The organism is Pseudomonas fluorescens (genome assembly GCF_902498065.1).
GTDB lineage: Bacteria > Pseudomonadota > Gammaproteobacteria > Pseudomonadales > Pseudomonadaceae > Aquipseudomonas > Aquipseudomonas fluorescens_BJ.
In genome coordinates this window covers 173015-229917 of the sequence record NZ_CABVIR010000003.1, presented here as the reverse complement: position 1 = coordinate 229917, position 56903 = coordinate 173015, and the positions used below count along the sequence as shown (strand labels likewise).

General features: G+C 60.3%; 53 protein-coding genes and 1 pseudogene (2 of these 54 running past the window's edge). 27 read left to right on the top strand and 27 right to left on the bottom strand.

The window, feature by feature from the left end; translation table 11 throughout:
- Positions 1–7 carry the 5' end (the start) of a LysR substrate-binding domain-containing protein gene (locus tag F8N43_RS13760; protein WP_150631366.1) on the bottom strand. Its footprint begins 914 nt before the window's first position, so only the first 7 of its 921 coding nucleotides appear in the window; it begins with the start codon at positions 5–7; its stop codon lies off the left edge, out of view.
- Between the two features lie 159 nt (positions 8–166).
- Here F8N43_RS13760 and F8N43_RS13755 point away from each other — a divergent pair, with 159 nt between their 5' ends.
- Positions 167–1561 carry a NorM family multidrug efflux MATE transporter gene (locus tag F8N43_RS13755; protein ID WP_150631365.1) on the top strand — a complete coding sequence of 465 codons (1395 nt, stop codon included), beginning with the start codon at positions 167–169 and terminating at the stop codon, positions 1559–1561.
- Positions 1562–1669: 108 nt separating this feature from the next.
- On the opposite strand, the gene F8N43_RS13750 is transcribed toward F8N43_RS13755, so the two are convergent.
- Complete coding sequence (locus F8N43_RS13750; protein WP_150631363.1) at positions 1670–3343, bottom strand: putative bifunctional diguanylate cyclase/phosphodiesterase; 1674 nt, start codon at positions 3341–3343, stop codon at positions 1670–1672.
- A 264-nt stretch (positions 3344–3607) separates the two neighbouring features.
- Here F8N43_RS13750 and rep point away from each other — a divergent pair, with 264 nt between their 5' ends.
- Together rep and F8N43_RS13740 are read left to right on the top strand one after the other, a co-directional pair.
- Positions 3608–5617: a DNA helicase Rep gene (rep, locus tag F8N43_RS13745; RefSeq protein WP_150653921.1), complete on the top strand. Its 2010-nt coding sequence runs from the start codon at positions 3608–3610 to the stop codon at positions 5615–5617.
- 70 nt (positions 5618–5687) lie between these two features.
- A complete protein-coding gene (locus F8N43_RS13740) occupies positions 5688–6260 on the top strand; it encodes a xanthine phosphoribosyltransferase (RefSeq protein WP_150631361.1) in 573 nt (190 codons plus the stop codon).
- A gap of 129 nt (positions 6261–6389) precedes the next feature.
- Here F8N43_RS13740 and F8N43_RS13735 read toward each other — a convergent pair whose 3' ends face one another.
- The 6 genes from F8N43_RS13735 to dadA all read right to left on the bottom strand — a co-directional run bounded on the left by F8N43_RS13735 (position 6390) and on the right by dadA (position 12522).
- Positions 6390–8312, bottom strand: a complete 1923-nt coding sequence (locus F8N43_RS13735; protein WP_150653920.1) for an acetyl-CoA hydrolase/transferase C-terminal domain-containing protein — start codon at positions 8310–8312, stop codon at positions 6390–6392.
- Positions 8313–8451: 139 nt separating this feature from the next.
- Positions 8452–8862, bottom strand: a complete 411-nt coding sequence (locus tag F8N43_RS13730; protein WP_150631432.1) for a c-type cytochrome — start codon at positions 8860–8862, stop codon at positions 8452–8454.
- A gap of 182 nt (positions 8863–9044) precedes the next feature.
- Entirely contained in the window at positions 9045–9593 is a 549-nt protein-coding gene (locus F8N43_RS13725; protein ID WP_150631359.1) for a cupin domain-containing protein, read from the bottom strand.
- Positions 9594–9721: 128 nt separating this feature from the next.
- Positions 9722–10795, bottom strand: a complete 1074-nt coding sequence (alr, locus tag F8N43_RS13720; protein ID WP_150653919.1) for an alanine racemase — start codon at positions 10793–10795, stop codon at positions 9722–9724.
- A gap of 97 nt (positions 10796–10892) precedes the next feature.
- A complete protein-coding gene (locus F8N43_RS13715) occupies positions 10893–11246 on the bottom strand; it encodes a RidA family protein (protein WP_150638138.1) in 354 nt (117 codons plus the stop codon).
- Positions 11218–12522, bottom strand: a complete 1305-nt coding sequence (gene dadA / locus F8N43_RS13710; protein WP_150631356.1) for a D-amino acid dehydrogenase — start codon at positions 12520–12522, stop codon at positions 11218–11220. The genes F8N43_RS13715 and dadA overlap by 29 nt, the downstream gene beginning before the upstream one ends.
- A 156-nt stretch (positions 12523–12678) precedes the next feature.
- Between dadA and F8N43_RS13705 the strand changes: the two genes are divergently transcribed.
- Positions 12679–13167, top strand: coding sequence for an Lrp/AsnC ligand binding domain-containing protein (locus F8N43_RS13705; protein WP_003177284.1), 489 nt, complete (start codon positions 12679–12681; stop codon positions 13165–13167).
- Between the two features lie 138 nt (positions 13168–13305).
- On the opposite strand, the gene F8N43_RS13700 is transcribed toward F8N43_RS13705, so the two are convergent.
- Complete coding sequence (locus F8N43_RS13700; protein ID WP_007947437.1) at positions 13306–13659, bottom strand: YkgJ family cysteine cluster protein; 354 nt, start codon at positions 13657–13659, stop codon at positions 13306–13308.
- 147 nt (positions 13660–13806) lie between these two features.
- Between F8N43_RS13700 and F8N43_RS13695 the strand changes: the two genes are divergently transcribed.
- Positions 13807–15099, top strand: coding sequence for an NAD(P)/FAD-dependent oxidoreductase (locus F8N43_RS13695; protein ID WP_150631355.1), 1293 nt, complete (start codon positions 13807–13809; stop codon positions 15097–15099).
- Positions 15100–15228: 129 nt separating this feature from the next.
- On the opposite strand, the gene F8N43_RS13690 is transcribed toward F8N43_RS13695, so the two are convergent.
- Positions 15229–15474 carry a DUF1127 domain-containing protein gene (locus F8N43_RS13690; protein ID WP_150631354.1) on the bottom strand — a complete coding sequence of 82 codons (246 nt, stop codon included), beginning with the start codon at positions 15472–15474 and terminating at the stop codon, positions 15229–15231.
- 179 nt (positions 15475–15653) lie between these two features.
- On the opposite strand from F8N43_RS13690, the gene F8N43_RS13685 reads away from it, so the two are divergent.
- Both F8N43_RS13685 and F8N43_RS13680 read left to right on the top strand, forming a co-directional pair.
- A complete protein-coding gene (locus F8N43_RS13685) occupies positions 15654–17087 on the top strand; it encodes a PLP-dependent aminotransferase family protein (protein WP_150631353.1) in 1434 nt (477 codons plus the stop codon).
- A gap of 60 nt (positions 17088–17147) precedes the next feature.
- A complete protein-coding gene (locus F8N43_RS13680) occupies positions 17148–18716 on the top strand; it encodes a phospholipase D family protein (RefSeq protein WP_150653918.1) in 1569 nt (522 codons plus the stop codon).
- A gap of 109 nt (positions 18717–18825) precedes the next feature.
- Here the strand turns inward: F8N43_RS13680 and F8N43_RS13670 are convergent, their stop codons facing one another.
- Both F8N43_RS13670 and F8N43_RS13660 read right to left on the bottom strand, forming a co-directional pair.
- Complete coding sequence (locus tag F8N43_RS13670; protein WP_150653917.1) at positions 18826–19971, bottom strand: MFS transporter; 1146 nt, start codon at positions 19969–19971, stop codon at positions 18826–18828.
- Between the two features lie 185 nt (positions 19972–20156).
- Complete coding sequence (locus F8N43_RS13660; RefSeq protein ID WP_150638143.1) at positions 20157–21650, bottom strand: aldehyde dehydrogenase; 1494 nt, start codon at positions 21648–21650, stop codon at positions 20157–20159.
- 237 nt (positions 21651–21887) lie between these two features.
- Here F8N43_RS13660 and F8N43_RS13655 point away from each other — a divergent pair, with 237 nt between their 5' ends.
- Positions 21888–22250, top strand: coding sequence for a cupin domain-containing protein (locus F8N43_RS13655; protein WP_150631348.1), 363 nt, complete (start codon positions 21888–21890; stop codon positions 22248–22250).
- Positions 22251–22425: 175 nt separating this feature from the next.
- Here the strand turns inward: F8N43_RS13655 and rpmG are convergent, their stop codons facing one another.
- On the bottom strand, positions 22426–22581 hold the full coding sequence (gene rpmG / locus F8N43_RS13650; RefSeq protein WP_007894709.1) for a 50S ribosomal protein L33: 156 nt from the start codon (positions 22579–22581) through the stop codon (positions 22426–22428).
- 11 nt (positions 22582–22592) lie between these two features.
- A complete protein-coding gene (gene rpmB / locus F8N43_RS13645; protein WP_007894701.1) occupies positions 22593–22826 on the bottom strand; it encodes a 50S ribosomal protein L28 in 234 nt (77 codons plus the stop codon).
- A gap of 446 nt (positions 22827–23272) precedes the next feature.
- Between rpmB and F8N43_RS13640 the strand changes: the two genes are divergently transcribed.
- Positions 23273–24859 carry an ABC transporter substrate-binding protein gene (locus F8N43_RS13640; protein ID WP_150631347.1) on the top strand — a complete coding sequence of 529 codons (1587 nt, stop codon included), beginning with the start codon at positions 23273–23275 and terminating at the stop codon, positions 24857–24859.
- A gap of 135 nt (positions 24860–24994) precedes the next feature.
- On the opposite strand, the gene radC is transcribed toward F8N43_RS13640, so the two are convergent.
- Positions 24995–25669, bottom strand: coding sequence for a RadC family protein (gene radC, locus F8N43_RS13630; protein WP_150631346.1), 675 nt, complete (start codon positions 25667–25669; stop codon positions 24995–24997).
- Between the two features lie 135 nt (positions 25670–25804).
- Here radC and coaBC point away from each other — a divergent pair, with 135 nt between their 5' ends.
- The 5 genes and pseudogenes from coaBC to F8N43_RS13600 all read left to right on the top strand — a co-directional run bounded on the left by coaBC (position 25805) and on the right by F8N43_RS13600 (position 30569).
- Positions 25805–27013 carry a bifunctional phosphopantothenoylcysteine decarboxylase/phosphopantothenate--cysteine ligase CoaBC gene (gene coaBC, locus F8N43_RS13625; protein WP_150631431.1) on the top strand — a complete coding sequence of 403 codons (1209 nt, stop codon included), beginning with the start codon at positions 25805–25807 and terminating at the stop codon, positions 27011–27013.
- 5 nt (positions 27014–27018) lie between these two features.
- Positions 27019–27474: a dUTP diphosphatase gene (gene dut, locus F8N43_RS13620; protein ID WP_150638145.1), complete on the top strand. Its 456-nt coding sequence runs from the start codon at positions 27019–27021 to the stop codon at positions 27472–27474.
- A 312-nt stretch (positions 27475–27786) separates the two neighbouring features.
- Positions 27787–29190: pseudogene (locus F8N43_RS13610) on the top strand (phosphomannomutase/phosphoglucomutase); the annotation flags it as partial.
- Between the two features lie 25 nt (positions 29191–29215).
- Positions 29216–30121 (top strand): acetylglutamate kinase, encoded by a 906-nt coding sequence (argB, locus tag F8N43_RS13605; RefSeq protein ID WP_008007602.1) that lies wholly within the window; start codon positions 29216–29218, stop codon positions 30119–30121.
- Positions 30122–30311: 190 nt separating this feature from the next.
- Positions 30312–30569, top strand: a complete 258-nt coding sequence (locus F8N43_RS13600) for a hypothetical protein (protein WP_150631344.1) — start codon at positions 30312–30314, stop codon at positions 30567–30569.
- A gap of 89 nt (positions 30570–30658) precedes the next feature.
- On the opposite strand, the gene pyrE is transcribed toward F8N43_RS13600, so the two are convergent.
- The gene (pyrE, locus tag F8N43_RS13595; protein WP_150638147.1) at positions 30659–31303 is read right to left on the bottom strand and encodes an orotate phosphoribosyltransferase; all 645 of its coding nucleotides are present in this window, start codon (positions 31301–31303) and stop codon (positions 30659–30661) included.
- 82 nt (positions 31304–31385) lie between these two features.
- Here pyrE and F8N43_RS13590 point away from each other — a divergent pair, with 82 nt between their 5' ends.
- On the top strand, positions 31386–32165 hold the full coding sequence (locus F8N43_RS13590) for an exodeoxyribonuclease III (RefSeq protein ID WP_008030595.1): 780 nt from the start codon (positions 31386–31388) through the stop codon (positions 32163–32165).
- 80 nt (positions 32166–32245) lie between these two features.
- Here the strand turns inward: F8N43_RS13590 and gltS are convergent, their stop codons facing one another.
- From gltS to rph, 3 genes are all read right to left on the bottom strand, one after another.
- On the bottom strand, positions 32246–33451 hold the full coding sequence (gltS, locus tag F8N43_RS13585) for a sodium/glutamate symporter (protein ID WP_150638148.1): 1206 nt from the start codon (positions 33449–33451) through the stop codon (positions 32246–32248).
- 466 nt (positions 33452–33917) lie between these two features.
- Positions 33918–34286: a DUF4870 domain-containing protein gene (locus F8N43_RS13580; protein ID WP_017341486.1), complete on the bottom strand. Its 369-nt coding sequence runs from the start codon at positions 34284–34286 to the stop codon at positions 33918–33920.
- A 29-nt stretch (positions 34287–34315) separates the two neighbouring features.
- Positions 34316–35038 carry a ribonuclease PH gene (rph, locus tag F8N43_RS13575; RefSeq protein WP_084317764.1) on the bottom strand — a complete coding sequence of 241 codons (723 nt, stop codon included), beginning with the start codon at positions 35036–35038 and terminating at the stop codon, positions 34316–34318.
- 281 nt (positions 35039–35319) lie between these two features.
- Here rph and F8N43_RS13570 point away from each other — a divergent pair, with 281 nt between their 5' ends.
- The 6 genes from F8N43_RS13570 (at position 35320) to F8N43_RS13545 (ending at position 40612) form a co-directional block, all read left to right on the top strand.
- Entirely contained in the window at positions 35320–36183 is an 864-nt protein-coding gene (locus F8N43_RS13570; protein ID WP_150631341.1) for a YicC/YloC family endoribonuclease, read from the top strand.
- 12 nt (positions 36184–36195) lie between these two features.
- Positions 36196–36816 carry a guanylate kinase gene (gene gmk, locus F8N43_RS13565; RefSeq protein ID WP_150631340.1) on the top strand — a complete coding sequence of 207 codons (621 nt, stop codon included), beginning with the start codon at positions 36196–36198 and terminating at the stop codon, positions 36814–36816.
- A 167-nt stretch (positions 36817–36983) separates the two neighbouring features.
- Positions 36984–37247 (top strand): DNA-directed RNA polymerase subunit omega, encoded by a 264-nt coding sequence (gene rpoZ, locus F8N43_RS13560; RefSeq protein ID WP_003177259.1) that lies wholly within the window; start codon positions 36984–36986, stop codon positions 37245–37247.
- Positions 37248–37304: 57 nt separating this feature from the next.
- Positions 37305–39410 carry a bifunctional GTP diphosphokinase/guanosine-3',5'-bis pyrophosphate 3'-pyrophosphohydrolase gene (gene spoT / locus F8N43_RS13555; RefSeq protein WP_150631339.1) on the top strand — a complete coding sequence of 702 codons (2106 nt, stop codon included), beginning with the start codon at positions 37305–37307 and terminating at the stop codon, positions 39408–39410.
- A 25-nt stretch (positions 39411–39435) separates the two neighbouring features.
- Entirely contained in the window at positions 39436–39816 is a 381-nt protein-coding gene (locus F8N43_RS13550) for a RidA family protein (RefSeq protein ID WP_003229509.1), read from the top strand.
- A gap of 55 nt (positions 39817–39871) precedes the next feature.
- Positions 39872–40612 carry a hypothetical protein gene (locus tag F8N43_RS13545; RefSeq protein WP_150638150.1) on the top strand — a complete coding sequence of 247 codons (741 nt, stop codon included), beginning with the start codon at positions 39872–39874 and terminating at the stop codon, positions 40610–40612.
- 138 nt (positions 40613–40750) lie between these two features.
- On the opposite strand, the gene F8N43_RS13540 is transcribed toward F8N43_RS13545, so the two are convergent.
- Complete coding sequence (locus F8N43_RS13540) at positions 40751–41608, bottom strand: SDR family oxidoreductase (protein WP_150638151.1); 858 nt, start codon at positions 41606–41608, stop codon at positions 40751–40753.
- Between the two features lie 188 nt (positions 41609–41796).
- Between F8N43_RS13540 and exbB the strand changes: the two genes are divergently transcribed.
- The 6 genes from exbB (at position 41797) to F8N43_RS13510 (ending at position 48595) form a co-directional block, all read left to right on the top strand.
- Complete coding sequence (gene exbB / locus F8N43_RS13535; protein ID WP_150638152.1) at positions 41797–42765, top strand: tonB-system energizer ExbB; 969 nt, start codon at positions 41797–41799, stop codon at positions 42763–42765.
- A 6-nt stretch (positions 42766–42771) separates the two neighbouring features.
- A complete protein-coding gene (gene exbD, locus F8N43_RS13530) occupies positions 42772–43200 on the top strand; it encodes a TonB system transport protein ExbD (RefSeq protein ID WP_150631335.1) in 429 nt (142 codons plus the stop codon).
- Positions 43197–43943: an energy transducer TonB gene (locus tag F8N43_RS13525; RefSeq protein WP_150631334.1), complete on the top strand. Its 747-nt coding sequence runs from the start codon at positions 43197–43199 to the stop codon at positions 43941–43943. Before exbD ends, F8N43_RS13525 begins: the two co-directional genes overlap by 4 nt.
- 158 nt (positions 43944–44101) lie before the next feature.
- Complete coding sequence (locus F8N43_RS13520) at positions 44102–45031, top strand: hydrogen peroxide-inducible genes activator (RefSeq protein ID WP_017341496.1); 930 nt, start codon at positions 44102–44104, stop codon at positions 45029–45031.
- A 9-nt stretch (positions 45032–45040) separates the two neighbouring features.
- Complete coding sequence (recG, locus tag F8N43_RS13515; RefSeq protein WP_150631333.1) at positions 45041–47116, top strand: ATP-dependent DNA helicase RecG; 2076 nt, start codon at positions 45041–45043, stop codon at positions 47114–47116.
- Positions 47117–47194: 78 nt separating this feature from the next.
- Entirely contained in the window at positions 47195–48595 is a 1401-nt protein-coding gene (locus tag F8N43_RS13510) for an aminoacyl-tRNA deacylase and HDOD domain-containing protein (RefSeq protein WP_150631332.1), read from the top strand.
- Between the two features lie 124 nt (positions 48596–48719).
- Here the strand turns inward: F8N43_RS13510 and F8N43_RS13505 are convergent, their stop codons facing one another.
- From F8N43_RS13505 to tssJ, 7 genes are all read right to left on the bottom strand, one after another.
- A complete protein-coding gene (locus F8N43_RS13505) occupies positions 48720–49109 on the bottom strand; it encodes a helicase (protein WP_150631331.1) in 390 nt (129 codons plus the stop codon).
- A 206-nt stretch (positions 49110–49315) separates the two neighbouring features.
- Complete coding sequence (locus F8N43_RS13500; protein ID WP_191623673.1) at positions 49316–50317, bottom strand: serine/threonine-protein kinase; 1002 nt, start codon at positions 50315–50317, stop codon at positions 49316–49318.
- Complete coding sequence (locus tag F8N43_RS13495) at positions 50314–51042, bottom strand: PP2C family protein-serine/threonine phosphatase (protein ID WP_150653916.1); 729 nt, start codon at positions 51040–51042, stop codon at positions 50314–50316. Before F8N43_RS13495 ends, F8N43_RS13500 begins: the two co-directional genes overlap by 4 nt.
- On the bottom strand, positions 51042–54557 hold the full coding sequence (tssM, locus tag F8N43_RS13490) for a type VI secretion system membrane subunit TssM (protein WP_150653915.1): 3516 nt from the start codon (positions 54555–54557) through the stop codon (positions 51042–51044). The genes F8N43_RS13495 and tssM overlap by 1 nt, the downstream gene beginning before the upstream one ends.
- Positions 54557–55435, bottom strand: a complete 879-nt coding sequence (gene icmH / locus F8N43_RS13485; protein ID WP_150631328.1) for a type IVB secretion system protein IcmH/DotU — start codon at positions 55433–55435, stop codon at positions 54557–54559. Before icmH ends, tssM begins: the two co-directional genes overlap by 1 nt.
- A gap of 5 nt (positions 55436–55440) precedes the next feature.
- Positions 55441–56772, bottom strand: a complete 1332-nt coding sequence (tssK, locus tag F8N43_RS13480) for a type VI secretion system baseplate subunit TssK (RefSeq protein WP_150653914.1) — start codon at positions 56770–56772, stop codon at positions 55441–55443.
- A gap of 2 nt (positions 56773–56774) precedes the next feature.
- Positions 56775–56903, bottom strand: the 3' end of a protein-coding gene (gene tssJ / locus F8N43_RS13475) for a type VI secretion system lipoprotein TssJ (protein WP_150631326.1). Its footprint extends 372 nt past the window's final position; the window shows 129 of its 501 coding nt (coding positions 373–501); the start codon falls outside the window, past its right edge; the stop codon is at positions 56775–56777.

Here is a 56903-nt window from a genome sequence, read left to right as displayed (position 1 = left end):
GGGACATTCGGAAAGCTCCTATGGCGTAATTTCGTCAACTTATCAGAAACTCCCCTGGATGAGTTTTAATCATGCCATCCATCCTTTTTATCCCTTTGTGCAAACCCTGCAGAGCGCCGAGAATCGACGCTTTCCTGTTCTCTTTGACCCCTAGAGCGTGATGACCATGCAGCATCCAGCGCGTATTGAACTCTGGGCCATCCTGCGGCTGGCGGGGCCGTTGATTGCCTCGCAGTTGGCGCACATGCTGATGGTCCTCACCGACACCTTGATGATGGCGCGCCTGAGCCCCGAAGCGCTGGCCGGCGGCGGGCTCGGCGCGGCGACCTATTCGTTTGTGTCGATCTTTTGCATTGGCGTGATTGCGGCGGTCGGCACTCTGGTGGCGATCCGTCAGGGCGCGGGCGATATCGTCGGTGCGGCGCGGCTGACCCAGGCCGGTTTGTGGCTGGCGTGGCTGATGGCGTTGGTCGCCGGTTTGCTGCTGTGGAATCTCAAACCGGTGCTGTTGCTGTTCGGCCAGACTGAAACCAACGTTCAGGCAGCCGGGCAGTTCCTGTTGATCCTGCCGTTCGCCCTGCCCGGCTACCTGAGTTTCATGGCCCTGCGCGGTTTCACCAGCGCGATCGGCCGGGCGACGCCGGTGATGGTCATCAGCCTCGGCGGCACGGTGGCCAACTTCGTGCTCAATTATGCGTTGATCACCGGGATGTTCGGCCTGCCGAAAATGGGCCTGGTGGGCATCGGTCTGGTCACGGCGATTGTCGCCAACCTGATGGCCGTGGCGTTGGCGCTGCACATTCGGCGGCATCCGGCGTACGACGCGTATCCGTTGTGCCAGGGTTTGTCGCGGCCTAACCGGCAGTATCTGAAAGAGTTGTGGCGCCTGGGCCTGCCGATTGGCGGCACCTACGCAGTGGAAGTCGGGCTGTTTGCCTTCGCCGCGTTGTGCATGGGCACCATGGGCAGCACGCAACTGGGCGCGCACCAGATCGCGCTGCAGATCGTCTCGGTGGCGTTCATGATTCCGGCGGGGCTTTCCTATGCGATCACCATGCGCATCGGCCAGCATTACGGCGCCGGGCAGCTGCTGGACGCGCGACTGGCCGGACGGGTCGGGATCGCGTTCGGCGCGGCAGCGATGCTCGGCTTCGCGATGGTCTTCTGGCTGCTCCCCCATCAGTTGATCGGCCTGTTCCTGGACCACAACGACCCGGCCTTCCGCCCGGTCATCGAACTGGCTGTGAGCCTGCTGGCGGTGGCGGCGTGGTTCGAGCTGTTCGACGGTACGCAAACCATCGCCATGGGCTGCATTCGCGGGCTCAAGGATGCCAAGACCACGTTCTTGGTCGGGCTGGGTTGCTATTGGCTGATTGGCGCCCCTGCCGCCTGGTGGATGGCCTTCCATCTGAACTGGGGACCGACGGGCGTCTGGTGGGGGTTGGCGCTGGGGCTGGCGTGCGCAGCGGTGAGCCTGACACTGGCGTTTGAGTGGAAGATGAAGCGGATGATTCGGCGGGAGCCGTCGTCGCAGCGTTTCGAAGTCGCCCAGCCGGACTGAGATCCCGTGTAGGAGCGAGCCTGCTCGTGATGAGGCCATGTCAGTCAACATTAATGTCGACTGATAGTCCGCTATCGCGAGCAGGCTCGCTCCCACATTCGTTCGTCGTCAGCTCCCGACCTCTAAGATCGGCTGCTGACTGCTGCCAAAGCTCAAATACTCAACCAGCTCCGTCAACGGCAACGGCTTGCTGATCAGATAGCCTTGCACCTGATCGCAACCAAATCCGCGCAACAGATCCAGCTGCTCCGGCGTTTCCACGCCCTCGGCGACCACTTCCAGATTGAGGTTGTGCGCCAGGTTGATCATCGCGTGCACCAGTTTGCGATTCTCTTCGCGCCCTTCCATTCCGCCGACGAAACTCTTGTCGACCTTCAGCAAGGCAATCGGCAGGCTGTTGAGGTGCACGAAGGACGAAAACCCGGTGCCGAAGTCGTCGAGAGAGAAGCGCACGCCCAGACGCCCAAGGGCATCCATGGTCTGCTTCACCAGATCACTGCGGCGCATGACCGCCGTTTCGGTCAGTTCGAATTCCAGCCATTGCGCCTCGACGCCACGTTCGGCAATCAGCCGGCTCAGGGTGGAAAGCAACTGGCTGTCCTGAAACTGCCGGAACGACAGGTTGATCGCCATGTGCAACGCCGGCAAACCCAGCTCGCGCAGCGCCTGCATGTCGCGCAGTGCACGGGAAATCACCCAGTAACCGAGCGGCACGATCAAACCGCTTTGCTCGGCCAGTGGCACAAACTCGCTTGGCGGCAGCAAGCCACGTTCTGCGTGGCGCCAGCGCACCAGGGCTTCGAGGCCGACAATCTTGCCGTCTTCCAGGTTCAGGCGTGGCTGGTAATGCAGTTCCAGCTCATCGCGACGCAACGCCCGGCGCAACTCGCTTTCGAGGTCGGCCATGCTGCGGGCATTGCGGTTGATGCGTTCGTTGAAGATGTGAAAGGTGCAGCCTTGGGTGCTCTTGGCCTGCTGCATGGCGATGTGCGCGTGCCACATCAGCGGGTCGGCGCCGGCTTGGGCGCGGGCGTGGGCAATGCCCAGGCTGGAACCGATCAACAGGCTTTCGCCGTCGACCCAATAAGGCTCGGCCAACGCCTCGGTGATGCGTTCGGCCATCCACTCGGCACGTTGCGGCGCGCGGCGGGTGTCGATCAGCAGGGCGAACTCATCGCTGCCCAGCCGCGCCAGTTGATCGCCGGCCTCGAGCTGGCTTTTCAGGCGCGCGACCACTTGCAGGATCAACCGATCGCCGGCCTGATGGCCGAGGGCGTCGTTGGCGTGGCGGAAGTTGTCGAGGTCGAGGTGACCGAGGGCCAGGCCGCGCCCCTCGTTTTCTGCCAAGCGCGCAGCCAGCAAGGTCTGGAAACCCTGGCGGTTGGCGATGCCGGTCAGCGGGTCTTGCTCGGCCAGGCGCTGCAGGGTGTTTTCCAGTACGCCGCGCTCGCGCACATGGCGCAGGCAACGGCGCAACATGCCAGGGTCGAGATGATCGCGCACCAGCCAGTCGCTCACGCCATCGGGCGGCAACAGCGGCTCTTGTTCGAGCAGCAACACCGTTGGCAAATTGCAACGGCCGGGCGCCGGCTGAAGGGCCGGGATCGTCAACAACACCGCGCTGCGGTTGTCATCGAACAGAGTGCTGACCGATTCCCAGCTTGGAGCGCTGATGAGCACGGCCGAGCTCCCCATCGGAGCCAGACACTCGCGCAACAACGCTGCCCACGCTGGCTCTTCAGCCAGTAGCAGCAAACGCAAGGGTTCGACAGGCGTAGACAAGCTAGCTCCCTAGACTCTGCAATGATGTAGGCGGCGGGCATTATGCCGTGCCGATAACCAATGACCAAATGACATCAGTTATCAAACGAGGCTTTTGTATCCGGAATTACGAACATTAGACGCAAACTCATCGCGCATCCTGCGTGAAAGTAACAAAACCGGCAAATATAGATAGCGTATTGCGTCACAAGTCGGAGAGAGCAGCACAATTCGCTGAGCCTGTTAAAATGCCGGCCCATTTCGCAAACGACTCCCTGATTTCGTATGTCCCGACTCAATCCCCGGCAGCAAGAAGCCGTGAGCTACGTCGGCGGCCCTCTTTTGGTGCTCGCCGGTGCAGGCTCCGGCAAGACCAGCGTGATCACGCGCAAGATCGCGCACTTGATCCAGAACTGCGGCATCCGCGCCCAGTACATCGTCGCCATGACCTTTACCAACAAGGCCGCGCGCGAGATGAAGGAACGGGTCGGCACCCTGCTCAAGGGCGGCGAAGGTCGTGGCCTGACGGTGTGCACTTTCCACAATCTGGGTCTGAACATCATCCGCAAGGAACACGCGCGGCTGGGCTACAAACCGGGCTTCTCGATTTTCGACGAGACCGATGTCAAAGCCCTGATGACCGACATCATGCAAAAGGAATACGCCGGCGACGACGGCGTCGACGAGATCAAGAACATGATCGGCTCGTGGAAAAACGACCTGATCCTGCCGGCCGAAGCTCTGGAAAACGCACGCAACCCCAAGGAACAGACCGCCGCCATCGTCTACACCCACTACCAGCGCACGCTCAAGGCGTTCAACGCGGTGGACTTCGACGACCTGATCCTGCTGCCGGTGAAGCTGTTCCAGGAACACGCCGACATCCTCGAAAAGTGGCAGAACAAAGTCCGCTACCTGCTGGTGGACGAATACCAGGACACCAACGCCAGCCAGTATTTGCTGGTGAAGTTGCTGATCGGCATGCGCAACCAGTTCACCGTGGTGGGCGACGACGACCAGTCGATCTACGCCTGGCGCGGCGCCCGCCCGGAAAACCTGATGCTGCTCAAGGACGATTACCCGTCCCTGAAAGTCGTCATGCTGGAGCAGAACTATCGCTCCACCAGCCGCATCCTGCGCTGCGCCAACGTGCTGATCTCGAACAACCCGCATGAGTTCGAAAAACAGCTGTGGAGCGAGATGGGCCACGGCGACGAAATCCGCGTGATTCGCTGCCGCAACGAGGACGCCGAAGCCGAGCGCGTGGCCGTGGAGTTGCTGACCCTGCATTTGCGTACCGACCGGCCCTACAGCGATTTCGCAATTCTGTATCGCGGTAACTACCAGGCCAAGCTGATCGAGCTGAAGCTGCAGCACCACCAGATTCCGTATCGCCTGTCGGGCGGCAACAGCTTTTTCGGACGTCAGGAAGTCAAAGACCTGATGGCCTACTTCCGCCTGATCGTGAACCCGGATGACGACAATGCCTTCCTGCGGGTAATCAACGTCCCACGCCGGGAGATCGGTTCGACCACCCTGGAAAAGCTCGGCAACTACGCCACCGAACGCAAGATCTCGATGTACGCCGCCACCGACGAAATCGGTCTGGGCGAACACCTGGATGCGCGGTTCACCGATCGCCTGTCGCGCTTCAAGCGTTTCATGGACAAGGTTCGCGAACAGTGCGCCGGCGAAGATCCGATCTCGGCGCTGCGCAGCATGGTCATGGACATCGACTACGAGAACTGGCTGCGCACCAACAGCTCCAGCGACAAGGCCGCCGACTACCGCATGGGTAACGTCTGGCTCCTGATCGAGGCGTTGAAAAACACCCTGGAGAAAGACGAAGAAGGCGAGATGACCGTCGAGGACGCCATCGGCAAACTCGTCCTGCGCGACATGCTGGAACGTCAGCAGGAAGAGGAAGATGGCGCCGAAGGCGTGCAGATGATGACCTTGCATGCCTCCAAGGGTCTGGAATTCCCCTACGTGTTCATCATGGGCATGGAAGAGGAAATCCTCCCGCACCGTTCCAGCATCGAAGCCGACACCATCGAAGAAGAACGCCGCCTGGCCTACGTCGGAATTACCCGCGCGCGTCAGACACTGGCCTTCACCTTCGCCGCCAAGCGTAAGCAATACGGCGAGATCATCGACTGCGCACCGAGCCGCTTCCTCGATGAACTGCCGCCGGACGACCTGGCTTGGGAAGGCACCGATGACACGCCGGTTGAAGTCAAAGCCGTTCGCGGCAACACCGCACTGGCGGATATACGGGCGATGCTAAAGCGCTAGAATTGAGCACTTTTCAACCAAACACTTTTTGACAAGCTAGGCGCACACGGCGCCAGTAGAGGATCGCTTCATGGAAGCACTGCACCAGAAAATTCGCGAACAAGGCATCGTGCTTTCCGATCAGGTCCTGAAGGTCGACGCCTTTTTGAACCACCAGATCGACCCGGCGCTGATGAAATTGATCGGCGACGAGTTCGCTGCGCTGTTCAAGGACTCGGGCATCACCAAGATCGTCACCATCGAAGCTTCGGGCATCGCCCCAGCGATCATGACCGGTCTGAACCTCGGCGTGCCGGTGATCTTTGCGCGCAAGCATCAGTCCCTGACCCTGACCGAAAACCTGCTGTCGGCGACCGTTTACTCGTTCACCAAGCAGACCGAGAGCACGGTGGCGATCTCCCCGCGCCACCTGACCAGCAGCGACCGCGTGCTGATCATCGATGACTTTTTGGCCAACGGTAAGGCGTCCCAAGCACTGATCTCGATCATCAAGCAGGCCGGCGCGACCGTGGCCGGTTTGGGGATCGTGATCGAGAAGTCGTTCCAGGGTGGGCGTGCGGAACTGGATGCGCAGGGTTATCGGGTTGAGTCGCTGGCTCGGGTGCAGTCGCTGAAGGATGGCGTTGTAACCTTCATCAAGTAATCCGCAACACCGCATTCCCCCTGTGGGAGCCAGCCTGCTGGCGATGGCGTCGTGTCAGTCAAAATCTTCATGACTGACAGACAGCCATCGCCAGCAGGCTGGCTCCCACAGTTGGTTATGCGTTAGGCGTTATTGCGCGGTGGCTTTCAGGCCGGCGAGCAACAACCGCTGAAATAAATCCTCTTTCAGGCCTTCCGGATTGCTCAGCTGCATCCGCTCCAGATGCTCGGGAAACGCCGAAGCCTCTGGCGCATCCAGCGCAGCCTTGCCCAACTCCAGAATCTCCGTCAGCTTGAACTTGCTCTTCAGCCAGTTCAGCGCCCGCAACAGGTCCCGCTCTTCAGCCGTGAAATCACTCCCCAGCGGATACTCCGGAAACAACTGCGGATGCCCGGCCTGAATCGCCTGCAAGCGTTCCGGGCGGTTGTCGGCAAAGCGCGGATCGAGGCGGAAATTCTTCGGTAGTTTCCCGGCGCTCTGCGCCTGTTCGATCAACCCCGACTGGAAACGCGAATCGCTGATGTTGAGCAACGCCTCGATCACCGCCGCGTCCGTCTTGCCGCGTAAATCAGCGACGCCGTATTCGGTGACGACGATGTCGCGCAGATGCCGCGGGATCGTGCAATGGCCGTACTGCCAGACGATGTTGGAACTGACCTCCCCGCCCGCCTCGCGCCAGCTGCGCAGCAGCAGAATCGAACGCGCGCCCTCCAGCGCATGGCCCTGGGCGACGAAGTTGTACTGCCCGCCGACACCGCTGAGCACCCGCCCGTCTTCGAGCTGATCGGCCACGCCGGCGCCAAGCAACGTCATGGTAAACACGGTGTTGATGAATCGCGCATCCAGGCGTTGCAAGCGTTTGAGTTCTTCCTGGCCGTAGAGCTCGTTGATGTAGCTGATGTGGGTCATGTTGAATTCGAGCCGCTTGCTCTGCGGCAGCTCGCGCAGGCGTTCATAAAAGCTGCGCGGCCCGAGGAAAAATCCGCCGTGCACCGAAATGCCGTCAGTCTGCGCGGCCTCGTCCAGCGTGCCGGCATTCGCCTGCTGCTGAGTGGCCACATCCGGGTAGACCTTGCGCCGCAGGATCCCGGCATCGGCCAGCACCAACAAGCCGTTGACGAACATTTCACTGCAACCGTACAGGCCTTTGGCGAAGGGTTCGATGCCGCCCTCGCGGTCGATCAACTGCGCCCATTGGCTGAGATTGATCTCCGCCAGTAAGGCCTTGTAACCGGCATTGTCGGCCTGCCGCGCCAGCAACGCCGCCGTCAGCGCATCGCCCATGGCACCGATGCCGATCTGCAAGGTGCCGCCATCACGAACCAGGGCGCTGGCGTGTAATCCGATGAAATGGTCCTGGAAACCCACCGGCATGTTCGGCGTCGAGAACAGCGTGGTGTTGTCTTTCTCGTCGACCAGCAGGTCGAAAGTGTCGATGCCGATTTCGGCATCACCGGGCATGTACGGCAAGTCGTTGTGCACCTGGCCCACGAGCAAGACTGTCTGCCCCGCTGCCCTGCGCTTGGCGATCATCGGGAACAGGTCGAGGGTGATGTCCGGGTTGCAGCTCAGGCTCAGGCGATCCGGGTGTTCGGAGTGGCTGGCCACCAGTTGCGCGACCAGGTTCAAACCGGCCGCGTAGATGTCCCGCGCGGCGTGGCTGTAGTTGCTGCTGACGTAATCCTGCTGAGCCGATTCGCTGTGAAGCAGGCTGCCGGGTTGCATGAAAAACTGCTGAACATGGATGTTGGGCGGCAGGTTGTCCTTGTGCAGACCCGCGAGGAAATCCAGCTCCGGGTAGTCGCCGAACACTCGCTCGATGAAGGGCTCAAGGAAGCGCTTCTGCAAACCGTCGCCCAATGCAGGACGGCCCAGACACAGCGCGGTATAGATCGTCAGCTGCCGTTCAGGCAGTTGCGCCACGCGTTGATACAGCGCGTTGACGAAGTGGTTGGGTTTGCCCAGACCGAGGGGCAGGCCCATGTGGATATGCGCCGGCAACCGTGCCAGCACCTCATCGACCGCTTGCTCGATAGAACACAGCTGCACCATCTGATCCTCCCGTACTTTCCGTGAATTGGGGTTGGACCGAGCTTGCCGGGTCTTTGCTGCAATGAACAGTCTCGGACGTTAAATCGCGGGCACAAAAAAGCCGCTCGAAAGCGGCTTTTTCGCGAAAGATGCAGGCGTTTTACAGGCCGGACATCTCTTTGATTGCGCCTTTCAGCTCGTCGTCGGAGCAGTCGGCGCAGGTGCCCTTAGGCGGCATCGAGTTGATACCGGTAATGGCTTTGGCCAGGATGCCGTCGAGGCCGCCCTGGTGATCGGCGCGTTCTTTCCAGGCAGCCTTGTCGCCGATTTTCGGCGCGCCCAGCAGGCCGGTTCCGTGGCACGCATTGCAATGTTTAGCAACAACGTCTTTCGGTGCCTTGGCACCACCGCCGCCAGAAGCGGCAGCCACTTCCATACCCTTGCACTCTTGACCTGTCACACAGACCTGGCCGACTGGCTCAAGGCGTTTGGCAATATCGTCGTTGGTCGCAGCTTGAGCGCTGACAGCCCATAGGGCCAATACGGTTGCTGGTGCAGCCAGCATTTTCATAATTAGGTTCACGCGTTCACCCTCAATGGTGGCTAGTCACGCCTACGGCCACGGTTCGCAGGCGGGCGCAAGTATAGCGGTAAGCCCGCCGCACTGAAACAACCCCAAAGTCGAAGGGGTCTTGTTGCGCCGCGGAAAAAACCTTCGGGTGCCGCTGCCGTGCTGGCAGGACGCCTCTTCTCTTAGAAATTCGCGGGTGTGGCTGCGCTGATTAGTCGCGCCGGCGCATCGAACGGATTACGGAAACGGTGCGGCTTGGTACTTTCAAAGTAGTAGCTATCGCCCGCTTCGAGCACAAATGTTTCAAGCCCGACCACCAGTTCAAGCCGACCCTCCACCAAAATCCCGGTTTCCTCACCTTCGTGGGTGAGCATCTCGTCACCGGTATCGGCGCCAGGCGGATAGATTTCATTGAGGAAAGCGATAGCGCGGCTCGGGTGCGCCCGGCCGACCAGCTTCATGGTCACGGCACCATCGGAAATATCGATCAGCTCGTTGGCCTTGTAGACGATCTGAGTCGGTCTTTCCTCCAGGATTTCTTCGGAAAAAAACTCGACCATGGACATGGGAATCCCGCCCAGAACCTTGCGCAGCGAACTGATCGAGGGACTGACGCTATTCTTCTCGATCATCGAAATGGTGCTGTTGGTGACGCCCGCGCGTTTGGCGAGTTCACGCTGCGAAAGACCTTTGAGCTTACGGATGGATTGCAGTCGTTCACCGACGTCCAATGCTGGAGCCTCCAGGGATTCAGGTTGTAGGAATATTGAGCGTTATCATGGCGACAGCGTTCAGTATTTACAACACTTTGGCCTGAATCCTGTTCGGCGAGGCGACTTCTGGTGCGCAGCGTTTTGGCCTAGGCCCCGGAATAGAGCAGCGGCACCCGGCGCAGGTTGCAGAAGAGCTGGTAAGGAATCGTGTCCGCGGCCGTCGCAACGTCGCTGGCGAGGATGTTTTTACCCCACAATTCCACGGTCGACCCCAGACCTGCTTGCGGCACGTCAGTCAAATCGATGCAAAGCATGTCCATCGACACCCGGCCGATCAACTGGCTGCGCTGACCGGCGACCAACACCGGCGTACCGGTCGGTGCGTGACGCGGATAGCCATCGGCATAACCCATGGCCACCACGCCAACGCGCATCGGCTTCTGGGTGATGAATTTGGCGCCGTAACCGATCGGCTCGCCGGCCGGCAGCTCACGCACGCAAATCACTTTCGATTCCAGGGTCATCACCGGTTGCAAGCGCGACGCCGTGGCATTGGCTTCCTCGAACGGCGTGGCGCCGTAGAGCATGATGCCCGGACGAACCCAGTCGCTCGGAATCTGCGGCCAACCGAGCACTGCCGGCGAGTTGCGCAGACTGACCTCGGCCGCCAAACCCTGACGCGCCGCTTCAAACACCGCCACCTGCTCGGCGCTGGCCTGGCTGTGCAGCTCATCGGCGCGGGCGAAATGGCTCATCAGCACCACTTTCGCCACCTTGCCGCTGGCCAGCAGCCGGTGATAGCCCGCCTGGTAATCCTTTGGATGCAGACCGACCCGGTGCATGCCCGAATCAAGTTTGAGCCAGACCGTGATCGGCTTGCTCAGCACGGCTTTTTCGATGGCTTCGAGTTGCCACAGCGAATGCACCACGCACCAGAAATCGTGCTCGACGATCAGCGCCAGTTCATCGGCTTCGAAAAAGCCTTCCAGCAACAACACCGGCGCCCGAATGCCCGCGGCGCGCAGCTCCAACGCTTCTTCAATGCAGGCCACGGCAAACCCGTCCGCGTCGGCTTCCAGCGCCTGGGCGCAACGTACCGCGCCATGGCCGTAGGCATCGGCCTTGATCACCGCGAGGGCCTTGGCCCCGGTGAGTTCACGGGCGATCTGGAAGTTGTGGCGCAGGGCTTGAAGGTCGATCAGGGCACGGGCTGGACGCATGGCGGCAGGGCTTCTAGGCGGTCATGGGAATAAAAACCGGCGCTGGCTGACGACGTTAACCGCCAACAGCACCGGGAGAGGGATCTTTCTGACGGGCTTACGGCAGAGCGGCTACAACCGAGAGCTCGATCAGGATTTCCGGTTCGCACAACTTCGATTCAACCGTCGCACGGGCCGGGGCGACGCCTTTGGGCAGCCACTTGTCCCACACCGCGTTCATGCCTTCGAAGTGCGCGTCGATGTCCTTCAGGTAAATCGTTACCGACAGCAAATGGTGCTTGTCGGTACCCGCCAGATCGAGCAAACGCTCGATATTGGCGAGGGTTTCGCGAGTCTGCTGTTCAATCCCGGCGTTCATGTCATCGCCGACCTGCCCTGCCAGATACACCGTACCGTTGTGAGCGACGATCTGACTCATACGCTCATTGGTGAGCTGGCGCTGGATTGCCATGTTTTGCGGACTCCTGGATTTTGCTGCCATAACGGGAAATATCGAGGCCTTCGGCGCTGATCTGCGGCGTTTTCTTCGCCATCAGGTCGGCCAGCAAACGGCCGGAACCGCACGCCATGGTCCAGCCGAGCGTACCGTGCCCCGTGTTCAGGAACAGGTTGCTGAACGGCGTTGCGCCAACGATTGGCGTACCGTCCGGGGTGGTCGGACGCAGACCGGTCCAGAAACTCGCCTGGGCCAGATCGCCGCCCTGAGGATAAAGGTCGTTGACGATCATCTCCAGGGTTTCGCGCCGACGCGGGTTCAACGACAAGTCAAAACCGGCTATCTCAGCCATGCCGCCAACGCGGATGCGGTTGTCGAAACGGGTAATCGCGACCTTGTAGGTCTCGTCGAGAATGGTCGACGTCGGGGCCATCGCCGGGTTGGTGATCGGCACGGTCAGGGAGTAGCCCTTGAGCGGATACACCGGAGCCTTGATGCCCAGCGGCTTGAGCAGTTGCGGCGAGTAGCTGCCGAGTGCCAACACGTAGCGGTCCGCGGTTTCCAGCTTGCCGTCGATCCACACACCGTTGATGCGATCACCGGCATAGTCGAGGCGCTGAATGTCCTGGCCAAAGCGGAATTCCACACCCAGCTTCACAGCCATTTCGGCCAGTCGAACGGTGAACATCTGGCAATCGCCGGTCTGGTCGTTCGGCAGGCGCAGGGCACCGGCAAGGATGTCGGTAACGTTGGCTAGCGCCGGTTCAACGCGGGCAATGCCGGCGCGATCGAGCAATTCGAACGGCACACCGGACTCTTTCAGCACGGCGATGTCTTTCGCGGCGCCGTCGAGCTGAGCCTGGGTGCGGAACAGTTGCGTGGTACCAAGGCTGCGACCTTCGTAGGCAATGCCGGTTTCAGCGCGCAATTCGTCGAGGCAGTCGCGGCTGTATTCGGACAGACGGACCATGCGCTCCTTGTTCACCGCGTAACGGCTGGCGGTGCAGTTGCGCAGCATCTGCGCCATCCACAGGTATTGGTCGATGTCGGCGGTGGCCTTGATCGCCAGCGGTGCGTGGCGCTGCAACAGCCACTTGATGGCCTTGAGCGGCACACCCGGTGCGGCCCACGGCGAGGCATAACCCGGCGAGACTTGCCCGGCGTTGGCGAAACTGGTCTCCATGGCCGCAGCCGGCTGACGGTCCACCACCACCACTTCAAACCCGGCACGCGCCAGATAATAAGCACTGGTGGTGCCGATGACGCCGCTACCCAAGACCATAACGCGCATTTTCATATCCCTCATCGCGGCGTGCCGCTGACGTTTGTAGTTCAGACCGTAGATGTGGGCAGTTTAAAAAAGATTAGCCAGTGCATTTCACTATATAAGCACCTATATTTGGCGACAATTCTCGGCAAAAACGCTTTTCACGGAGGCGCATCCCCTATGCGTACCAACACTCAGACCAAACGTGAGCTGGACAAGATCGACCGCAACATCCTGCGGATCCTGCAAGCGGACGGGCGTATCTCATTCACCGAGCTCGGGGAAAAGGTCGGGCTCTCGACCACGCCCTGCACCGAGCGGGTCCGGCGCCTGGAGCGCGAAGGGATCATCATGGGTTACAACGCCCGGCTCAACCCGCAGCACCTCAAGGGTAGTCTGCTGGTGTTCGTCGAGATCAGCCTCGACTACAAATCCGGCGATACTTTCGAAGAGTTCCGACGCGCGGTGCTGAAACTGCCCCATGTGCTGGAATGCCATTTGGTGTCAGGGGATTTCGACTACCTGGTAAAGGCGCGGATTTCCGAGATGGCCTCGTACCGCAAGCTGCTGGGCGACATTCTGCTCAAGCTGCCGCATGTGCGGGAATCCAAGAGCTATATCGTGATGGAAGAGGTGAAGGAGAGTTTGAGTTTGCCGATCCCGGATTGAGATTTGCGGTACCTGTTCGGCCCCATCGCTAGCAGGCTAGCTCCCACAGTTCATCTTCAGCGGACACAAGTTTGGTGTGCGACACGGACCCATTGTGGGAGCTAGCCTGCTAGCGATTACAGGCGACTCGGTCTTCCCTCAGACGAGGACCTGCCGGGTCGACGCCATGTACTCATGAATCTGCTTCTCCACCCGAGGATGAATCAACTCCACCGGCCCCCGCCCATTCGGGCAAGGCAGCGTCTTGGTCGTACCAAACAACCGACAAATCAGCGGCCGCTCGTCATACACCGTGCAGCCGTTTGGCCCAAGGTGCACACAGTTGAGTTCATCCATCGCCGCATCCTGCTCGGCGCGGGTCTTGCGCGGCAGGCGGGACATTTCTTCGGGCGAAGTGGTCACCGGTCCACAGCAGTCATGGCAGCCGGGCACGCACTCGAATGAGGGAATCTGCTGGCGAAGCGTGCGAATTTTCTGACTGTTGCAGCTCATCGAAACGGTGACCCAAAGCGGAATAGAGCGGGATTCTGACGCAAAAGTGTCGATCCAGACAGCTACAACCGACCAGTGTTGCCCGCGCCGGAAGGTCCGGCTTATGCTCCGTCAAATTTTCTAAACACAAAAATCAGGATGACGCGCATGAATGCCCGTGCTCAGCACACTGCCTCGTATTACGCCGCCAGCAGCCTGCCGCAGCCCGATCATCCGGTGTTGCAAGGCGAACTGATGGCCGACGTGTGCGTGGTCGGCGGCGGGTTTTCCGGGCTGAACACCGCCCTTGAGCTGGCAGAACGCGGCCTCAGCGTGGTGCTACTCGAAGCGCACAAGATTGGCTGGGGCGCCAGCGGCCGCAACGGCGGGCAGCTGATTCGTGGCGTCGGCCATGGGCTCGATCAATTCACCCACGTGATCGGCGCGGACGGTGTGCGTCAGATGAAACTCATGGGCCTGGAAGCGGTGGAAATCGTCCGACAGCGGGTCGAGCGTTTTCAGATCCCTTGCGACCTGACGTGGGGGTACTGCGATCTCGCCAACAAACCCCGCGACCTGGAAGGCTTCGCCGAAGACGCCGAAGAACTGCGCAGCCTCGGCTACCGCTACGAAACCCGTTTGCTGCAAGCCCATGAAATGCACTCGGTGGTGGGTTCCGACCGCTACGTTGGCGGCTTGATCGACATGGGCTCAGGGCATCTGCACCCTCTCAACCTGGCCTTGGGCGAAGCGGCTGCCGCGCAGGAATTGGGCGCGCAGTTGTTCGAACAATCGGCGGTAACCCGCATCGATTACGGCCCTGAGGTCAAAGTTCACACAGCCCGCGGGTCGGTGCGCGCGAAGTCGCTCGTGCTGGGATGCAACGCCTACCTCAACCAGCTCAACCCCGAACTCAGCGGCAAGGTGTTGCCCGCCGGCAGCTACATCATCGCCACCGAACCCTTGAGCGAAGAACAGGCGCACAAACTGCTGCCACAGAACATGGCGGTGTGTGATCAGCGGGTGGCGCTGGATTACTACCGGCTCTCGGCGGATCGTCGCTTGCTGTTCGGCGGTGCCTGCCATTATTCAGGTCGCGACCCCAAGGATATCGCCGCGTACATGCGGCCGAAGATGCTGGAGGTTTTCCCGCAACTGGGCGGGGTAAAAATCGATTATCAATGGGGCGGGATGATCGGTATCGGCGCCAACCGCCTGCCGCAGATCGGCCGGCTCAAAGATCAACCGAACGTGTATTACGCCCAGGCTTACTCAGGTCACGGGGTGAATGCCACCCACCTGGCGGGCAAGCTGCTGGCCGAGGCGATCAGTGGCCAGCAGGGTGGCGGGTTCGATCTATTTGCGAAGGTGCAGCACATCACCTTCCCCGGCGGGAAGCATTTGCGCTCGCCGTTGTTGGCGTTGGGGATGTTGTGGCATCGGATGAAGGAATTGATCTAAAGGTTACTCATGTTCTTTCGGCCCTCATCGCGATCAAGCCCGCTCTCACAGCGGTCGCGGGTGCTCACAAAAACTATGCTCACCGCAAACCCTGTGGCAGCGGGCTTGCCCGCAAAGACACCGCAAATCTCAAATCCGCCAGAAAGGCTTCAACCCCTCCTCCCTGGCCTGCTCAAGACTCAACCCGACATCCTTCAACTGCTCAGGCGTCAGCTCCAGCAACGCCTTGCGCGTGTGCAGACGATGCCAGAACAGACCCCAACGACTCAGGCTGGACGGCGCGTTGCGCATGATCACTTCCCGCGCACCGTTGATTTGCCCTGCCGCCAGTTCCTGACTGCGTAACGTCAGCCGCACATCGCTCAAGCCGTTCATTTTGATTGCTCCTGTTTACTTGGGTAGCCAGAGCTTTCATGATGCGTGGACGGCGAAAAGCATTACAGATTCAACTTGGAAGTATTAACTCCATACAGATTTCGCGTTTTAACCTCTGAATCACAATTTTTTGCCTGATCTGTACTGGTTAACCGAATCATCCACATCGAGACTGCGCCATGACCCTTTACGTCAACCTCGCCGAATTGCTGGGCACGCGGATCGAACAGGGCTTCTATCGCCCCGGTGACCGGCTGCCGTCGGTGCGGGCGTTGAGCGTCGAACACGGGGTCAGCCTGAGCACGGTGCAGCAGGCCTATCGGGTGCTGGAAGACAGCGGCCTGGCGATGCCGAAACCCAAGTCCGGCTATTTCGTCCCGGTGAGTCGCGACCTGCCGGAGTTGCCAGCGATTGGCCGGCCGGCCCAACGGCCGGTAGATATCTCGCAGTGGGATCAGGTGCTGGAACTGATACGTGCGGTGCCACGCAAGGATGTGGTGCAACTGGGTCGCGGCATGCCGGACATCACCACGCCGACCATGAAACCGTTGCTGCGCAACCTCGCGCGTATCAGCCGACGGCAGGACATGCCCGGTCTGTATTACGACAACATCCACGGCACCCTCGAACTGCGTGAGCAAATCGCCCGCCTGATGCTCGATTCCGGGTGCCAGTTGACCGCCAACGACCTGGTGATCACCACCGGCTGCCACGAAGCGCTGTCCACCAGCATTCGCTCCATCTGCGAGCCGGGTGACATCGTCGCCGTGGATTCGCCAAGCTTTCACGGCGCCATGCAGACACTCAAGGGTCTGAACATGAAGGCCCTGGAAATCCCCACCGACCCACTGACCGGGATCAGCCTCGATGCGCTGGAACTGGCCTTGGAACAATGGCCGATCAAGGCCATACAGTTGACCCCAAACTGCAACAACCCGCTGGGCTACATCATGCCGGAGTCGCGTAAACGCGCGTTGTTGACGCTCGCCCAGCGTTTCGACGTGGCGATCATCGAAGACGATGTGTATGGCGAACTGGCCTACAACTACCCGCGACCGCGCACGATCAAATCCTTCGACGAAGACGGCCGCGTCCTGCTCTGCAGTTCGTTCTCCAAAACGCTGGCGCCCGGCCTGCGTATCGGTTGGGTTGCACCGGGCCGCTATCTGGAACGGGTGCTGCACATGAAGTACATCAGCACCGGCAGTACCGCGCCGCAACCGCAGATTGCCATCGCCGAATTCCTCAAGGCCGGTCATTTCGAGCCTCATTTGCGGCGGGTGCGCACACAATATCAACGCAATCGCGACATGATGATTGATTGGGTCACCCGCTATTTCCCCGCTGGCACTCGCGCCAGTCGCCCGCAAGGCAGTTTCATGCTCTGGGTCGAACTGCCCGATGGCTTCGACACCCTGAAACTGAACCGTGCCTTGCACGACCAAGGCGTACAGATTGCCGTCGGCAGCATCTTTTCTGCCTCGGGCAAATACCGTAACTGTCTGCGAATGAACTACGCTGCCAAACCAACGGCACAGATCGAAGAGGCGGTGCGCAAGGTCGGCGCCGCGGCAATCAAACTGCTGGCGGAAAATGACACCTTCACTGACTGACTTTTAACGGGATTTCAGCGTCCATATGCCGACACCCGCCGCCAATCGGAACGATCCCACGTGAGAGTCAGACAGCCCCTGCTCGCTCTTCTGCTACTCGCCTCGTTCCTGGGCGGTTGCGCCAGCTTCGACGTTCAACGCGAACCGAGCCAGGCGTTGCCCGCCAGCGACTCGGCATTCGGTCGATCAATCCAGGCCCAGGCCGCGCCCCACGAGGGCAAGTCCGGTTTTCGCCTGCTGTCAAATAGCGGCGAAGCCTTCATGGCCCGTGCCGAGTTGATCCGCAACGCCCAAAGCAGCCTCGACTTGCAGTATTACATCGTCCACGACGGCATCAGCACGCGCATGCTGGTGGAGGAACTGCTCAAGGCCGCCGACCGTGGCGTGCGCGTGAGAATCCTGCTCGACGACACCACCAGCGACGGCCTCGACTGGATCATCGCCACCCTGGCGGCGCACCCGAAAATTCAGATCCGCCTGTTCAACCCGCTGCACCTGGGCCGGGCCACAGGCGTGACTCGCACCATGGGCCGGCTGTTGAACCTGTCGCTGCAACACCGGCGCATGCACAACAAATTGTGGCTGGCGGACAACAGCGCAGCCATTGTCGGCGGCCGTAATCTGGGGGACGAATATTTCGATGCCGAGCCCAACCTGAACTTCACCGACATCGACATGCTGGGCGTCGGCCCGGTCGCCGAGCAGCTTGGCCACAGCTTCGACCAGTACTGGAACAGTGCGCTGAGCAAGCCGATCGATGAATTCCTGTCGAGCAAACCGACGCAAAAGGACCTGCAAAATACCCGCACGCGCCTGGAAGAGTCATTGGAAGAGACGCGCAAGCAGAATCACGCGCTGTATCAGCAGCTGATGACTTACACCACCAACCCGCGCATGGACATCTGGCGCCGGGAGCTGATCTGGGCCTGGAACCAGGCGTTGTGGGACGCACCGAGCAAGGTCTTGTCGGATGGCGAGCCTGACCCGCACTTGCTGCTGACCACGCAGTTGGCGCCTGAGCTGACCGGGGTCAGCAAAGAATTGATCATGATCTCGGCTTACTTTGTACCTGGCCAGCCAGGGCTGGTTTACCTCACTGGCCGCGCCGATGCCGGGGTCTCTGTCAGCCTGCTGACCAACTCGCTGGAAGCCACCGACGTCCCCGCGGTGCACGGCGGTTACGCGCCCTATCGCCGGGCACTGCTGGAACATGGCGTGAAGTTGTACGAATTGCGTCGCCAGCCCGGCGAAGGCGGCGGCAGCGGGCCGCATCTTTTCTACAGCAAGTCGTTCCGGGGCTCCGATTCCAGCCTGCACAGCAAAGCGATGATCTTCGACCAGCAGAAATCCTTCATCGGCTCGTTCAACTTCGACCCGCGCTCAGTGCTGTGGAACACCGAAGTCGGGGTGCTGGTGGACAGCCCCGAACTCGCCGCGCATGTGCGCAAAGCGGCCATGGAGGGTATGGCCCCGCCCGTGAGCTATCAGGTGAAACTGGAAAATGACCGGATCGTCTGGGTGACCGAGGATGACGGCAAACTGCACACGCTGACCAAGGAACCGGGCAGCTGGTGGCGCCAGTTCAATGCATGGATGAGTACTGCTATCGGCCTGGAGCGAATGCTCTGACAGACAACAACCCCCTGTGGGAGCGAGCCTGCTCGCGAAGGCGTCGTGCCAGCCACCACAGATGCTGAATGACACACCGCTATCGCGAGCAGGCTCGCTCCCACAGGTTTTAGGCAGGCTCGGCAACCGTGCCGAACGCACCTTGGCGCATCAACAGAATCACCAAACCAAACGCCCCTGCCGCCATCAGCAACGGCAACGCATGCCCGCTGATCCACTGGCTTCCCGCGCCGGCGGCCAGCGGTCCGACCAGACAACCGATCCCCCACAGTTGCGCAATATGCGCATTGGCCCGCACCAGCGCATCGTCGCGGTAACGTTCGCCGATGAGGATCAGTGACAAGGTGAACAAGCCCCCCGCACTGGCGCCGAACAGCACCCATAACGGCCAGATCAGCAACGTGTCGATCAGCAACGGAATCGCCAGACTCGACAGCATCAGCACCACAGCACAACCGGTAAACAGCGTACGTCGCGACAAACGATCCGCCAGCGCGCCAATCGGCAGTTGCAGCAAGGCATCACCGACTACCACCGTACTGACCATCGCCAACGCGATTTCCGTGGTAAAGCCCTGGCGCAAGCAATAGACCGGCAGCAAGGTCAGGATCATTGCCTCGAACGCCGCGAACAGCGCCACGCCCCAGGCAATCGCCGGCAAACCTCGGCAGAAGCCCCACAAGTCGCTGAAGGTCACGCTGCAGGCTTCACTGGTCGGTGCACCGCTGCGGCCGAGCAACAGGAACGGTGCCGCCGTGAGCAAGCCGACGCCGACCCAGAATCCATAATCGTGATCTGTGCCCAAAACGCCCAGCAGCAAAGGCCCGGCCAACTGACTCAGCGCATAGCTGCTGCCATACAGCGCCACCAGACGTCCGCGCCATTGCTCGACCACCAACTGGTTGATCCAGCTTTCACCGAGGATGAAGACGAGCGTCAGGATGACCCCAATCATCAGCCGCAGCACCAGCCACACCGGATAGCTCGGCAACAGGGCCAGCAAACCGATGGATACCGCACCGGCCCACAGGCACAAACGCATCAGATTGGCCGTGCCGAGTCGCGCCGCCAGATGGCTGGAGATTTTCGCCCCCAGCAGCACGCCAATCGCCGGCATCGCGGCCATTACACCGATGGCAAACGAGCCATAACCCCAGCCTTCCAGGCGAAAAGACACCAGCGGCATACTGACGCCCAAGGCCAGACCGACACTCAAGACAGACGCCAACACGGCGAAATAAGTCGCCCAACGCATGTTCCACGCTCCTGTGGATATCTTTATGTACAACACAAAACACTGTGGGAGCGAGCCTGCTCGCGATGACGAAGCAACATTCAACATTTTCGTCGACTGTTACACCGCTATCGCGAGCAAGCTCGCTCCCACAAGGGATCTGCGTCGTTCGGGAGGCCTGTTACTTATAGGCCTCCCTTAACGGCTTACAACTTGATCCAGGTCGCCTTCAGCTCGGTGTACTTGTCGAACGCGTGCAGCGATTTGTCACGGCCGTTGCCCGACTGCTTGAAGCCGCCGAACGGTGCGGTCATGTCGCCGCCATCGTACTGATTCACCCACACGCTACCGGCACGCAGCGCACGGGCCGTCAGGTGAGCTTTCGAGATGTCCTTGGTCCACACCGCGGCGGCCAAGCCGTAAGGCGTGTCGTTGGCAATCGCGACGGCTTCTTCGGCGGTATCGAAAGCAATGACCGACAGGACCGGGCCAAAGATTTCTTCCTGAGCGATTTTCATCGCGTTGCTGACACCATCGAAAATCGTCGGCTCAACGTAAGTGCCACCGGTTTCCTGCAGCGTGCGCTTGCCGCCAGCGACCAGTTTGGCGCCATCGGCGTGACCGGATTCGATGTAGGACAGCACGGTATTCATCTGCTGGGTGTCCACCAGCGCGCCGACGTTGGTCGCCGGGTCCAGCGGGTTGCCTGGCTTCCAGGTTTTAAGGGCTTCGATCACCAGCGGCAGGAATGTGTCCTTGATCGAACGTTCGACCAGCAGACGCGAACCGGCGGTGCAGACTTCGCCCTGGTTGAAGGCGATAGCGCCGGCTGCTGCTTCAGCGGCAGCTTGCAGGTCTGGCGCGTCGGCGAACACGATGTTCGGGCTCTTGCCGCCGGCTTCGAGCCAGACGCGCTTCATGTTCGATTCGCCGGAGTAGATCAGCAGTTGCTTGGCGATCTTGGTCGAACCGGTGAACACCAGGGTGTCGACATCGTTGTGCAGGGCCAGGGCCTTGCCGACGGTGTGACCGTAGCCCGGCAGCACGTTCAGCACGCCTTTCGGGATGCCGGCTTCAACGGCCAGCGCAGCGATACGGATGGCGGTCAGCGGCGATTTTTCCGACGGCTTGAGGATCACCGAGTTACCGGTGGACAGCGCCGGGCCGAGTTTCCAGCAGGCCATCATCAGCGGGAAGTTCCACGGCACGATCGCGCCGACGACGCCCACCGGCTCGCGGGTCACCAGACCCAGTTGATCGTGCGGGGTCGCGGCGACTTCGTCGTAGATTTTGTCGATGGCTTCGCCGCTCCAGCTCAGGGCTTGCGCCGCGCCAGGAACGTCGATGTACAGGGAATCGCTGATTGGCTTGCCCATGTCGAGGGTTTCAAGCAGGGCCAGCTCTTCGGCGTGCTGTTTCAGCAAACCGGCGAAACGGATCATGGTGGCTTTGCGTTTGGTCGGCGCCAGGCGCGACCAGACGCCGGAATTGAACGTAGCGCGAGCGTTTTCAACAGCGCGCTGGGCGTCGGCGGCGTCACAGCTGGCAATCTTGCCCAGCAGACGGCCATCGACCGGGCTGATGCACTCGAAGGTCTCGCTGGAGACGGTATCGGTGTATTCGCCATTGATGTAGGCACGGCCTTCGATCTTCAGATCGCGAGCCCGTTGTTCCCAATCGGCACGAGTCAGGGTGGTCATTCGAGTGTCCTCCTCTTATTGAATACGAGCGCCCCGCGTTCTTCGCGGACGTTCCCAGGAATTCTGCCCGGCCAGCCTGCATTTCGGCTCAAGGCAACCGCCACCCTAAACCAGTGGCCGGGGTTGTTTCAATATATTTGACATAAGGTCGGTAAACAGCCTTGCGGTGTTCATTTTAATAAACATAGACTTTGGGCTTTCCAGCCACTCGCGCCGCAATCACGGGGGATAACAACAATGAGCATCCAGAACATCGTCGACTTCAGCCAGGCCACCACCGAGCCCGAGCGTTACAGACCAGACCAGGCGAAAATCTTGAAAGGCGACCCCGAGCAGGTGGTTTACAACCACTACAACAGCCCGTGCGGTCAGTTGAATGCGGGCGTATGGGAAGGCGCGGTTGGCCAGTGGCTGGTGAACTTCACCGAACATGAATACTGCGAAATCGTTCAGGGTGTTTCAGTGCTGCGCGACAACGATGGCAACAGCAAGACTGTGCGCGCGGGTGATCGCTTTGTGATCCCGGCGGGGTTCAGAGGCACTTGGGAGGTGCTGGAGACTTGCCGCAAGATCTATGTGGCGTTTGAACAGAAGGCCTGAGGATTTGTGCTGTCGGGGCCGGCCTCATCGCGGGCAAGCCCGCTCCCACAGGGATCTGTGTCGATCACAAAACCTGCTCGCGATGAGGCCCTGACAGGCGCTGCATAACCCAACAGGCAACAAAAAAGGCCCGTATCTCGCGATACGGGCCTTTTTCGTAAGAGGGAAAAATCAATTACTTGATTTTGCCTTCTTTGTAGATCACGTGCTTACGAACAACCGGATCAAATTTCTTGATCTCGATTTTGTCCGGAGTAGTGCGCTTGTTCTTGTCGGTAGTGTAGAAGTGACCAGTACCGGCGCTCGAGATCAAACGAATCAATTCACGCATGATTATCTCCCTTAGATCTTGCCAGCTTTGCGGATTTCGGCCAGCACGACAGTGATGCCACGCTTGTCGATGATACGCATGCCTTTGGCAGATACGCGCAGACGCACGAAACGTTTCTCTTCTTCAACCCAGAAGCGGTGATGCTGCAGGTTCGGCAGGAAACGACGACGGGTTTTGTTGTTTGCGTGGGAAATGTTATTCCCAGTCACCGGACCCTTACCGGTAACTTGACATACTCTCGACATGCCTCAGCCCTCTAAAACCACATGCCCAACCCGGCATGGGTTGGCCGCTTAATCTCTCAGTCATTTGGCGCCAGGCGCCGCGTTTCTTTAGAGGTCTTACCGGCTACACCTACAGTGAAGGAACCGGGCCCCTAGAAAAGAGCGCTGCTTTATACCAGAAAGACTGGGGTGCAACAACATTCCGTGCGCACAGACTTGATAAAAACCCCATTTTTCAGGCTGCGAGCGCCTTGGATAAAGGCTATCGTCGATAAAGACCGCTCGTCGCAGAACATCGGCCAACCGGCCAATCCGGAGGTTTCCTCAAGCAGCACGCTTCGAAAACAATCGCACATACTCCCCTTAAAATGAAAAAGGGGATAGTCATTTGCAAAAGAGCCCACTAGGGTAAGCCTTTTCCAGACTGCACTTGCAGATGGGCCTTCGATCTGTAAAGGAATCCGACCATGCGCCTCGCTGCCCTACCGCTGTTGCTCGCCCCGCTTCTACTGAGCCCGCTGGCCCATGCTGCCGCCCTGAGCGTCTGCACCGAGGCCAGCCCGGAAGGGTTCGACGTGGTGCAATACAACTCGCTGACCACCACCAACGCCTCGGCCGACGTGTTGATGAACCGTCTGGTGGACTTCGACACCGCCAGCGGCAAAGTGGTCGCCGGCCTCGCGGACAGCTGGGAAGTCACGCCTGACGGGCTGACTTACGTGTTCAAGCTGCACCCGCAAGTGAAATTCCACCGCACCGAATATTTCAGCCCGACGCGCGACCTGACCGCCGAAGACGTGAAATTCAGCTTTGACCGCATGCTCGACCCGGCAAATCCTTGGCACAAAGTGGCACAAAGCGGCTTCCCGCACGCGCAATCGATGCAATTGCCGGCATTGATCAAGAAGATCGACGCGCTGGACCCGCTGACCGTGCGTTTCACCCTCGATCATCCGGACTCGACGTTCCTGCCGACCCTGAGCATGGGCTTCGCTTCGATCTACTCCGCCGAATACGCCGACAAACTGCTGAAGGCCGGCACGCCGGAGAAGCTCAACAGCCAGCCAATCGGCAGCGGGCCCTTCGTGTTCACACGTTTCCAGAAAGACGCTTCGATTCGCTACAAGGCCAACCCGGATTACTTCCGTGGCAAGCCTGCAGTGGACCCGCTGATCTTCGCCATCACCCCGGACGCCAACGTGCGGCTGCAGAAACTGCGCCGCAACGAGTGCCAGATTGCCCTGTCGCCGAAGCCGCTGGACGTACAAGCCGCGCTGAAAGAGCCGACGCTGAAGATCGAAAAGACCGACGCGTTCATGACCGCGTTCGTCGCCATCAACAGCCAGCATCCACCGCTGGACAAGCCTGAAGTACGGCAAGCGATCAACCTCGCATTCGACAAGGCCAGCTACGTCAAAGCCGTGTTCGAAGACACCGCCGAGCCTGCCAACGGCCCGTACCCGCCGAACACCTGGAGTTTCGCCAAAGGCTTGCCGGGCTACACGTACGACGTGGAAAAGGCCAAGGCACTGATGGCTAAAGCCGGGCTAAAGGACGGTTTCCAGACCACCATCTGGACCCGTCCGTCCGGCAGCCTGCTCAACCCGAATCCAAGTCTCGGCGCACAGATGCTGCAATCGGATCTCGCAGAGATCGGCATTCAGGCCGAAATTCGCGTGATCGAATGGGGCGAAGTGATCCGTCGCGCCAAGGCCGGTGAACACGATCTGCTGTTCATGGGTTGGGCCGGCGACAACGGTGACCCGGACAACTTCCTCACACCGCAGTTTTCCTGTGCGGCGGTCAAGTCCGGCACCAACTTCGCTCGCTACTGCAATCAGGATCTGGACAAGCTGATCAGTGCCGGCAAGACCACTTCCGAGCAAGGGGTTCGCACCAAGCTTTATGAACAGGCTCAGGCGCAGATCCAGCAGCAGGCGCTGTGGTTGCCGCTGGCGCATCCGACGGCTTTTGCGCTGATGCGCAAGGAAGTCGAGGGTTATTCGGTGAGCCCGTTTGGCCGTCAGGATTACTCCAAGGTCAACCTCAAGTAGTCGCTACAACACTAAACCTGTGGGAGCGGGCTTGCCCGCGATGAGGCAGGCAGATCCAACATAGGTGCCGACTGTGCCGACGCCATCGCGGGCAAGCCCGCTCCCACCGGGTTTTCGGTTAACTGAAAGCCCTTCCTACATCCACCCATATTCAGCCATCGACAGCGGATCTCCGTCGCCGATGATGAAATGGTCAAGCACCCGCACATCGATCAGGTCCAGCGCCTCTTGCAGGCGCTTGGTCAGTTTTCGGTCGGCCTGACTGGGATTTGTGTTGCCCGATGGGTGGTTGTGACACAGGATCAGAGCCGCAGCATTGTGGGCCAATGCACGCTTGACCACTTGTCTCGGATAGACGCTGGTGCTGTCGATGGATCCACGGAAAAGCACTTCGAACGTCAGCACTTGATGCCTGGAGTCCAGAAACAAGCAGCCAAAAACTTCGTGCGGCTCGTGACGCAGCATCGATTTCAGGTAATCACGAACCACCTGCGGGTTTTCCAGCGCCGACTTCTGCCGCACACGTTCGGCCAAGTGCCGTCGGCCCATTTCCTGTGCCGCTTGCAGCTGAGCGAATTTCGCCGGCCCAAGCCCCAATTGCTTGCTGAACGCTATCTGATCGGCTTCAAGCAGCGAGCGCAGACTTCCAAATTGAGTCAACAGATGTCGCGCCAGGTCTACCGCGCTTTTGCCGGCCACGCCGGTCCGTAAAAAAATTGCCAGCAGCTCAGCGTCCGAAAGGCTCGCCGAGCCCAACTCCAGCAACCTCTCCCGCGGCCGCTCCGCCGCCGGCCAATCGCGAATACTCATAGCACCTCCCTGTCTGTGGGCGCCGCTGTTCCATAGCGGTCGCTGTGATATCGTAGCCCATCTTTTTTGCGGGCGATTTCACTCCTGGGGAGGGGGTATCGCCACGCAGTCATCAACGAAATGAAAGGCAGACCTATGCAGCGGCTGTATCGGAAACGCATCGTTCTGGGCGTCGGCGGCGGCATTGCTGCCTACAAGAGCGCCGACCTGGTTCGCCGCCTGATCGACCAAGGCGCCGAAGTGCGCGTGGTCATGACCCGTGGCGGCGCCGAGTTCATTACTCCGCTGACCATGCAGGCCTTGTCCGGCCACCCGGTTCATCTGGACCTGCTGGACCCGGCGGCTGAAGCCGCGATGGGCCATATCGAGCTCGCCAAGTGGGCCGACATGGTGCTGATCGCCCCCGCCACTGCAGACCTGATCGCCCGTCTGGCCCAAGGCATTGCCGACGACCTGCTGACCACGCTGGTGCTGGCCACCGACGCCGTGGTTGCCGTTGCCCCGGCAATGAATCAGGCCATGTGGCGCGATCCGGCGACCCAGGCCAACCTGCAAACCCTCGAAAGCCGCGGCATCAAAGCCTTTGGCCCGGCGTCCGGTAGCCAGGCCTGCGGGGACGTCGGCCTCGGCCGCATGCTCGAAGCCGTCGAATTGGCCCAGTGCGCGGCGGACTGCTTCCAGCGTCAGGCGCTGACCGGCAAACACGTGCTGATCACCGCCGGCCCGACCCAGGAAAATATCGACCCGGTGCGCTACATCACCAACCACAGCTCCGGAAAAATGGGCTTTGCCCTGGCCGAAGCCGCGGTGGAGGCCGGCGCCCGCGTGACCCTGATCACCGGCCCGGTGCACCTGCCAACCCCGGATCGCGTCACGCGCATCGACGTCGTCAGCGCCCGCGATATGCTGGCCGCCTGCGAAGCCGCGATCCCTTGCGACCTGTTTATCGCCTCGGCAGCGGTCGCGGACTACCGCCCCGAGGTCGTCGCCCCACAGAAACTCAAGAAAGACCCTACGAACGGCGACGGCTTGTTGCTACAAATGGTGCGCAATCCAGACATCCTGGCCACCATCGCCACACGCCCCGATCGTCCGTTCAGTGTCGGTTTTGCCGCCGAAACCGAACACCTGCTCGACTACGCTGCGCGCAAGTTGAAAGACAAAAACCTCGATTTGATCGTCGCCAACGACGTCGCCAACCCGAGCATTGGCTTCAACAGCGAAGAAAACGCCTGCAGCGTGATCGACCGCGAGCTACACGCCACACTTTTCGCCCAGACCAGCAAGAGCAAGATTGCTCGCCAGCTGATCACTTTTATCGCCGAACGTCTGAACCAGGTTTAATCTACATGCACGCTTTGCAAGCCAAGATCCTCGACCCTCGCATCGGTACCGAATTCCCGCTGCCGCAGTACGCCACCCCAGGCTCCGCCGGCCTCGACCTGCGCGCCATGCTGGAAAAAGACACCGTGATCAAGCCGGGTGAAACCGTGCTGATTCCGACCGGTCTGTCCGTTTACATTGGCGATCCAGGTCTGGCCGCGCTGATTCTGCCGCGCTCCGGCCTGGGCCATAAGCACGGCATCGTGCTGGGCAACCTGGTTGGTTTGATCGACTCTGATTACCAGGGTCCACTGTTGGTTTCGTGCTGGAACCGTGGCCAGACCGATTTCAACATGGTGGTGGGTGAGCGTTTGGCCCAGCTGGTTCTGGTGCCGGTCGTTCAAGCGCACTTCGAAATGGTTGAAGAATTCGTTGAAACCGAACGCGGCGCCGGTGGTTTTGGCCATTCGGGCAGCCACTGATCGAAAAGCAGGCGACCTGGTGGCGAGGGAGCTTGTTTCCGGTTGAGTGCGCAGCACTCATAATGGAGCCGCTACGCCCGAGCGCGGACCGGCCCCCGGGAGCAAGCTCCCTCGGCACAAATTGCACGAATGTCATCTGCAAGGTTTAACACTGGAAATCAAGGCATTGGCCGCCCAGATGCTCAGTGAAACCGGTGTCATGGCCTTTTCGCACCACGAACTCTCTGCGGAAAACGCCGTCATACCCTTCAGTTTGAGCCGGCCGACGAGTTCTTCGCGGACAGGTCCAGCCACTTTCGAGATGGAGCATTCCCACAGATGAGCACCCCAGCCCAAGTCGCACCCAAGTTCCCCGACAGCATTTTCCGCGCCTACGACATTCGCGGCACCGTCCCGGAATTCCTGAACGCTGAAACCGCTTACTGGCTTGGTCGCGCTATCGGCGCCCAGAGCCTGGCCCAGAGCGAGCCGAACGTTTCCGTTGGCCGTGACGGCCGCCTGTCCGGCCCGGAACTGGTCGAGCAACTGATCAAAGGCCTGGCCGACGCCGGTTGCCATGTCAGTGACGTGGGCCTGGTGCCAACGCCGGCGCTTTACTACGCCGCCAACGTACTGGCCGGCAAATCGGGAGTGATGCTCACCGGTAGCCACAACCCGTCGAACTACAACGGTTTCAAGATCGTCATCGCTGGCGATACCTTGGCCAACGAACAAATCCAGGCCCTGCACGAGCGCCTCAAGACTAACAACCTGAGCAGCGGCAAGGGCAGCATCACCAAAGTCGAAATCCTCGACCGCTACCACACTGAAATCGTCGAGGACATCAAACTGGCTCGCCGCCTCAAAGTCGTGGTCGACTGCGGTAACGGCGCGGCTGGCGTGATCGCCCCACAACTGATCGAAGCACTGAACTGCGAAGTCATCCCGCTGTTCTGCGACGTCGACGGCAACTTTCCGAACCACCACCCGGACCCGGGCAAGCCTGAAAACCTTGTCGACCTGATCGCCAAGGTCAAGGAAACCAACGCCGACATCGGCCTGGCCTTCGACGGCGACGGCGACCGCGTAGGCGTTGTGACCAACACCGGCAGCATCGTTTACCCGGACCGCCTGTTGATGCTGTTCGCCCGTGACGTGGTGGCGCGCAACCCGGACGCGGAAATCATCTTCGACGTCAAATGCACCCGCCGCCTGACGCCGCTGATCAAGGAATACGGTGGTCGTCCGCTAATGTGGAAGACCGGTCACTCGTTGATCAAAAAGAAAATGAAACAAACCGGCGCGCTGTTGGCCGGCGAAATGAGCGGGCATATCTTCTTCAAGGAACGCTGGTTCGGTTTCGACGATGGCATTTACAGCGCCGCACGGCTGCTGGAAATCCTCAGCAAGGAAAAATCCACCGCGGAAGAGCTGTTTGCAACCTTCCCGAACGATATTTCTACGCCGGAAATCAATATCCATGTGACCGAAGAGAGCAAATTCAGCATCATTGATGCATTGCACGACGCGAAGTGGGGCGAAGGCGCCGACCTGACCACCATCGACGGCGTGCGAGTCGACTACGCCAAAGGCTGGGGCCTGGTGCGCGCGTCCAACACCACGCCGGTGCTGGTGCTGCGCTTCGAGGCCGATGACGAGGCTGAATTGCAGCGCATCAAGGACGTTTTCAAAGTCCAGTTGAAGCGTGTTGCACCTGATCTCCAATTACCGTTTTGATCTTCTGATTCACCCGGAGCCCTGAATGACCCTCGAACGCGAAGCCGCCGCCAACACCGCCAAGGTCCTGTCCGAAGCGCTGCCTTACATTCGCCGCTATGTCGGCAAGACGCTGGTGATCAAATACGGCGGCAACGCGATGGAAAGCGAGGAGCTGAAAACCGGCTTCGCCCGCGACATCGTGCTAATGAAAGCCGTCGGTATCAACCCGGTGGTGGTTCACGGCGGCGGCCCGCAAATCGGCGACCTGCTCAAGCGTCTGTCGATCGAGAGTCACTTCATTGATGGCATGCGCGTGACTGACGCGCAAACCATGGACGTGGTGGAAATGGTCCTCGGCGGCCAGGTCAACAAGGACATCGTCAACCTGATCAACCGTCATGGCGGCAGCGCCATCGGCCTGACCGGTAAAGACGCCGAGCTGATTCGTGCGAAGAAACTCACCGTGACCCGCCAGACGCCGGAGATGACCCAACCGGAAATCATCGACATCGGCCAGGTGGGCGAAGTGGTCGGGATCAACACCGATTTGCTGAACCTGCTGGTCAAGGGTGACTTCATTCCGGTGATCGCGCCGATTGGCGTGGGTGCCAACGGCGAGTCGTACAACATCAACGCTGACTTGGTGGCCGGTAAGGTCGCCGAAGCGCTGAAGGCTGAAAAGCTGATGCTGCTGACCAACATTGCTGGCCTGATGGACAAGTCGGGCACGGTCCTGACAGGTCTGACGACTCAGCAAGTGGACGATCTGATCGCCGACGGCACCATCTACGGCGGCATGTTGCCGAAGATCCGTTGTGCACTGGAAGCGGTTCAGGGCGGCGTGGGCAGCTCGTTGATCATCGATGGTCGGGTGCCGAATGCGATTCTGCTGGAGATCTTCACCGATACGGGTGTGGGTACGCTGATCAGCAATCGCAAGCGTCACTGATTTAAAAACGTTAAAAGATCGCAGCTTTTGGCAGCGCCTTCGGATGTAAGAATATTCCGTAGGCTCTGAAGAAATCTGCGATCTTTTTTATGGGCATAGGAAATGCCTGACCTGACTCAGCGAAACGTCTGACATCGCGCAAGAATCAATCTGCATAGGATCTTCCCTGTATCCAGAGGAGGACTCCCTAATGAAAAAAGATTACGTTCCTTACGGCAGCGATGTTTCCGCAGGCACTTACGAGTGTGTCGACTGCGGCCACCAATATTCGAATCAGGCCAAAACGTCGATGCCGCCGTGTCCTCAGTTTCGTAAAACCGTGCATTCGCTCTATGGCTGGAAAATTCTGACCGGCCAAGGCGACGCGGTGAAAGATCCCTACCCGGAGAAATCGGAAAAACCTGGAATCAAAAGCGCCGAGGTCATCAAACCCGCGAGCAAAAAATAACCTCGCGGGCGCCCCGATCCAGAAAAAAACCCCGATCAGCCTGACTGAGCGGGGTTTTTTTTCGCCTGCGATCCCTGAGGGCGCTGCGGTTATACGCCGAATTGGGCGCGGTAGGCTTCTACGGCTGGCAGGTGCTGCTTGAGCTGCGGATCGTCCGCCAGGAATTCGAGCACCTGATTCAGCGAAACAATGCTGATCACTGGAATACCGAAGTCACGCTCCACTTCCTGAATAGCTGACAGCTCGCCGTTGCCACGCTCCTGGCGATTCAGGGCGATCAGCACGCCCGCTGCCTTGGCGCCGTCCTGGGAAGCGATAATCTGCATCACTTCGCGAATCGCGGTGCCAGCGGTGATCACGTCATCGATGATCAGCACGTCGCCGGTCAATGGCGCGCCAACCAGGCTGCCGCCTTCACCGTGCGCCTTGGCCTCTTTTCGGTTGAAGCACCATGGCAAATCACGGTTGTGATGTTCAGCCAGGGCCACCGCAGTGGTCGCCGCCAACGGAATGCCTTTGTACGCCGGGCCAAACAATACATCGAACGAAATACCGCTTTCGACGATGGCTGCCGCGTAGAAACGACCCAGCTGCGCCAGGGCCGAACCGGAGTTGAAAAGCCCCGCATTGAAGAAGTAAGGACTGGTGCGCCCGGACTTCAGGGTGAACTCACCGAAGCGCAAAACGCCGCGATCGATGGCAAAACGAATGAAATCGCGCTGATACGCTTGCATGAAAAAAACCCCAAATACCACGGATTTAGCTAATTAGGTTGACGCCGTGTATCATACACGCACGCGATTTTTGGGGCCATTTATGCGGATCATCAGTGTGAACGTCAATGGTATTCAGGCTGCAGTGGAGCGAGGTTTGCTCAGTTGGCTGCAAGCACAGAATGCCGACGTCATCTGCCTGCAGGACACCCGCGCCTCCGCCTTTGAACTGGACGATCCAGCCTTCCAACTGGATGGCTACTTCCTTTATGCCTGCGAAGCAGAAGTTCCCGCCCAGGGTGGCGTGGCTTTGTATTCGCGGTTGCAACCGAAGGCAGTCATCAGCGGTCTCGGGTTCGAGACAGCCGACCGCTACGGGCGCTACCTGCAAGCCGATTTCGACAAGGTCAGCATCGCGACCTTACTGCTCCCTTCGGGGCAGAACGGCGATGAAGACTTGAACCAGAAGTTCAAGCTAATGGACGACTTCGCCCGTTATCTGGATAAACAGCGGCGCAAACGTCGCGAGTACATTTACTGTGGCTCGCTGTACGTGGCGCAACAGAAGCTGGATATCAAGAACTGGCGCGACAGCCAGCAATCCCCGGGCTTCCTGGCACCTGAGCGTGCCTGGATGGACGAGATTGTCGGCAACATGGGTTATGTCGATGCCCTGCGTGAAGTCAGCCGTGAAGGCGATCAGTACAGCTGGTGGCCGGATAACGAACAGGCTGAGATGCTCAACCTGGGCTGGCGCTTCGATTACCAGATACTGACCCCGGGCCTGCGCCGTTTTGTACGCAGTGCGCGCCTGCCACGTCAGCCACGGTTCTCGCAGCATGCTCCGCTGATCGTGGACTACGACTGGACACTGACCATTTAATTTGGTCTGGTCGGTAGAAAAAAATGCCCGTATCGCAAGATACGGGCATTTTTTATGGATATTCAGCAGTGATCAGAACTTCAAGCAGCGGCAAAAAACGGCAGCGTGAGGTACAACTTGATCACGACGACATTAATGATGTCGATGAAGAAAGCGCCCACCATCGGCACCACCAGAAATGCTATTTGCGAAGGCCCGTAACGCTGTGTCACAGCCTGCATGTTGGCAATGGCTGTTGGCGTTGCACCTAATCCAAAACCACAATGCCCCGCCGCCAGTACTGCCGCATCATAGTTACTGCCCATGACTCTGAACGTCACGAAAATCGCATACAGCGCCATGACCAACGCTTGAGCAGCCAGGATGATGAAGATCGGCAACGCCAGTGCAGCCAGATCCCACAGTTTGAGTGACATCAGAGCGATTGCCAGAAACAGCGACAGGCTGACATTACCCAGCACGGAGACCTCACGCTCAAACACCTGATACAGGCCCAATGCGGAAAGCCCATTGCGTAAAACCACGCCCATGAACAAGACGCAAACGAACGTCGGCAACTCAAACGCTGTTCCTTGAAGCTGGCCATTCAAGAGGGAGCCAGCCATCAGGCTGACGGCGATCAAGGCGAGTGTCTCGATAAACGAAAAAGGTGTGATCGAACGCTCTTTGTTTGGCTGCTCAAAACCCTTCGGCAACCGCGGCTTGTCTTGCTCGAGGCAGGGTGCCTGGACGCGCTTGATCAGCAAACGAGCGACCGGACCACCAATCAAACCACCCAGTACCAAGCCGAACGTCGCAGAGGCCATCGCAAGTTCAGAGGCGGAAGCCAGACCGTACTTCTCACTGAACGTGGCGCCCCATGCAGCGCCTGTCCCGTGACCACCTGCCAGTGTAATCGAGCCCGTCAACAAGCCCATCAACGGATCAAGCCCCAAGGCCGTCGCGAGTCCGATGCCCATGGCATTCTGGACCACCAGCAGGCCGATGACCGCCAGTAGAAACACCCCCACAACGCGACCGCCTTTCTTCAGGCTGGCGAAGTCCGCACTCAATCCAATTGTGGCAAAAAACGCCAGCATCAAGGGCGTCTGCAGTGAAGTATCAAAGCGCACTTCAATATCAAGGCCCCGTAACGCCAAGAGCAGCAAGGCGACCACAAGACCTCCGGCTACGGGCTCAGGGATATTGTAGGCACGTAAAAAACCAACACGTGTAACAAGCCCGCGCCCGAGCAACAGCACTAAAGAGGCGGCCACAAGTGTTCCGTAAAAGTCGAGCTGAATCATCGGCATTATTCTTTTATATATTCAGGGGCGAACTTTTTACCTGGACACGCCACTTGAACAGGTTGATCTCTCAACGCTGGCTAGTATTTGATTCAAGGACCGTCAATGGTCAGAATATATCGAAATATTTCTTGATAAATATTACTTGGCACAACTTTATCAACCACCAAGTCCCATTGCCAAGCTCATACACCGCGCTGAGACCGTGCAGTTGTGACTAGAAGTGTAGGAAAGAGATTTGTACAAGTGAGAATCTGGACAGTGGCTTAAGCTTTCGGCCATTTAGCTTTCAGATCGAGGGAAAGTTCTAACTTTAAAAAAGAAAAGTCCTACAAGAAAGGGTAATTAAATTACAATTTCGGCGCACTGCGCGTTGCACACAGCCCGATGACTATCGATATTTTTATGCACACTGAAATCTAAATATGGGAGCGGGCTTGCTCCCACAAGAGTTACGCGCTGCTCGCTACTTGATCAGCCGCCAAGTGAACGGATACCTGTAAGGGACTCCTTCATTGGCCTTAACACCAGCAATGATCGTTAACACCAAGGCGCCAATCGCCACTAGCCCAAACAGGAAGAACCCGATGATCACCACCATCAGCAGGAAGCAGATGGCGGAGGCAATGGCGACGGTGATCTGAAAGTTCAGCGCCTCCTTGCCCTGCGCATCGACAAACGGGTCCATCTCGCGCTTCATCTGCCAGAGAATCAGCGGGCCGATCAGCGTACCGAACGGAATCCAGATCCCCAGCAAGGCGGACAGGTGACAAAACATCGCCCACTGCCGAACTTCTTTGCTCGGGGTGGGAAGCAGCTCTTGCTCGTCACTCATAACGTCCTCCTTGCCTGGAATGGTTCCGGTCAGTCAGCCAGTGCAGCCTTTTGCAATTCGAAGATTTCGCTCATGCCTTTCTTCGCCAGTTCAAGCATAGCGGTCAACTCTTCAGGCTGGAACGGTGCGCCTTCGGCTGTGCCCTGCACTTCGATGAAGCCGCCAGTGCTGGTCATCACCACGTTCAGGTCAGTCTCGGCAGCCGAGTCTTCCAGGTAGTCGAGATCGAGCACAGGTTCACCCTGGTACATGCCGACCGAAACGGCCGCGATCATTTGCTTGAGCGGGTCGCCGCCTTTCAGGCCGCCGCGCTTCTTGATCACTTTCAAGGCATCGACCAGTGCAACCATGGCGCCGGTGATCGATGCGGTGCGGGTGCCGCCGTCAGCCTGGATCACGTCGCAGTCGACGTACAGGGTGACGTCGCCCAGCTTGGACATGTCCAGCGATGCGCGCAGGGAACGACCGATCAGACGCTGAATTTCCAGGGTCCGGCCGCCTTGCTTGCCGCGACTCGCTTCACGCTGGTTACGCTCGCCGGTGGCGCGCGGCAGCATGCCGTATTCGGCGGTCAACCAACCCTGGCCCTGGCCTTTGAGGAAACGCGGCACGCCGTTTTCGACGCTGACGGTGCAGATGACTTTGGTATCACCGAACTCGACCAGTACGGATCCCTCGGCGTGTTTGGTGTAGTTGCGGGTAATGCGGATCGAGCGGAGCTGATCGGCAGCGCGACCACTTGGACGTTTCATAGGGAATACCTGTACGGAGGACGGAAAACTGCCGAGCATTATAGAGCCGCGCGCCGAGCCTGGGCACTTCTAAAAAATTCGCCCGACGATTGAAGGCTCTGGCTTGAGCTTAGAACAGCGCTTAACCGACGGCCTGCTGCCCTTTGTCACACCGTGTGTTTGGGCGCATCCGCCCCACTGCGCTACAATCCTGCGCCTTTGCTGCCTGTCGGCTTTCATTCACAGATAGCGGGTCCGCGAAACCTTTGGTAACGCACGGACCTGCATTGCGAGGTACCTCCATGGTGCACAGCATGACCGCGTTCGCCCGCGTTGAAAAAGCCGGCGCCCAAGGCACCCTGAGCTGGGAATTGCGCTCGGTCAACAGCCGCTACCTGGAACCGCACTTGCGTCTGCCCGAGTCGTTTCGCGACCTCGAAGGCGCGGTCCGCGAAGCGCTGCGTCAGGGCATCTCCCGAGGCAAACTCGAATGCACCCTGCGCTTCACCGAAGAAAACGCTGACAAACCCCTGCAAGTGGATCGCGAGCGCGCCGCGCAATTGGTTGCAGCCGCCGAAACCATCGCCAGTCTGATCAAGAATCCAGCTGCGCTGAACCCACTGGAAGTGTTGGCCTGGCCCGGTGTTCTGGTCGGCGACGCCAGCGACCCGCAAGCCTTGAATGCCGAAGCGCTGGCACTGTTCAACGAAGGCCTGAAAGAACTCAAGGCCGGCCGCGAGCGCGAAGGCGCGGAGCTGGCACGGTTGATCAACGATCGCCTGACGTCCATTGAAGAAGACGTGGTGACCCTGCGAGAACTGGTCCCGCAGATGCTCGCCACCCAGCGCCAGAAAGTCCTCGACCGCTTCGCCGACATGAAAGCCGAGATGGACCCGCAGCGCCTGGAGCAGGAAATGGTCATGCTCGCCCAAAAGAGCGACGTCGCCGAAGAACTGGATCGCCTGAGCACTCACATCATCGAAGTTCGTCGGGTGCTCAAATCCGGCGGCGCTGCCGGCCGGCGCCTCGACTTCCTGATGCAGGAACTCAACCGCGAAGCCAACACACTGGGCTCCAAAGCCTTCGACCCGCGCAGCACCCAGGCGGCGGTCAACCTCAAAGTGTTGATCGAGCAGATGCGCGAACAAGTGCAGAATATTGAGTAAGGCAAACCCGACATGACCCACAGCACCGGCACCCTGTACATCATTTCCGCCCCTTCAGGCGCGGGCAAGAGCAGCCTGGTCAAGGCCCTGACCGACACTGATTCGGAGATCCGTGTCTCGGTCTCCCACACCACCCGTGCCATGCGCCCCGGTGAAGTGAACGGCGTGAACTATCACTTCGTCTCGCGTGAAGCGTTTGTGAAGATGGGCGAACATGGTGATTTCCTGGAGCGTGCCGAAGTGTTCGGCAATCTCTACGGCACGTCGCAAAGCCATCTGCAACAGACCCTGGATGCAGGCCACGACCTGATCCTGGAAATTGACTGGCAGGGCGCCGAGCAAGTGCGCAAGTTGATGCCGCAAGCCCGCTCGATCTTCATTCTGCCGCCGTCCCTGCAGGCCTTGCACCAGCGCCTGACCAATCGCGGCCAGGACAGCGACGAAATCATTGACGGGCGCATGCGTGAAGCCGTCAGCGAGATGAGCCACTACGTCGACTACGACTACCTGATCATCAACGACGATTTCGCCCATGCACTGCGCGATTTGCAGGCGATTTTCCGCGCCAATCAGCTGCACCAGAAGCGCCAGCAACAGCGTCACGGCAAACTTTTGGCTGAATTGCTCGGCTAAACAGCTCTTCCCAAAACCGCTGCAAGGGCTTTACATTGGCACTTGCAGCGCTTTGAAGGGCTTGGTCAAAAAATCAGCGCTTCCCTAATCGCTGGTGATTTTTTAAACTGTTGAGTCCGCTCGCCCAACCGGGCAGCGCGCATATTGCATTCGCTCCGAGGAATACCATGGCCCGCGTAACCGTTGAAGACTGCCTAGAACACGTGGAAAACCGCTTTGAGCTGGTCATGCTCTCTACCAAGCGTGCCCGTCAACTGGCCACCGGCGGCAAAGAGCCCCTGGTTCAGTGGGAAAACGACAAGCCTACCGTTGTAGCGCTGCGTGAAATCGCTGAAGGCCTGATGAGCTACGAGTTCATCGCCAATGCTGAAATCGTCGAAGACGAACCGCTGTTCGCAGCGTTCGAGGACGAGTCCAACGAGGCCGTCTAAGCCTATGCCTGGTCGACGTAGCACGGCGCGGGGTCACAGCGAACGGCAGGAGTCATCATGCCGAGCATAGACGCCCTCGCCGATCGCTTATCGGCCTACCTCGGCAAGGACCAGGTCAACCTGGTCCGCCGAGCGTACTTCTACGCCGAACAAGCCCACGACGGCCAACGCCGCCGCAGCGGTGAGGCGTACGTCACGCATCCTCTTGCCGTGGCGAACATTCTTGCCGACATGCACATGGACCATCAGAGTTTGATGGCTGCGATGCTGCATGACGTGATCGAAGACACCGGTATTGCCAAGGAAGCGCTGCAAGCGCAGTTCGGCGAAACCGTGGCCGAACTGGTCGACGGGGTCAGCAAACTGACCCAGATGAACTTCGAGACCAAAGCCGAAGCACAAGCCGAAAACTTCCAGAAAATGGCCATGGCCATGGCACGCGACATTCGCGTGATCCTGGTCAAACTCGCCGACCGCTTGCACAACATGCGCACGCTGGAAGTCCTGTCTGGTGAAAAACGCCGACGGATCGCCAAGGAAACCCTGGAAATCTATGCGCCCATCGCCAACCGGCTGGGCATGCACGCCATCCGCATAGAATTCGAAGACCTCGGCTTCAAGGCCATGCACCCGATGCGTTCCGCGCGGATCAACCAGGCGGTCAAGCGCGCCCGGGGCAACCGCAAGGAAATCGTCAACAAGATCGAAGAATCCCTCAGCCACTGCCTGGCCATCGATGGCATTCAGGGCGAGGTCAGCGGTCGTCAGAAACACCTCTACGGCATCTACAAGAAAATGCGCGGCAAGCGTCGGGCCTTCAACGAGATCATGGACGTCTACGCGTTCCGGATCATCGTCGACAAGGTCGATACGTGCTACCGCGTGCTGGGTGCTGTGCATAATTTGTACAAACCGTTGCCGGGGCGCTTCAAGGATTACATCGCGATTCCCAAGGCCAACGGCTATCAGTCGCTGCACACCACGCTGTTCGGCATGCACGGTGTTCCGATCGAGATCCAGATCCGCACCCGCGAAATGGAAGAGATGGCCAACAACGGCATCGCCGCCCATTGGCTGTACAAATCCAGCGGCGACGAGCAGCCCAAAGGCACTCACGCCCGCGCCCGCCAGTGGGTCAAAGGCGTGCTGGAAATGCAGCAACGCGCCGGCAACTCACTGGAATTCATCGAGAGCGTGAAGATCGACCTGTTCCCGGACGAGGTCTACGTGTTCACGCCCAAAGGCCGGATCATGGAGCTGCCCAAAGGCTCCACGGCGGTCGACTTTGCTTACGCGGTGCATACCGACGTCGGCAACAGCTGCATCGCCTGCCGGATCAATCGTCGTCTCGCACCGCTGTCCGAGCCGCTGCAAAGCGGCTCCACGGTCGAGATCGTCAGCGCTCCCGGCGCACGGCCGAATCCGGCGTGGCTCAACTTTGTGGTCACCGGCAAGGCGCGCACGCATATCCGCCATGCGCTGAAACTGCAACGCCGCTCCGAATCCATCAGCCTGGGTGAACGCCTGCTGAACAAAGTGCTGAATGGCTTCGACAGCTCGCTGGAAAAAGTCGCGGCCGAGCGCGTCAAGGCGATGCTCACCGAGTACCGCCTCGAACTGATCGAAGACCTGCTTGAAGACATCGGCCTGGGCAATCGCATGGCTTACGTGGTCGCCCGACGCCTGCTCGGCGAGGGCGAACAATTGCCAAGCCCTGAAGGCCCGCTGGCGATTCGCGGCACCGAAGGCCTGGTGCTCAGCTACGCCAAATGCTGCACGCCGATCCCGGGCGACCCGATTGTCGGTCACCTGTCGGCGGGCAAAGGCATGGTCGTGCACCTGGACAACTGCCGCAACATCAGCGAAATCCGCCATAACCCGGAAAAATGCATCCAGCTCTCGTGGGCCAAGGATGTCACCGGCGAATTCAACGTCGAGCTGCGCGTCGAGCTGGAACACCAGCGCGGCCTGATCGCTCTGCTGGCCAGCAGCGTCAATGCGGCCGACGGCAATATCGAGAAAATCAGCATGGACGAACGCGATGGTCGCATCAGCGTGGTCCAACTGGTGGTCAGCGTGCACGACCGCGTGCACCTGGCCCGCGTGATCAAGAAATTGCGCGCGCTGACCGGGGTGATTCGTATCACCCGCATGCGCGCCTAAGCCAACCTATTACAAGGAGTCATTCATGACCAAGACTGTTATCACCAGCGACAAGGCCCCGGCCGCCATCGGTACCTACTCCCAGGCGATCAAGGCTGGCAACACTGTTTACATGTCGGGTCAGATTCCTCTGGACCCAAAAACCATGGAACTGGTTGAAGGCTTCGAAGCCCAGACCGTCCAGGTGTTCGAGAACCTCAAAGCCGTAGCCGAAGCCGCTGGCGGTTCGTTCAAGGACATCGTCAAACTGAACATCTTTCTCACCGACCTGAGCCACTTCGCCAAGGTCAACGAGATCATGGGCAAGTACTTTGATCAGCCATACCCTGCTCGCGCCGCCATCGGCGTGGCTGCCCTGCCAAAGGGTTCGCAGGTTGAAATGGATGCCATTCTGGTCATCGAGTAATACGTCCGGCGCAGCCCCAAGGGCTGCGTCGATTCTGTCTTGAAAGGATTCCACCATGCGCCATGCGCTAGCTCTTTCGCTGGTCGCCCTGTTCTTGGGCGGATGTGCCAGCAACCCTGCCGACCGTGACATCAGCGGCACCTGGATCAATCAGGTGGCGATCGATGCTGCGTCCAAAGGTGGCCCTCTGCGCGAAGCGCTCCAGGCATACGGCCCGAACCTGGAATGGGACGTCAACACCAAGGCCAGTCAGGCCCGATACACCAACGGTTTTGAGAACGTCGAAGGCAAGCTGCTCGGCGAAGCGTCCGGTGCCTGGAAAGTCGACTTCTACGGCAGTTCCGCCAGTGAACTGAAGCGGGACGGCAAGCAACTGAGTCAGGCAGCCAGCGACAATGAACCCGCACAAGTCTTCGACCGCGCGTTGATCCCCGTGCCGGATGGCGCACCGATTGGCGCGAGCTTCGAACGCGCGCTGTATTCGGCCTACATGGGCGGTAGCTGGAAAGTCATCAGCGGTCCCGGTGAAGGCAACACCGTGCAGTTCCAGGCCGATGGCCAAGTGACCGGCCTGCCGGGGGCGGATCGCTATGCACTGTGTCTGGCAGGCGATTGCGCGTCGATGAGTGACGGCAACGACAACATGTGGCTGCAACTGAACGGCCAAGGCAACACCTGGATCTTTGCGCGCAAGGGCAAGGAACTGGAGATCCTGCAGGCGGTGAACACTGCACAGGCGGACGAGATGCCGCAGTTCACGCAGGGTCAGCGCAAGTGGTTGCTGGAAAAACAGTGACCCGGATCTGAAGCCAACAGATAACCCTGTGGGAGCGGGCTTGCCCGCGATGGCGGTTTAACAGTCAACCTGGATGTTGAATGTTATGGCCCCATCGCGGGCAAGCCAGCTCCCACAGTGGTTTGTGGTGACTGGAAGTCAGCAGCCGCCTTCGAGGATGGCGGCGTAACCTTCGCGATAGCTTGGGTACTTCGGCTCCCAGCCCAAGGCCTTCGCCCGCGCATTGCTGCACTGCTTGCTACCCGTGCGCCGCACGCTCGCATCGTCGGCCCATTCAGTCACGCCCAGGTATTCACGCAGCCAATCCACCACTTCGGCCAGCGGTGCAGGCGCATCGTCGACACCGATATAGACGTCATCCAGCGCGACACCACGCCGATCCGCCTCAAGCAGAAACGCCATCAGCCCCGCTGCGTCATCCGCGTGAATCCGATTGCCGTATAACGGTGGATCGATCGCCACGCGATATCCGCGACGAACCTGCGTCAGCAGCCATTCGCGGCCCGGGCCATAGATGCCGGTCAACCGCACGATGCTGGCCGGGATGCCACTGTTGAGCGCTACTTGTTCCGCCTCCAGCATCAGCCGACCTGAATAGCCGGCAGCGATGGCCGGCGACGTTTCGTCGACCCACTCGCCGCCCTGCTGGCCGTAAACACTGCTGCTGGAAACGAACAGCAGGCGATTCGGCACCTGCCCGTAGTCGTCCAGCCACTCAAGCACATGCTGCAAGCCCTCGACATAAGCGGCGCGGTAGCCGGCTTCATCGTGATCGGTGGCTGCCGCGCAATACACCAGATAATCCACCGCACCGACTGGCCAGGTCTGCGGACAGTCCTTGTTGAACAAGTCGCCGGCAACACCAATGACACCGTCCGGCAAGCGTGAAACATCCCGGCGCAGGCCGTGAACCTCCCACCCGCAAGCCAGCAATTGTGTAGCCAGACGACTGCCGACATCACCGCAGCCGGCGATCAAAACAGAAGGCGCGGACATCAAAAAACTCCTATCGGAAAGCCACAGACTAGCGCCGGCAATGGACGAGCGGCTAGCAATGAAGGAAAAAAAGATACTCTATTACTTTTGTTAACAAGAATTACTTGCAATAATGCCCGCCACTTTTGTTCTCGGCCTTCGAGGCCTGGAAGAACATTTACCGTCTTTTTCTCTCAGGTCCGGCCAGCATGACACGCAATCAATTCCCCGCTTCGCCAACCAAACGACCTCGCGCCTGGAGCGCGGTGGCCGCCCTGCTGATCAGCCTGATGCTGGCGCCAACCGCCGCATTCGCTGACGCACAAGCGCCGGCCACCCCGGCTGCCGCCACTGCACCTGCTGCAGCCGACCACGCCGTCGATCACGCAGCACCGGCTGCCACCGACACGGCCCAGGCCGTAGACACCGCCAGCGAAGGCGCTCCTGAAGTCCTCGAAGCCGACAACACCCTGGGCATGGCCCACGACCTGTCGCCGTGGGGCATGTACCAGAACGCCGACATCATCGTGAAAATCGTGATGATCGGCCTGGCTATCGCTTCGATCATCACCTGGACCATCTGGATCGCCAAGGGTTTCGAGCTGATGGGCGCCAAGCGCCGGCTGCGCACTGAAATCGTCCACCTGAAGAAGGCGGCCACCCTCAAGGAAGCCAGTGCGACGGCCGCCAAGCCCGGCACGCTCGCCAACCTGTTGGTGCACGATGCGCTGGAAGAGATGCACCTGTCGACCAACAGCCGCGAAAAAGAAGGCATCAAAGAGCGTGTGGCTTTCCGTCTCGAGCGCCTGGTCGCAGCCTGCGGTCGCAACATGAGCAGCGGCACCGGCGTGCTCGCCACCATCGGCTCCACAGCGCCGTTCGTGGGCCTGTTCGGCACCGTGTGGGGCATCATGAACAGCTTCATCGGCATCGCCAAGACCCAAACCACCAACCTCGCCGTCGTGGCACCCGGCATTGCCGAAGCCCTGCTCGCGACTGCGTTGGGCCTGGTGGCCGCGATTCCAGCCGTTGTGATCTACAACGTGTTCGCCCGCTCCATCGCCGGTTACAAGGCGCAAGTGTCCGACGCCTCGGCAGAAGTCCTGTTGCTGGTCAGCCGCGACCTCGACCACCAGCCTGAGCGCAGCTCGCAACCGCACATGGTGAAAGTGGGGTAATCGGCCATGGGCCTGCATTTGAAAGAAGGCGCAGACGACGATCTGGCCGAGAACCACGAAATCAACGTCACGCCGTTCATCGACGTGATGCTGGTGCTGTTGATCATCTTCATGGTGGCCGCTCCGTTGGCCACCGTGGACATCAAGGTCGACCTGCCTGCCTCCAGCGCCAAACCGGCGCCACGGCCAGAGAAACCGGTGTTCCTCAGCGTCAAGGCTGACCAGCGCCTGTTCCTCGGCGAAGACGAAGTGAAAGCCGAAGCCCTCGGTGCCACGCTCGACGCCAAGACCCAGGGCAAGAAAGACACGACGATCTTCTTCCAGGCCGATAAAGGCGTGGACTACGGCGACCTGATGAGCGTGATGGACAACCTGCGCTCCGCCGGTTACCTGAAGGTAGGTCTGGTCGGGCTCGAGACGGCAGTCAAGAAATGATCACGACGCGCCATAAGCTGACGCGTTACAGCGGGAGCCTGGCCGTGGTGCTGGGCGTCCATGCGCTGGCCATTGCGCTGGCGATGAACTGGACCGCACGACCACCCATCGAGCTGCCGCCGCAGGCGATGATGGTCGAGCTGGCACCGGTTCCGGCCCCGCCACCACCGGCACCGCCGAAGGTGATAACGCCGCCACAACCACCCGCTCCGGTGGAAGAACTGCCGATCCCGAAACTGGCTGAAGTGCCGAAGGCGGAAATTACCGTACCGAAGCCGGTCAAACCCAAGCCGAAGCCTCAACCGCCCAAGCCTGTGGAGAAAAAGCCAGAGCCACCGAAGGAAAAACCTTCCGAGGAAAAACCGGCCGACACTCAACCGACCCAGGCACCGACGGAGAAATCCGCGCAACCGGCACCGGGCCCATCACCGGCGCAGCAAGCAGCCAAGGCCAGTTGGCAAGGCACACTGCTCGCGCACCTGGCCAAGTACAAAAAGTACCCGGCCAGTGCTCAGGCGCGGGGCAAGGAAGGTTTGAACCGACTGCGCTTCGTGGTGGATGGTGAAGGTAATGTGTTGTCGTTCGAACTGGTGGGCCGCTCGGGCAACGCCGATCTGGACCGGGCCACCCTGGAAATGATCCGACGCGCCCAGCCGCTGCCCAAGCCACCGGCCGACATGCTGACCAACGGCGCCATCGAAATTGTTGCCCCGTTTGTTTACTCGCTGGAACGCCGTCGCTAAGCAGCAATACAAACTTGAAAGGCACCGAAAGGTGCCTTTCGCGTTTCTGCCAGCGGCAAACCTGCATTGCCCGGTGTCACTCGACACACTCTCTCTGATAACGTGCGTCTATCGATTGCAGCCGGTATGCTTGGCCCGCAACTTCATGGACGCTCGCTATGACTCTTACAGAATTACGCTACATCGTTACCCTCGCCCAAGAGCAGCACTTCGGCCACGCGGCTGAGCGTTGCCACGTCAGCCAGCCGACCTTGTCGGTGGGCGTGAAAAAGCTTGAAGACGAACTCGGTGTGCTGATTTTCGAGCGCAGCAAGAGCGCCGTGCGCCTGACCCCGGTCGGCGAAGGCATCGTGGCCCAGGCACAAAAAGTCCTGGAGCAGGCCCAAGGCATCCGCGAACTGGCCCAGGCCGGCAAGAACCAGCTGACCGCCCCGCTGAAAGTCGGCGCGATCTACACCGTCGGCCCGTACCTGTTTCCGCACCTGATTCCACAACTGCACCGGGTCGCCCCGCAGATGCCGTTGTACATCGAAGAAAACTTCACCCACGTGCTGCGCGACAAACTGCGCAACGGCGAACTCGACGCGATCATCATCGCCCTGCCGTTCAACGAAGCCGACGTACTGACCCTGCAGCTCTACGACGAGCCGTTCTACGTCCTGATGCCGGCCCAGCACCCGTGGACGCAAAAAGAATCCATCGACGCCGCCCTGCTCAACGACAAGAGTCTGCTGTTGCTCGGCGAGGGCCACTGCTTCCGCGATCAAGTGCTGGAAGCCTGCCCGACGCTGACCAAAGGCAACGACGGCGCCAAGCACACCACGGTGGAATCCAGTTCGCTGGAAACCATTCGCCACATGGTCGCCTCGGGCCTCGGGATTTCGATCCTGCCGCTGTCGGCCGTGGACAGCCATCACTACGCCCCCGGCGTGATCGAAGTGCGCCCACTGACCCCGCCGGTGCCGTTCCGTACCGTGGCCATCGCCTGGCGTGCAAGCTTCCCGCGTCCGAAGGCGATTGAAATTCTCGCCGACTCCATTCGCCTGTGCTCGGTGGCCAAGCCGCCCGCGCCGGTGGTTGCGGCTTAAGTCGCAGTCATGACCGAGTTGTCGCAAGTGTCGGTCACGGCACTCAAGGGTGTCGGCGAGGCCATGGCCGAGAAATTGGCCAAGGTCGGCCTGGAGAATCTCCAGGACGTGTTGTTCCACCTGCCGCTGCGTTATCAGGACCGCACCCGCGTGGTCCCGATCGGCCATTTGCGACCGGGGCAGGACGCCGTGATCGAAGGCACCGTCAGCGGCGCCGACGTGGTCATGGGCCGTCGACGTAGCCTGGTCGTGCGCTTGCAGGACGGCACCGGCGGGCTAAGCCTGCGCTTCTACCATTTCAGCAACGCCCAAAAAGAAGGCCTCAAACGCGGCACGCGGATTCGCTGCTACGGCGAAGCGCGGCCCGGTGCGTCGGGGCTGGAGATCTACCACCCGGAATACCGCGCCATCACCGGCGACGAACCGCCGCCGGTGGATGAAACCCTGACCCCGGTCTACCCGCTCACCGAAGGCCTGACCCAACAGCGCCTGCGCCAGTTGTGCATGCAAACCCTGACGATGCTCGGCCCGACCAGCCTGCCCGACTGGCTGCCGACCGAGCTGGCGCGGGACTATCAACTGGCGCCACTGGCCGATGCGATCCGCTACCTGCATCACCCACCCGCCGATGCCGATGTCGATGAACTCGCCCTCGGTCATCACTGGGCGCAGCACCGTCTGGCCTTTGAAGAACTGCTGACGCATCAACTGTCGCAGCAGCGTCTGCGCGAAAGCATGCGCTCCCTGCGTGCGCCAGCGATGCCCAAAGCCACGAAGTTACCGGTGAAATACCTGGCCAACCTCGGCTTCGCGCCGACCGGCGCCCAAGAACGCGTCGGTAACGAAATCGCCTACGACCTCAGTCAGCACGAGCCGATGCTGCGTTTGATTCAGGGCGACGTCGGCGCGGGTAAAACCGTGGTCGCGGCCCTCGCCGCGCTGCAAGCGCTGGAAGCCGGTTACCAAGTCGCGTTGATGGCGCCGACCGAGATCCTCGCCGAGCAGCACTTCATCACCTTCAAGCGCTGGCTCGAACCGCTGGGCATCGAAGTCGCGTGGCTGGCCGGCAAACTCAAAGGCAAGAACCGCGTGGCCGCGCTGGAACAAATCGCCAGCGGCACACCGATGGTGGTCGGGACCCACGCGCTGTTCCAGGACGAAGTGAAGTTCAAGAACCTGGCTTTGGTGATCATCGACGAACAACACCGTTTCGGCGTGCAACAGCGGCTGGCGTTGCGGCAGAAAGGCGTCGGCGGGCGCATGTGTCCGCATCAGCTGATCATGACCGCCACGCCGATTCCACGGACGCTGGCGATGAGTGCCTACGCCGACCTCGACACCTCGATCCTCGACGAACTGCCGCCGGGCCGAACCCCGGTCAACACCGTGTTGGTCACCGATACCCGGCGCGTCGAAGTCATCGAGCGAGTGCGCGGTGCCTGCGCCGAGGGGCGTCAGGCCTATTGGGTGTGCACGCTGATCGAAGAGTCGGAAGAGCTGACCTGCCAAGCCGCCGAAACCACTTACGAAGACCTCACCGCCGCCCTTGGCGAGTTGAAAGTCGGGTTGATTCACGGCCGCATGAAGCCCGTGGAAAAAGCCGCCGTGATGGCCGAATTCAAGGCCGGCAACCTGCAACTGCTGGTCGCCACCACCGTGATCGAAGTCGGCGTCGACGTGCCGAACGCCAGCCTGATGATCATCGAAAACCCCGAACGCCTCGGCCTCGCTCAACTGCACCAATTGCGCGGCCGTGTCGGCCGGGGCAGCGCCGCCAGCCATTGCGTGCTGCTCTACCATCCGCCGTTGTCGCAAATCGGTCGTCAGCGCCTGGGCATCATGCGCGAAACCAACGACGGCTTTGTCATCGCCGAGAAAGACCTCGAACTGCGCGGCCCCGGCGAAATGCTCGGCACGCGGCAGACCGGTCTGCTTCAATTCAAGGTCGCCGACCTGATGCGCGACGCCGACTTGCTGCCCGCCGTGCGCGACGCCGCCCAGGCATTGCTGGAGCGTTGGCCGGATCACGTCAGCCCGCTGCTGGACCGCTGGCTACGCCACGGGCAGCAATACGGCCAAGTGTGAGCACCGTCGCAGTTTCTAGACCCTGCCTTTAAACAAGCTGGTTATACTCCTGCAATTGTTTGAATACGGATACAGACCATGACTGAAGCTGCCCTCGTCCCCGAACCCCCGCACGCTCCGTCTGTTATTCGGCTGTTGCTCGCCAAACTGGGCATCGCCTACGAAGAAGTCCTCGATCACCACGGCCTGAACGCCTCGCGCAAGGTACAAGCGGTGCTGCTCGACGATGCCGTGGGCGCGCTGATGGTGTTGTTCCCGCAAAGCCAATTGCTCGACCTCAACCGCCTCGCTGAGCTGACCGGCCGCCGCCTGGCCGCCGTGTCGACCGAGCGCCTGGAAAAGATGCTCGGCAAACACAACCTGAGCCTGCTGCCCGGCCTGCCGGCGCTGACCAGCTCACCGTGCCTGTACGAAGAAAGCCTGCTGCGCGAACCGAAGTTGCTGATCAACTCGGGCGAGCCGGGCGTGCTGCTGGAAATCACCAGCGAAGCCTTCAAGACCATGCTGACCAAGGCCAGCGCCGCCAACTTCGGCGAGAACGTGAGCAGCATCCGCCCGAACCTCGACCGCCCCGACGATGACCGCGAGGAAATCACCCAGGCCGTCCAGGCGTTTACCGCGCGACGCATCCAGCAACGCCTGGAAGCCACCATCGAAATTCCGCCGCTGGCCGAGACCGCGCAAAAAATCATCAAACTGCGCGTCGACCCCAACGCCACCATCGACGACATCACCGGCGTGGTCGAAACCGACCCGGCCCTGGCCGCGCAAGTCGTGAGCTGGGCGGCGTCGCCGTACTACGCCTCGCCGGGCAAGATTCGCTCGGTTGAAGACGCCATCGTGCGGGTGCTGGGTTTCGACCTGGTGATCAACCTCGCGCTGGGCCTGGCCCTGGGCAAAACCCTCAGCCTGCCCAAAGACCACCCGCAACACACCACGCCGTACTGGCAGCAATCGATCTACACCGCCGCCGTCATCGAAGGCCTGACCCGCGCCATGCCTCGCGCCCAGCGCCCGGAAGCCGGCCTGACCTACCTCGCCGGCCTGCTGCACAACTTTGGCTACTTGTTGCTGGCCCACGTGTTCCCGCCGCACTTCTCGCTGATCTGCCGCCACCTGGAGGTCAACCCGCACCTGTGCCACAGCTTTGTCGAGCAACACCTGCTGGGCATCAGCCGCGAACAGATCGGCTCGTGGCTGATGCGCTACTGGGACATGCCCGACGAACTGGCCACCGCGCTGCGCTTCCAGCACGACCCGAGTTATGACGGTGCCTACGCCGAGTACCCGAACCTCGTGTGCCTGTCCGTGCGATTGCTGCGCAGCCGCGGCATCGGCTCCGGCCCGGATGAAGACATCCCGGATGCTTTGCTGGAGCGTGTCGGCCTGACCCGCGACAAAGCCAACGATGTGGTCAGCAAAGTGCTTGAAGCCGAAGTGCTGCTGCGCGAACTGGCCTCGCAATTTACTCAAGCCTAAAAAGCTTCGCGGGCAAGCCACGCTCCCACAGGATTTAGGTGATCCTGTGGGAGCGTGGCTTGCCCGCGATGAACCCACCTCGGTCTACCTGAAACTCCCCTCGCCACAGGGTTAATCATCGGCCTCAAGCCTTGGCTTTAGCCTTCGCCTTCCTAGGCTTCAAATACTTGGTCAACCCCTGAAACCAGATCACCAGCGCCGGGTTGCCCTTGATCTGAATCGACTTGTCCTGAATCCCCGTCATAAACGCCAACTGCTTGTTCTTCGCCTGCATCGTGGCAAAGCCATACGCCGCATCTTTAAACGCAATCGCAAACGCCGGCTCGGCATATACGCCCGACTGGCTGGTAATACGCTGGTCCTTCACAAAGAAATGCCGCGCCACTTTCCCGTCCAGGGTCTGTAATTGGAACACCAACTCCTTGTCACCCAACTGCTGTTGAAACGCAGGATTGGTCCGGCTGGCCTTACCCATCAACAAACCCAGCATCCACAGAAGAAAACGAAATTTCATGCGCACAGCCTCAAGAGAAAAATGAACGGCCGGCGCAGTGTAGCGGCTTCAAGCGAGAACGCCACCATTGCGCAGTGTTAGAAGAAGATGCCGTACTTTTTGACGCTGATGACTACCAAGTCATTGACGAAATGTTGTTGTTTAAAAGCCAAGATTTATTGAGGCCTCTACGCTCATCCCTTGAGTTGACCATTGCTTGCTCCCTGTTACGCCCGACGTCGCAGACGCTGCAGCCAGGACGAAGTGGCGCCCATGGCGTCACGCAGTTGTGCGGCGGTGATCGTTCGATCAGCCGCATTGAATGCCAGCGCTGTTCGCAGGGCTGGCCAGCAGTGTTTCGGTAGGTTTTCCGGCGCGTGCAACTCGCGCTCCAGGTGTTCGTCACGGGCCTCGGTCGAGGGCAAGCGTCGGAACGGGTGTTTGCCGCCCGCCAATTCGTAGAGCACGCACGCCACGCCGTAGACGTCGGCGCAGGCCAACAGAGACTGGCCTTCGAGCAGTTCCGGTGCGGCGTAGCCCGGTGTCCAGGCGTTGAAGCGGTCGCGGCTCAGGTGTGGCAGGCCAGGGAGGATGCCCTCCTCCGCCCGGCCCAACCCGAAGTCGAACAGACGCACGCCTTCTTCACTGAGCATCACGTTGCTCGGCTTCATGTCGCCGTGCAGCACGCCGCGAGCGTGGGCGTAGGCCAGCGCGTCGAGCAGCGGCAGCGCGATCTCGCGCAGTTCTTTCCATGGCAAGCCCAGGGGCCGCTCGCAGAGCAGTTTGTCCAGGGTCAACCCACGCATGAGTTCCATAGTGATGAAGGCGCGCTGACAATCGGTGTCCACTTCAAAGGTGTGCGGTCGCAGCACGTTGTCGTGGCGCAGTCGTCGGGTCAGGGCAAACTCGCTGTAGAGCAAGGCGCTGGCGTCCGGCGATTCGGCAAATTCTTCGCTGAGGATTTTCAGCGCGATGTAAGGGTCGGGATCGCCGAACTGTTCGCTCAGCAAGTCCCGCGCGCGGTAAACCGCGCCCATGCCGCCAGCACCGAGCAGGCGCTCGATGCGATAACGGCCTGCAAGAATGTCGGGTATTTTGCCGACGCTGGTCTTGGTCGACGCCAGCGCGGGTTCAGCCTTGTGCGATTTGGCGAACGCAAAGTAAGTCAGGTTGTTGGCTTCCTCGTCAGTCATCAGCAAGTCGTCGAACGGCGGCATGAGTTGAGTCATTGGCGGATCACCACGGCAGTCAGGTTGTCTCGGGCTGAGCCACGCAGTGCGCCGTCGAACAGACGCTCCAGCGCGACATGCGGCGCGGTCAGGCTCAAGGCGCTGCCCAAGGCATCACTGCTCAACCCGTTGTACAAACCATCGCTGCACAACAGAAACGCATCGCCGGGGTAGACCTCGAGTTCGAGCACGTCCAGCGTCAGTTGCTCGGTTGCCCCGACCGCACGGGTCAAGGCGTAGGCAGACGGGTGCGCACGGGCGTCTTCGAGGCTCATTTGCTGCTCGTCAATCAGTTGCTGTTGCAGCGAATGGTCCTTGGACAGCTGATACAACCGCTGGTCGCGCCACAGGTAGCAACGGCTGTCGCCGGCCCAGATGCAGGCCGCGCGATTGCCTTCCACCAGCAGCGCCACGACGGTGCTGCCCATGATGCTGTCGTGGCGCCCGGCAGTGACGGTCAACTCCTGACCCAAGCGACGGTTCAGCCAATGCAGACACTGGCGAATACCTCTGAGTCGTTCGTCAAAGTCATCCTGCGCCGGCAATTCGGCCAGGCTGGCGACGATCAACTGGCTGGCAATGTCGCCCCCCTGATGACCGCCCATGCCGTCCGCAACCACCCACAGCCCCTGCTGCGGGCAGTCGAGAAAAGCATCTTCGTTGCGCGCCCGAACCTTGCCGGCATCGGTACGCGCAGCGCTGCGCCAGGGACTGGCAATCAGCATCAGAGCTGCACCGGCATACGGAAGGTGCGCAGCACGCCCATGTCGAACGGGCTCGGCGTGCGCTGGCTGGTCAGCAAGTAGTTGGCGCGCAGGCCACCCACATCGGCTTTCAATACCAGCACGTCGCGACCGCTGAGGTACTCGGTCTGCATCAGGTCGAACAGGCGGAACAGCGACCACGGGCCGGAGTTCTTCTCGATACCGATCGGGCGGCCCGCCATCTTGTCCATCACCAGACTGGTGCGCCCGTCTTCAGCGTCGGTCGGCCAATTGAACGACACCGGCACAATCGGGCCGTGACGGTATTCGATGGTCTTGTCGCCGAACCTGAACTCGGAACGGCTGACGGCCGGGTCAAGGGTGTACGGCTCCAGTTTGAACTGCACTTGCGGTTCCGCCGGGTTGATCGAGAAGAAGCTCTGGCGGATCACTCGTGCCGCGGCCATCTGGTCGAGGTAGACCTTGGAGATCGGCATGCTGTGACCGTCAATGCGGCGAAGTCGGTAGTTGCCCGGATCGCCACTCACGAACGGGCGCATGTAGGTATCGAAGAACCGATCAGCAATGCCCTGCGCCTTGAAGAACTCGCGGAAGTCGCTGATCGCCACGTCGCTGGTGCTGTGGGCGCTGAACGGGTAACGCTTGTTGATTGCCTTGCCGTAGAAGCTGTACAGCTCGCTTTGATAACGCTGGTTCAGGTATTGGTAGGAATCGTTGAGCACCAGCCGCCAAGTGTCTTCGGCCAGCACGTTGAACCACACGCTGACCGGGCGCGGCAGACGGTTCGAGGCATTGCGCAGGTTGCTCAGCGCGTCACGCTGGCCGCTCATGCGGGTCTTGGCCATTTCGAACGCGGCCTGCTCAGGCGCACTGGAACGCGCAAGGCTCGACAGTTGCATTTGCAGTTCGTTGAGCGCCGTCAGCGCCGGGGTCAAATCAGCGGCAGGGCCGTTGTTTTCATCCAGCAAGCGGTGCAGCGGCTCGAAGCGGCGTTGCAGGGATTTCTTTGCGGTGTCGGGCAGGTTCTTCGCCATAGCCGATGCTTCGTCCGCAGCCGCCGCGGCCAGTTGGCCGAGCTTGCCGCCCAGTTTTTCAGCCGACGCTGGGGCGTCATCGGCCCTGTCGGCGACGACGGGGAAATGGGTGTTCTCACGCACTTGCACCAGCAATTGCAGCACCGGCGAGTTGGCCGAGGTCAGGCCCGCCAGTTGCCCGGCGCCCTCGCCCGCATCGTTTATCGGTGGCAGAGCCACCTGGCCGACCGCTTCGCCCCAGAAATTGGCGTAGTCGCGGAAGTACAGTTGCTCCAGTTCGACCATCAGGCGACGCAAGTCCATGGCGCTGATGCCCGCGCCTTCGCCCAGCACCCAGTTGTCACGCAGGATATCGGTGACCAGCGCACTGCTCTGCACGGAGAAATACTGCTGATAACCCTGTTTGGTGTAGAAGCCCGGGATCACGTAATCGGTGCCGACAAACAGCGCACCTTGCGGGACCAGGTGTTGGCTCAGGCGATAGTCCGGCAGGTTACGGGCCTGCTCGCGCAGCATCCGGTAAACCACGTTGGCCAGCGACTCGCTACGCAAGACCTGACGCGCCTGAGCCACCAGTTGATCGTTCAGCGGGTAAATAAACGGCTGCTTGAGCAAACGCTCGAAGTGCGTGTTCAGACCGTTCTGCACCGCGGTGTTACCGGCGTAATGCAGGGACCATTCGGTAGCGACCCAATCCATGAGCCATGGGCCGTCGCGCCGATCTTTCATGTTCAGCATCAGGTACGCGCGCAGGCTGTTGAGCAGGCGCTCGCGATCCTTCATATTGGCGCGGACCTGCCCTTCCAGCAGGGTCGCGACCTTCGGTAGCAACTGCGCTTCGAGCTCCCGCGCGTAGGCCTCCTTGACCACTGGATTGACGTCTCCGCCCTGGTACAGACCGCCACGCTCGTGGTAGCTCACGTCACCTTTTTTCGGGAACACCTGAGTCGCCGCGTAGCGGGTGTCGAGGGGCTTGAGCACCGCCATCGAATCATCACGCGCAGTCAGGGGCGAGCGTTGTTGCGTCCAGGTTTGCGCCAGGTTGCGCAGACTTTCCAGACGTTCGTAGTTGGCCGAGAATCCGCCCGCCCACAACAGACCGAACAGGCCCAACGTTGCCAACGCACCGACGTACAACGCGCGCTGGCCCCAGTGGATGCGGCTGCGTTCACGCTTATCCAACCCGGCCAGATCGGCCTCGGGGAAAATCACCCGGCTGAGCAAGTGATGAATGAACCGCGAACGGCCACTGCGCAAGGTCGGCAGCATGCCGGCCTTCACGCCCAGATTGGCGCCGATGGCGGCGGTGGTCTCATCCATTTCCTGGGTCAAGTGCGGTGCGCTGGTCAGGTAGAAACCGCGTAACTGGCTGGCACGCTGGTAGCGATTGCCGGTGAACGCCATGTCCACGAACAGACACAGGCGCTCGCCGATCTGTCCCAGTTGATGCGGGAAGTCGAGGATGCGGCCACGGCGCTGGGTGTCGCGCTCCTGGTGCATGCGCATGATCACCTGGCTGTTGAGGCGACGCAGCAGCTCTTCGAATTCGGCGCGCAGCACGGTGACGTCGGTGCCGCTCTGCTCTTTGCGGAAGCTGGTGCCGAGCACCTGATCGCTTTCTTCGCGGGTCAACTGATCGAAAAACTCATCGAAGCCGAGCAACTGGTCAGCCTTGCTCAGCACCAGATAAATCGGCACATCGATGTGGAGTTTCTGATGCACTTCTTGCAGACGGGTGCGCACCTGCCGGCCCAGAAGCGCGAGGGCTTTCTCGTCGGCGCATAGCAGGGTTTCCACTTCAATAGCCACCAGCACGCCGTTTAGCGGACGATTGCGACGACGCTTGCAAAGAAGATCAAGCAAGGTGCTCCAGGCGCTGCCGTCGACTTCGGCATCCGGCTGGGTCAGGTAACGCCCGGCGGTATCAATCAGCACACCGTGGTCGGCAAAATACCAGTCGCAATGACGGGTGCCGAGGGTGTCGCGGGTCAGTTTGCGGTCGATTTTGTTGATCGGAAACTCAAGGCCCGAAAAGTCCAGCAGGCTGGTCTTGCCGCTGCCCTGCGGGCCGATCAGCAAGTACCACGGCAAATCACTGCGCCAGCGTTCGCTGCGGCCGCGATACAGGCTCGAGGTCTTCAGGGTTTTCAGGGCGTCCTTGAAGCGCTCTTTCAACTCTTTCTGCGCTTCGTCGATCTGCTCTTCACGGCGGATACGGTCCTCACCGTCTTCGGTGTCTTCGACGGCTTTTTTACGCACGCCAGCGCGCCAGCTGACGAAGACCATGGTCAGGCCCCAGATCAGGAACAGCACACTGATGGTCAGCAGGCGGGAAGTCGAACCTTCCCAGAACTTGTAGTCATTGACCGCCAGCAGCGGCCCGACGAACCACACCAGCAGCGCGGCGAACAGCACCAGCAGCAAGGTCCAGACCCAGGTCTGGCACACGAACACGCCGACTTTCTTGAAAAACTTTTTCATCACACGTCCCTGTTTACGGCTGCGACTGCGGCTGGATCCAGCGGCTGATAAGGTTGCAGAACGGTGTCGCGCTGCTCGCCCAAGACCCAGGCGAAACCCGAATACATCACCACCAGGCAAACCACGGTGAACAACACCACCATCCACGCCGGCACGATGCGCACCAGACTGCGGCGCTGATCGTTCAAGCCTTCCCAATGCGGAGAGAGTTCGCGAGGTACGTCGCCGCGCAGCTGACGAATCTGCCGATACAAGGCATCGCGGATGCCTTCGAGTTCGAGCATGCCGCGCGCTTTCACGCGGTACTTGCCTTCGAAACCAAGGGACAGGCACAGGTACATCAGCTCTAGAATCGGCAGGTGCTTGACCGGGTTTTTCGACACCAGATCCAGCAGCTGAAAGAACTTCTCGCCGCCGGAGGTTTCGTTGTGGAAGCTGCTGAGCAGGCTCATCTGCGACCACTCGCTTTCATTGCCCCATGGTGTGGTCACGACGGCTTCGTCGACCACGGTGCAAAGCAGGTACCGTGCAGTCATCACCTGGCCGCTTTCGCAGCCGTCGTGCTGTGCGCGCGCTTCAAACATTTTCAGCGCAGCCGTCAGCCGATCTTTGAGCGCATACAGGTCATCAGGGATGGTGCTGTGCTTGAGCCGCACCACTTCCGACAACAGGTTGGAGCCAGCAGCCACCAGCGTATTGAGGCTGATGTTGAAGGACTCCGCGGGCCCCAGACGTGCGGCGTAGATCATCCGCTCTTTGAGTTGTTCGAAGCGCGGCGGAGCCGCGAAATCGGTCAGCGGACTTTGCGCCGGGCCGTGGCCCTGGTGGTCGAGCAAGACGGTTTTATCGTCCTGATGGTGTTCCGTGTCCTTGATCATGTCGTTCAGTTCCTGATGGCCCAGAATTTCAGTTCAAGCTCGGCGAATTCGCCGGACACGTGGAACGCGAAGCCGCCGGAGCGCTCCAGTTGCGCCAGGTCTTCGGAACTGAGTTCGAGGATGAAATAGGTTTTGTTGGAGTGGAACGCGATCTGCCGCGGGGCCACCGGCAACGGTTTGACCTTGATACCCGGCAGGTGCAGGTTGACCAGTTGGCGGATGCGTTCCACCGGGCCGACCTTGAGGTGCGCCGGCAAGCGGTGGCGCAGTTCTTCGGAGTCGCAGTTGGCGCTGGCCGCGAGCACGAACGAGGCCGTGCCCAGCAGTTTGTGGTCGTGCAACGGCGAGACGATGATCCCGTACTGACGCGCTTGCAGGACCAGTTCGATGGCGTGCTGTTCGAGCACCATCGACAGCACCTGACGAATCGCCTCCATCAGCTTGCGGAAACTCGCGCCCTGGTCGCTGTGCTGGTAATGGCTGTCCAGGCGTGGGCGTTTGCTGTCGCTGGAGAAGGTCGCCAGATCGCCAAGCATGGTCAGCAGCGTGCGGTACAACGCTTCCGGGTGAACCTGCTCCAGACCCAGGTAGTGACGCAACAGCAGCTCGGTACGGTTGATCAGTTGCAGCATCATGAAGTCGCCGACTTCTGCACCACCGACCTTGCCGTTGGAGCGGATGCGCTCGGCGATGGTGTCGCCACGGTGACCGAGCATGCTGATCACCTCTTTGAGGCACGACAGCAGGTAGCTGGACGAATGCGCCTGAATGTAGGTCGGCACGAAGTCCGGATCGAGGCTGATCACGCCATCGGGCGTAGTGTCGAGCACGTCGCAGACCTTCAACTTCACGTAGGCCTGATCGCTCTGCTGCTCGCCGAGCAACAGCTTGAAGTCCGGGCGACCGCAGCTGACCTGGCTGGCGGAGTCGTCGCCGGCGTTGGAGTCGGCCACTTCGGCTTCGTACGCGGTGTAGCGCGCCAGCACGTCGGATTGCTCCGGACGGCGCGACTCGATGTGGTTACCGGTCACCAGTGGCAGTACCAGGTAGATCGGCGTGTTGCCGGTGTTCGGCGGCACATCCAGCGCCAGCGGCTCGGTGTTGCCGCCGAGTTCGAACAGGCTGCCGTCCGGCAGAATCCCCGAGGCCTGGCTGATCACCAATTTGCCCATGTTGAGGAACTGCAAATCGATGTCCAGGTTCAAGAAGCCCCAGATGCAGCTGCCCAGCAATTGGGTGCGGGTCTTCAACTGGTGGTCGTAGTAACGATCGTTGTGCTGGAAGTGCTGCGGACGCAGCAGCATGCCTTCCTGCCAAATGACTTTATGGGAGTTCATGATCAGTCATCCGCCTTGGCGAGCGTTTCGTTGCTGTTGCGAATACCGGCCTGGTCTAGGGTCAGGTCAGCCTCGGTGACTTCCACCGGCGTGACTTGCACCGTGAAGCGCCATTTGGTTTCCGGCAGGTC

Coding starts and splice junctions, on each gene's coding strand:
- F8N43_RS13510 (WP_150631332.1), top strand. CDS start 47,195: ATGACTGAAGCTGCCCTCGTCCCCGAACCCCCGCACGCTCCGTCTGTT.
- tssM (WP_150653915.1), bottom strand. CDS start 54,557: ATGAAAAAGTTTTTCAAGAAAGTCGGCGTGTTCGTGTGCCAGACCTGG.
- coaBC (WP_150631431.1), top strand. CDS start 25,805: ATGCAGCGGCTGTATCGGAAACGCATCGTTCTGGGCGTCGGCGGCGGC.
- recG (WP_150631333.1), top strand. CDS start 45,041: ATGACCGAGTTGTCGCAAGTGTCGGTCACGGCACTCAAGGGTGTCGGC.
- F8N43_RS13550 (WP_003229509.1), top strand. CDS start 39,436: ATGACCAAGACTGTTATCACCAGCGACAAGGCCCCGGCCGCCATCGGT.
- rph (WP_084317764.1), bottom strand. CDS start 35,038: ATGAAACGTCCAAGTGGTCGCGCTGCCGATCAGCTCCGCTCGATCCGC.
- spoT (WP_150631339.1), top strand. CDS start 37,305: ATGCCGAGCATAGACGCCCTCGCCGATCGCTTATCGGCCTACCTCGGC.
- F8N43_RS13545 (WP_150638150.1), top strand. CDS start 39,872: ATGCGCCATGCGCTAGCTCTTTCGCTGGTCGCCCTGTTCTTGGGCGGA.
- gmk (WP_150631340.1), top strand. CDS start 36,196: ATGACCCACAGCACCGGCACCCTGTACATCATTTCCGCCCCTTCAGGC.
- F8N43_RS13705 (WP_003177284.1), top strand. CDS start 12,679: ATGCGTACCAACACTCAGACCAAACGTGAGCTGGACAAGATCGACCGC.
- F8N43_RS13670 (WP_150653917.1), bottom strand. CDS start 19,971: ATGCGTTGGGCGACTTATTTCGCCGTGTTGGCGTCTGTCTTGAGTGTC.
- F8N43_RS13660 (WP_150638143.1), bottom strand. CDS start 21,650: ATGACCACCCTGACTCGTGCCGATTGGGAACAACGGGCTCGCGATCTG.
- rpoZ (WP_003177259.1), top strand. CDS start 36,984: ATGGCCCGCGTAACCGTTGAAGACTGCCTAGAACACGTGGAAAACCGC.
- F8N43_RS13700 (WP_007947437.1), bottom strand. CDS start 13,659: ATGAGCTGCAACAGTCAGAAAATTCGCACGCTTCGCCAGCAGATTCCC.
- dadA (WP_150631356.1), bottom strand. CDS start 12,522: ATGCGCGTTATGGTCTTGGGTAGCGGCGTCATCGGCACCACCAGTGCT.
- rep (WP_150653921.1), top strand. CDS start 3,608: ATGTCCCGACTCAATCCCCGGCAGCAAGAAGCCGTGAGCTACGTCGGC.
- exbB (WP_150638152.1), top strand. CDS start 41,797: ATGACACGCAATCAATTCCCCGCTTCGCCAACCAAACGACCTCGCGCC.
- radC (WP_150631346.1), bottom strand. CDS start 25,669: ATGAGTATTCGCGATTGGCCGGCGGCGGAGCGGCCGCGGGAGAGGTTG.
- F8N43_RS13570 (WP_150631341.1), top strand. CDS start 35,320: ATGGTGCACAGCATGACCGCGTTCGCCCGCGTTGAAAAAGCCGGCGCC.
- tssK (WP_150653914.1), bottom strand. CDS start 56,772: ATGAACTCCCATAAAGTCATTTGGCAGGAAGGCATGCTGCTGCGTCCG.
- F8N43_RS13755 (WP_150631365.1), top strand. CDS start 167: ATGCAGCATCCAGCGCGTATTGAACTCTGGGCCATCCTGCGGCTGGCG.
- F8N43_RS13505 (WP_150631331.1), bottom strand. CDS start 49,109: ATGAAATTTCGTTTTCTTCTGTGGATGCTGGGTTTGTTGATGGGTAAG.
- F8N43_RS13655 (WP_150631348.1), top strand. CDS start 21,888: ATGAGCATCCAGAACATCGTCGACTTCAGCCAGGCCACCACCGAGCCC.
- F8N43_RS13580 (WP_017341486.1), bottom strand. CDS start 34,286: ATGAGTGACGAGCAAGAGCTGCTTCCCACCCCGAGCAAAGAAGTTCGG.
- F8N43_RS13730 (WP_150631432.1), bottom strand. CDS start 8,862: ATGAAAATGCTGGCTGCACCAGCAACCGTATTGGCCCTATGGGCTGTC.
- F8N43_RS13685 (WP_150631353.1), top strand. CDS start 15,654: ATGACCCTTTACGTCAACCTCGCCGAATTGCTGGGCACGCGGATCGAA.
- argB (WP_008007602.1), top strand. CDS start 29,216: ATGACCCTCGAACGCGAAGCCGCCGCCAACACCGCCAAGGTCCTGTCC.
- F8N43_RS13540 (WP_150638151.1), bottom strand. CDS start 41,608: ATGTCCGCGCCTTCTGTTTTGATCGCCGGCTGCGGTGATGTCGGCAGT.
- pyrE (WP_150638147.1), bottom strand. CDS start 31,303: ATGCAAGCGTATCAGCGCGATTTCATTCGTTTTGCCATCGATCGCGGC.
- F8N43_RS13520 (WP_017341496.1), top strand. CDS start 44,102: ATGACTCTTACAGAATTACGCTACATCGTTACCCTCGCCCAAGAGCAG.
- F8N43_RS13500 (WP_191623673.1), bottom strand. CDS start 50,317: ATGACTCAACTCATGCCGCCGTTCGACGACTTGCTGATGACTGACGAG.
- F8N43_RS13715 (WP_150638138.1), bottom strand. CDS start 11,246: ATGGCAATCCAGCGCCAGCTCACCAATGAGCGTATGAGTCAGATCGTC.
- F8N43_RS13735 (WP_150653920.1), bottom strand. CDS start 8,312: ATGGTGCAGCTGTGTTCTATCGAGCAAGCGGTCGATGAGGTGCTGGCA.
- exbD (WP_150631335.1), top strand. CDS start 42,772: ATGGGCCTGCATTTGAAAGAAGGCGCAGACGACGATCTGGCCGAGAAC.
- F8N43_RS13690 (WP_150631354.1), bottom strand. CDS start 15,474: ATGAACGGCTTGAGCGATGTGCGGCTGACGTTACGCAGTCAGGAACTG.
- F8N43_RS13640 (WP_150631347.1), top strand. CDS start 23,273: ATGCGCCTCGCTGCCCTACCGCTGTTGCTCGCCCCGCTTCTACTGAGC.
- icmH (WP_150631328.1), bottom strand. CDS start 55,435: ATGATCAAGGACACGGAACACCATCAGGACGATAAAACCGTCTTGCTC.
- F8N43_RS13495 (WP_150653916.1), bottom strand. CDS start 51,042: ATGCTGATTGCCAGTCCCTGGCGCAGCGCTGCGCGTACCGATGCCGGC.
- rpmG (WP_007894709.1), bottom strand. CDS start 22,581: ATGCGTGAATTGATTCGTTTGATCTCGAGCGCCGGTACTGGTCACTTC.
- alr (WP_150653919.1), bottom strand. CDS start 10,795: ATGCGTCCAGCCCGTGCCCTGATCGACCTTCAAGCCCTGCGCCACAAC.
- F8N43_RS13525 (WP_150631334.1), top strand. CDS start 43,197: ATGATCACGACGCGCCATAAGCTGACGCGTTACAGCGGGAGCCTGGCC.
- rpmB (WP_007894701.1), bottom strand. CDS start 22,826: ATGTCGAGAGTATGTCAAGTTACCGGTAAGGGTCCGGTGACTGGGAAT.
- F8N43_RS13600 (WP_150631344.1), top strand. CDS start 30,312: ATGAAAAAAGATTACGTTCCTTACGGCAGCGATGTTTCCGCAGGCACT.
- dut (WP_150638145.1), top strand. CDS start 27,019: ATGCACGCTTTGCAAGCCAAGATCCTCGACCCTCGCATCGGTACCGAA.
- F8N43_RS13590 (WP_008030595.1), top strand. CDS start 31,386: ATGCGGATCATCAGTGTGAACGTCAATGGTATTCAGGCTGCAGTGGAG.
- F8N43_RS13695 (WP_150631355.1), top strand. CDS start 13,807: ATGAATGCCCGTGCTCAGCACACTGCCTCGTATTACGCCGCCAGCAGC.
- gltS (WP_150638148.1), bottom strand. CDS start 33,451: ATGATTCAGCTCGACTTTTACGGAACACTTGTGGCCGCCTCTTTAGTG.
- F8N43_RS13740 (WP_150631361.1), top strand. CDS start 5,688: ATGGAAGCACTGCACCAGAAAATTCGCGAACAAGGCATCGTGCTTTCC.